We start from the raw sequence: 54,989 nt of genomic DNA on the forward strand, positions 1-54,989 counted from the left end.
ACTTGGCGATCGAACGCCCAAGCAGGTGTCCGGCCTTGGCATAGGTTTCATCGCGGCCTGGAGACGAGCCGCAATAGACGCAGATAGATCGAATCGTGTTCATGAGATGATTGGTGATTGGGTCTTTATTCGCGGTCAAGCCCGGGCGGGCTTTTTCTTGCTGGCCCCTTTTTCTTGTCAGTCCCCTTTTTCTTGTCGGTTTGGGCAAAACAGGCTAGACCGGCATTAGGTGGCTAAGGGCAGGGAAATATGACGATTAATCCAATGAAGGCGCTTTTGTTCGCCGTCGGCGGCTCCGTCGCCGCGGCGGGGACCGCCTATGTATCGGGCGCGCTCGACCCGTATCTCAATCGCGCGCCACCGGCGGAAGTGGCATCACTGACGCCGCCGGTGAAGAAGCCGGCCGAGCCGGGGACCGATGGACCGCCTCCGCCCGCGCCGGCCTCAGATGCGATGGCACCGGCAGCGCCGGCCGCGGCCGATGCGATCGCGCCGACCTTCGATATCGTTCGGGTCGAAATCAAGGGCTCTATCGTCGTCGCCGGCAATGCCGCACCCAACGCCAAGGTCGAGATTCTCAACGGTTCGACGGTTCTCGGCTCGACGGTCGCCGGTGCCGATGGCGCTTTTGCCATCGTTCTCGACGATCCGCTGAAACCCGGCGATTACACGATCGCGCTGCGTTCGATGACCGGCAATGTCGTGACCCCCTCTGCGCAGACAGCCGTCGTCTCGATTCCCCAGAGTCCTGCTGGCCAGGTGCTGGCGATGATCGAGGAGCCGGGCAAGCCCTCCGAATTGCTCACCGTTCCTACACCCGGGAAGAAGCCTGAAGGCCCTGCCGGCGACAAGGCGGCCGCTCCGGCTGCCGGGGACCCCGCTGCCGCAGCACCAGCCCCAGGCGCACCGGCTGCCACGGCGCCGGCCACTGTCGAAGCCGTCCCCGTGCCGGCTCCGGACGTGCCGGTCGCACCGGCAACACCAGCTGCAGGGCCAAAGATCATCGTCGAAGCGATCGAGATCGACGGCAACAAGATCTTCGTCGCCGGGCTCGCCGATCCAGGCCGCAAGGTGCGCGCCTATGCCAACGACATCTTGCTCGGCGACGCGAAAACTTCGCCCGACGGCCACTTCCTGGTCGAGGCGACGCGCAACATTCCGGTCGGCACCTACACCATCCATGTCGACGCACTCGATGCCGACGGGGTCAAGGTGGTGGCCCGTGCCGCCGTGCCGTTCGAGCGCGAGCCGGGCGAGTCGGTCGCCGCCGTGGCGCCCGCCGAGCAGAAGCCTGCCAAGCCGCCCGCCGCCGCGGACACGACCGCGCCTGCTCCACCTGCCACATCGGCTGAAATTCCCGAGACCGCGGCACCGAAGCTCGAACACGCCGACGGCGCCGTCATCATCCGCCGCCACGACACGCTGTGGCAGATCTCGCGGCGCGTCTATGGCCAAGGCGTGCGCTACTCGACCATCTACCTCGCCAATCAGGATCAGATCAGGAATCCAGACCGCATCTGGCCGGGGCAGGTGTTCAAGGTCCCGGAAAAATCGCAGGAAGGCGAAGCCGCCAACCTCAAGGCGATGGGCGACCAGATGACGACCGCCCCTGCCAAGTCCAACTAGAGGTCCAGCAGAAATCTTTTTTCTTCGTTAGGCTCTCTTGCGGAAAGTTCGTTCATCGTCTATCGCCGATAGACGATGAACGCTCCCTTGACCGAGAAGACCTGTGGCTTCGCCGACAGCCAGTCCGTCGCCGCGAAGCTCGCCGCGCTTTCGCATCCGGCCCGGATCGAGATCCTCCGGCATCTGTCGGCCAGCCGCTCCTGCTGCTGCCGCGAGGTCGTCGACCATCTCGACCTGGCGCAGTCCACCGTTTCGCAGCACCTGAAGATATTGGTCGAGGCCGGGCTGGTCCGCTACGAGCCGGACCGGCAACGCTCGCGCTATGAAGTCGACGGCGATGCGCTCGCCGATGTTTCCGCATCGCTGGCCGCGCTCGTCAATTCGTGCTGCACCGGCCGCTAATCATGATCCCGAATCGAAGGACCGCGTCAGCGAAAAGTGGAAGCCGGTTTCGGAAAAGGTGACGGTCAAGCAGTGAGATATAAGAAAAAGGCGATAAAAATGGCCGAAAAAACCGTTTCCGCTGAATCCGGTTCGACCGTCAAGACATTGCGCAATCTTTGGCCCTATATGTGGCCGGCCGACCGGGCCGACCTCCGGGCGCGGGTGGTGTGGGCGACCGTGCTTCTGGTGGTCGCCAAGCTGACACTGGTTGCCGGCCCCTATTTCTTCAAATGGGCGACCGATGCGCTAGCCGGGGATGCCAAGTCGGTGCCGCCGCTGCCGGCCTTCCTGCTGGCGCCGGTCATGCTGGTCATCGCATACAATGTCGTGCGGCTGGTGCAGCTCGGTTTCAACCAGCTGCGCGACGCGCTGTTTGCCCGCGTCGGACAATATGCGGTGCGCCAGCTCGCCTTCCGCACCTTCATCCACATGCATCAACTGTCGCTGCGCTTCCATCTCGAGCGCCGCACCGGCGGCCTGTCGCGCATCATCGAGCGCGGCACCAAGGGTATCGAGACGATCGTCCGCTTCACCGTGCTCAACACCTTGCCGACCATCCTCGAATTCGCGCTGACGGCCGCCATCTTCGCCGTCACCTATGGCTGGAAATACGTGGCCGTGGTGGCGGTGACGGTCTGGCTCTACATCTGGTTCACCATCAGGGCGAGCGACTGGCGCATCGTCATTCGCCGCGACATGAACGACAGCGACACCGACGCCAGCACCAAGGCGATCGATTCGCTGCTCAATTTCGAGACGGTCAAATATTTCAACAACGAGAGCATGGAAGCCGAGCGCTTCGACCGTTCGATGGCGCGCTACGAGACCGCCGCCACCAGGATATGGACCTCGCTCGGCTGGCTGAACTTCGGCCAGGGCGTCATCTTCGGTCTCGGCACGGTTATCGTGATGTGCCTTTCGGCGCTGGAGGTGCAGGCTGGTACGCAGACGGTTGGCGACTTCGTCTTCATCAACGCCATGCTAATCCAGCTTTCGGTGCCACTCAACTTCATCGGCTTCATCTATCGCGAAATCCGCCAGGGTCTGACCGACATCGAGCAGATGTTCGATCTGCTCGATGTGCCGCAGGAGATCGTCGACAAGCCGGGTGCCAGGCCGCTGGTCGTCGGCGCCGGCAAGGTCGAGTTCCGCGACGTGCAGTTTTCCTACGATCCCAACCGCAAGATCCTGAAAGGCATCAGCTTCGAAGTGCCGGCCGGCAAGACGGTTGCCATTGTCGGGCCGTCGGGCGCCGGCAAGTCGACCATTTCGCGGCTCCTGTTCCGCTTTTACGACATCCAGGGCGGCAAGATACTGATCGACGGCCAGGACATTCGCGACGTGACGCAGGAGAGCCTGCGCGCGGCGATCGGCATGGTGCCGCAGGACACCGTGCTGTTCAACGACACCATCGCCTACAACATCCGCTACGGCCGCGTCGATGCCAGCGAGGAGGATGTGCACAAGGCGGCAGAACTCGCTCAGATCGGGCCATTCATCGAGCGGCTGCCCGACGGCTACCGTTCGATGGTCGGCGAGCGCGGGCTGAAACTGTCGGGCGGTGAGAAGCAGCGCGTGGCGATCGCCCGCACCATTTTGAAGGCGCCGCCGATCCTGATGCTCGACGAGGCGACCTCGGCTCTCGACAGCCATACCGAACAGGAGATCCAGGCGGCGCTCGACCTCGTCAGTAAGGGCCGCACGACCATCGTCATCGCCCACCGGCTGTCGACGGTGATTTCGGCCGACGAGATCATCGTGCTGCAGGACGGCCAGATCGCCGAGCGTGGCACGCATGCCGCCTTGATGCGCAAGGCCGGTCTGTACGCGTCGATGTGGGACCGCCAGCGTGAGGCAACCGAGGCCGAGGAGCGGCTGCGCATTGCTCGCGAGCGCGACGAGTTCGGCGTCGTCGTCCGCCGCCGCCCCTCGGAAGTGTCGTAGCCCTTATGGCCAGCCGGCGCCCGGTGCGGAAGCCTCGATGCTGAGCACCTGGCCGGTGCGGGCATCGCTGATCATGTGTTCAAAGCCGCGCCATTCGGCGGCGACGATGAACAGTGTCTTGCCGTCGGCGCCGCCGAGCATGCAGGCAAAGCAGCCGCGATCGGCATCGACACTCTCGAGCATTGCGCCGCCTTCGCGCACGCGCACGCAGTGCCGGTTGGGCACGTCGGCATACCAGACAGCGCCTTCGGCATCGAGACAGATGCCGTCTGGAAAGCCGTTGCCGAGGTCGGCCCATCGCCGCCGGTTGGCGAGGCTGCCATCGGCGGCGATGTCGAAGGCGGTTAGCCTGTTGGCGTGGGATTCAGCGACGATCAACGTTTTGTTGTCAGGCGTCACCGCCATCCCGTTGGCGAAGGCGATCTTGTCCGCCACCTGCCGCACCGACCCGTCCGGCGCAATCAGCACGATGGTGCCGGGGCCGAAATGCTGGCCGGGAGCCGGCGCCGGCCCACCGCCATTGATGTAGATGTTGCCGCGCCCGTCGACGACGATCTCATTCCAAGGGCTCGTTGAAAAACCCCGCAGATCGGCGTGGGTGGCCAGCGTACCGTCTGCTTCTTGCCGCAGCACCAACCCCTCACGCCCGCAGACGACGACCAGGCGACCGTCCGGCAGCCAGTCGATCGAATAGGGCAGGGTGGCCGGCACAGTGAGCATGACCTCACTGTTGCCGTCGGCATCGACGGCGATGATCTGGCCGGTTCCCCAGTTGCAGAACCAAAGCCTGCCATCATGCCAGCGCGGCGACTCGCCGAACGCCAGACCGTTCATCACGACATTTGCTTCTTTGGCTGCTAATTTCTGCGACGGCATTGCGGGCTCCCAGGTTTCGTGCCGTAGGCGCCCCACTCGGCCGATATAAAGCGCCTCTCACCAAGGACGGGCGAGGATGCCGCGCGCCGACAACTGCGACGGTTTTTCGCAAAGGCCGGATCGGTTCCAATATGCGTGAACCGGATACGTGCCCCAACGCAACCGCCGCCGAACCGGCTTTCGCTCATTGTTGCGTTGCGGCCACAGGGTGTTTCCGCTATTGAGGCCGGACCTGAAACTAGGCTGTTTCCATTCCATGGACCTCGTCGACACGATCAAGAAAACGTTCGTTCCGATCCATCGCGAAGGCTATCCGTTTATCGCCGCCTTCGCAGCGGTGACGCTTTTCCTCGGCTATTTCTCTTCGATCCTGTTTTGGGTCTGCCTGATCCTGACGGCCTGGTGCGTCTATTTCTTCCGCGACCCCGAGCGCGTCACGCCTGTCGATGACCGGCTGGTGGTGAGCCCGGCCGACGGCATCATCACGGCGGTCGGTCCGGCCGTGCCGCCGCGCGAACTTGGCCTCGGCGGCGGCGAGATGACCCGCATCTCGGTGTTCATGGACGTCTTTTCCTGCCACGTGAACCGGGCGCCGGTGCGCGGCCGCATCACAAGGATCGAGCATCGGCCGGGCCAGTTCCTCAACGCCGCACTCGACAAGGCGAGCGCCGACAACGAGCGCAACGGCCTGGTCATCGACAGCCCCAACGGCACGGTGGCCGCGGTGCAGATCGCCGGCCTGGTGGCGCGGCGCATCGTCTGCTGGGCCGAGACCGGCGGCACGATCGGCATCGGCGAGCGCTTTGGGCTGATCCGCTTCGGCTCGCGCGTCGACGTATTCCTGCCGTCGGCCGCAACGCCGCGTGTCGCCGTCGGCCAGACCGCGGTCGGTGGTGAAACCATACTGGCCGAATTCGGCGGCATTGCCGCAACGCCGCTCGTGCGGGTGTCCTGAGCCGTGGGCGCGCCGTTCAAGAAATTCGAGGCGCATGGCAGCGGCGGTCCGCGAATCCATGAAATCCCGATGCGCATGGTGCTGCCCAATCTCGTCACCGTGCTCGCCATCTGCGCCGGCCTGTCCGGCATCCGCTTCGGCTTCGAAGGCCGTTTCGAGCCGGCAGTGGTGATGGTGCTGCTCGCCGCCTTCCTCGACGGCATCGATGGCCGCCTGGCGCGGATGCTGAAGGCGACGTCCAAATTCGGCGCGCAGATGGATTCGCTGGCCGACATCGTCAATTTCGGCGTAGCACCCGCGCTGGTACTCTATGCCTTCCTGCTCGACCAGGCCGGCTCGCCTGGCTGGATTGCCGCGCTCCTGTTCACCATCGCCTGCGGGCTGAGACTCGCTCGCTTCAACGTGCTCGACGAAGAAACAGATCGCCCGCAGTGGCAAACCGAGTATTTCGTCGGCGTGCCGGCGCCGGCGGGTGCAGTGCTGGTGATGCTGCCGCTTTATCTGTACTTCCTGCGGCTTGGCGTGGAGCCGTCCCGCCCTGCCGCCTTCGTCGCCGCCGGCTTCACCGTTCTGGTCGCCTTCCTGCTGGTCAGCCGGCTGCCGGTCTATTCCGGCAAGAGCCTGAAAGTCCCGGGCGACAAGGTGCTGCCGATCATCCTCGGCGTCGTCCTCCATATCCTGCTTTTGATGACCTACCCCTGGTACACGCTGACAGCGTCGGTCGCCGGCTATCTGCTGTTCCTGCCGTTCAGCGTGCGCGCCTATTCCAGGCGCGCCAAGCGCGAAGGCGAGAAGGTGCCGCCTTCAGACATCGGCTGACAGGCTTGTCGCCAATTCGCTCCGACGGTCACCTCAAGCATTTGCAGCCAAGTGGAACCACTTGGCGTCGCAGAAATGCGGCTAAAACAAATAGATAGAGCGGGATGCCCAGTTCAATTCGGACGCATCCCGCTCTAGCGGGAACCTGCCGGGCATCTTGACCGTTTTGTTTCAGCGAGGCGAGCGACCTCGCGAAGCGCCTTGCTACCAATCTCTCAAGTTGCTGTGCCAGGCGCAGGAGTTGAAGAAGAGTGAGGAGAAATGGCTGTCGTCCTCATTGGTGCGTTGCTCATTGTCGCTGGCGTTGTGTACATGGCTGGCGCAGCCCTATGGCGCGGGCGGCTCAGCGAACCGGCACCTGTTCGCACGGCGGCGGATAGCTCGACGCCAAATCTCGCAACGCCAGGCCCGACACTTGAGCCGCGGCGGCGCGGCCTCGGTTTCCTCGGCCTGTCGCAGAACTGGCCGGGCCTGCTGATGATGGCGGTCGGGTTCATCCTGCTGTTGTCAGTGGTGGTCCTCTAAGCGCTAAGCTGCCGCGCTGAGCCCCAGCCGGTCAATCGCCAGCTTGCGGGTCGAGACATAGTCGGTCTTGCCTGAACCCAGCACCGGGATTTCCTCCACCTTGACGATGTCGTTCGGCACCATCAAATCGGCGGCACCGGCTTGTCTGCCAAATTTGCGCAATTCATCGGGGTCGGCGTCATCAGCGGTGGTGACCAGCACGATGCGCTCGCCGCGGCGCCTGTCCGGCACCGCCACCACAGCGTGGTGCTCTTCCGGCCATAGCGACTGCACCAGCATCTCGACTGCGCCCAGCGACACCATCTCGCCGGCGATCTTGGCGAAGCGCTTGGCCCGGCCGCGAATGGTGATGAAGCCTTCGCGGTCGACCGAAACGATGTCGCCGCTATCGTGCCAGCCGTCGAGCGGCTGCAATTCGCCGGGCCTATCTGATGTCATGTAGCCCATCATCAAATTCGGCCCGTCGAGCCACAACCGTCCGGCGCCGCTAATGCCCTCGACCGGCTCGAGCTTCATGCGCATGGCCGGCAACAGCCGCCCGACCGTGCCGTCGCGGCCGTGGATGGCGGTATTGACGGCAACGACTGGTGACGCCTCGGTCAGGCCGAAACCCTCAATGATCTCGGCCTGAAAACGCTCTCGGTAGACGCGGCGTGTCTCCGGTTTCACAGCCTCGGCTCCGGCGACGATGAAGCGCAGGCTGGAAAAGTCGCCGTCCTTGGCGGTGCGCGCATAGTTGGCGAGGAACGTGTCGGTGCCGAACATGACGGTCGGCCTTGCCTTGCGTGCGACCTCGGGGATCAGCTTGTAGTGGAGCGGCGAGGGATAGAGAAATAGTTTCACTCCGGTGACCAGCGGCAGGATGGTGCCGCCGGTGAGTCCGAACGAGTGGAACACCGGCAGCACGTTGAGCAGGATATCGGCCGGTGAGATGGTGATGCGGGCTTCGGCCTGCATGGCGTTGACGAGAAGGTTCCTGTGCGACAGCACCACCGCCTTGGGCGTGCCTTCCGAGCCTGAAGTGAACAGGATCACCCCTGGCTTGGCGGCATTCTGCCGCTGTAGCGGCCAGCGCCACAGCAAGGCGGCAGCGAGCTTGTCCAGTACGGTTACGCTGGCCCGCACATCCTCCAGCCACAACAGCTTGGCGCCGCCTTCTTCTACCGCCGCGACGATGTCAGCGAGGCTGGCCTTGTCGACAAAGGCGCGCGACGAGACCACGGTGCGGATCTCCGCCGTGCGCACGGCGGCGGTCACGCTGGCCGGGCCTGCGGTGTAGTTGATCATCGCCGCCACCCGGCTCGCCGACAACAGGCCAATGAGCGACAGCACGACGCCATTGGCGTTGGGCAGCAGCAGTCCAACCGCTTCGCCCGGCGCCGTCACCGCCTCGAAGCGGCGGCCCAGCACCCGCGCGCCGATGAACAGCTTTCTGTAGTTCAGCGTGCCGCTGACCACGTCTTCGACGATCGGATGCGAGGCGCCGACACGGTCGGCGGCGTCGCGAATGGCGAGGAACAGGCCGCGATTAAGATCGCTGCCGAAAAGCCGGGCTTCGGCGACACGGTCGAACAGCGCATTGGTGTTCGAGGACTGATCAGGATTTCGTGCCACCAGCTCGGCGATGGTCATTGGCTCCAGCACGCTGATCGACAGGCGGGGAAACCAGCGCCGCGGCGCCTTGTCCGCCGGCGTCAGCGATACCGGCAGAGTGCGTGCGCCGGCTACGAAGATCGGCACGATGCGGGCGTCGGCCTGCATGGCGATGCGGGTGACGGCGCGAAACAGGCGAAATGTCTTGATATCAGGCTCGACCGCGTCCGGCAGATAGACGGCAAGGCGGCCCTTGCCCTTCAGCACCCGCACCAGCCGGCGGCTGACGAAGACATGCTCGGCGTTGAAAGCGATGGTGCGGCCAAGCTCGCGCCATGGTTCGAGCCAGGGCGATCGCGCCGAGACCTCGTCGAGTATGTGCAGCGTGTCTTCCGGCAGCAGTGACAGCATCAGCGCCGGTTCGAGACGCGACTGGTGCGAAATGACGTAAATGACCGGGGCGGCTGTTCTGCGGGCGATCTTGATACGATCATCGGCGACCCGGTAGGTGAGCTTGAACGGCACGTAGAGCAGCGCCTGGGTGAAGCGCAGGCCGAGGCGGAATTTTTCCACCACGGCGATCAGCAGCCAGGCCGCGACGAGGCCCGCAAGCAGCGCCAGTGTCAGGGTCATGCCGCGTCTCTCCCAACGGATTCTCACGTCGCGGCTCTTTCCTGGCCGCTTCAATGAGAACCTAGACGAAGTGGGCTCAACGTCAATGCTGCTCGACCAGGGCTGGCTGCAGGCCTGTTACGCTTCACCGTCGCTAATATGACTTGCGGGAGGAGCGTGGAACTGAACGGCTCCCTTCAAGCCGCTTTCAACCTCCCGCTGATGAAACGGAATTCCTGTGTCTTGCCGCCATAGCCATAGGCGGCGGCCGGCACTTCGTGCACGAAGGCGTAGCTTTCTTCGTGCATCTCACCAAGCATGCGGCCAAAGGCGGCGAAGATCGCCTTGAGATAGGCTTCCAGTTCGAGTTTGGTGTTGGTGCCGTCGACCACCTTGATGTCGAGCCAGAAGGTCTTGGCGCCGTGCTCGGCTAGCGACTTGCCGCCGGCGAACCAATGCTGCGGGTCGAGATAGGATATGGCGACCGCGGTGATGGTCGGATCCTTGCGCAGATGCATTGCGGTCAGTTCGGTCACCTCCCTGGCTATGGTGGCGGACAGAGCGGCATCGGGCCTGCCGGTGACGCTGACATTGATGATCGGCATTTCTCTTCTCCTGGTCTTTTCTCCTGAGGGGGGCGTCTCGCGCTGCTGGGAAAACCATGTCATGGCTTTAGCGTCAAAAAAATCGAATTGTTTTAGATGAACACTTCGATATAACTGAATTATGCAGACGCTCGACCCCGATCTCCTCAAAACCTTTCTCGCCTTCGTCGACAGCGGCTCGCTGGCGCAGGCAGCATCGATCGTCGGCCGCTCGCCTTCGGCGGTGACGGCGCAGATGCAGCGGCTGGAGGATATTGTCGGCGAACTCCTTTTGGTGCCGCAGGGGCGGGCCCGCGTCCTGACGCCGGCCGGGGAGGATCTGGTCGGCCACGCACGGCGTATACTGGCAGTGCATCGCGAGGCGTGGCTGGCCCTCAGGGGCGTGCGAGCCGATGGGCGCGTGGCCATAGGCACGACACAAGATTTCGCCGACAGCGGCCTGCCGGATTTGCTCAGGGCCTTCGCCGTGACTCATCCACGCGTCAGGATCGAATTGCGCGTCGGCCGCTCCGCCGAATTGGCGCAGGCGCTGCAATCCGGCACCCTCGATCTGGCGATCGCCATGCGCCAGGCGCCGGCGCCGGACGAAGTCGGCGTGCTCCGCGAGCCGATGATGTGGCTCTGTTCGCAAAAGGGGCTGGTCTCGCGCCAGGACGAGTTGCCGCTGGCGCTGCTCGATCCGCATTGCGGCTTTCGTGAGGCAGCGATCGCGGCACTCGACACGACCGGCCGCCGCTACCGCATCGCCGCCGGCAGTGCCAGCCTGGCAGGACTGCGCACAGCGGTGAATGCCGGCATCGCGCTGACGCTGCGGACGGCGCGCTTTGCCCATTCCGGCATCGTCGAGGCACCGCGCGACCTTGGGCTGCCGCCGGTTCCCATCGCCGAGTTCGCCATCCGGCTGCGCCAGGATGCCGAGCCCCCGGCACAGCATCTGGCTGCGCTGTTCAGCGGCAATCTTGCCTTGGCAGGCGCACCAAGCTGATTTCGTAAAAAGAAAAAGCCGACCTTGCGGTCGGCTCTAGGTTAGACGGGCCGAGGGGTTTGGGGGGACTTGGGGTGACCCGTCGAACCCAACAATGCCTGAACCCGATGATGGTTCCATGACTTTACAAATTTATTTCAGGGGCAGTTTTTCTCAGGCAGAGCGCTGCCTCGCCACGTGCCAGTCACGCCCGGCATGGGCGAACACCGCGCAGAGCACGATGGCGCCGCCGATCATACTGGCGGCCGGCGGGACCTCGGCCAGGAACACGAAGGCGAACAGGATCGCGAACGGCACTTCAGCCGAGCCTAGCAGGCCGGATTCGGCTGCCGGGATGAGCCGTGCGCCCTCCGTCCACAGGATCGAGGCCAGCGCGAAGGACATGCCGAAGGTGACGAGCAGCACTGCGTCTCTGGCCGAAACCGCCAGTGGATCGGTGACGAACCAGCCGAGCACGAACAAAAGGAACGCCGACATCGCTCCGGCCCACACCACAGGCGTGTCGCGGAAAGCGCGCACCATGATCATGTAGAGCGCGCTGCCGATTGTCATCAGCAGCGCCAGCCCGTCGCCGAACAGATGCCCGGTACCGAAGCCGGACCAGACCATGATCGCCACACCGCTGAGCGACACGGCGGCGGCGGCAAGCGTCTGCAGTCGGAAGCGCTCACGGACCAGCATGAAGGCAAGCAGCGCGGTGACGAAGGGCGCGGTGGCGTAGATGATCGCGACGTTGGCGACGAAGGTGAATTTGAACGCTGAGATGAAGGCGATGCTGGCCAGCGCGCCCTCGATCGCCAGCAGCCAGCCGCGCCACCCGAGACGCAGGCTTTCACGCCTGCCGGAGCGGCGGCGGCGCCAAAGCACATAGAGGGTGATCAGGATCGAGCCGACGAAGCCGCGCCAGCAGGTGATGGTGAGCGGGTCGGCATGGATCGACTTGGTCAATACGCCGGTGAGGCCGAACACCGCCGCCGACGCCGAAACCAGGATGATGCCAAGGGTGCGCTCGGCGGCGGTGTCAGGCATGCTTAGGGATCCCGTCATGTCACCAGACTATGCTGCCTTGTCCTGACATCGTACTGTCAGCAGCGGTTGGCGCATCCTACAGCTGCTTGTGGAAATGTTCGTTGCCGATGATCAGCAGGCCGGCCCCAAAGATCAGCGCCGCGCCAAGAAACACTTCGCGGCGCGGTGGCCCTGCTGGTCGACCGTTTTTTCTGCTAATGACGCAGCAATGTCTGGACAGCTTGTCACTACGGTCCAAACGTCGTGAAATCGAAGTTTTTAGGCCGTATCGGTTCTATTCGAGTATCCTGACGAGCGATAAAGCCGACTGCCGAAAAGGGTTGGACATGGACGCCACCGGACTGAAGGCCATGCAGGCGCCGCTCAAGGAGGCCTATCGCGAAGACGCGTCGAGCGCGCTGGTCACGCTGAGGGCCAGGGGCTCGATCGACGACCAGTCGATCGCCTGCAAGGTCGAGACCGGCAGGGCGCTCGCCGTTGCCGGTCTGCATCCGGCTACCGGCGGCTCGGGGCTCGAACTGTGCTCGGGCGATATGCTGCTGGAGGCGCTGGTCGCTTGCGCCGGCGTAACGCTGAAGGCAGTGGCGACGGCGCTGGAGTTCAAGCTCGGCGCCGCCACGGTGGAGGCCGAAGGCGATCTCGACTTTCGCGGCACCTTGGGTGTGGCAAGAGATGCGCCGGTCGGCTTCCGCGCCATCCGGCTGACATTCGGCCTCGACAGCGACGAGTCACAGGAGCGCGTCGACGCGCTGCTCAAACTGACCGAACGCTACTGCGTGGTGTTCCAGACCATCAATACCAGGCCGGAACTGACGGTCAGCGCTCAGCGCTGAACGCGCGCCGGCTACTCACTTTCGCCCTCGTCGGCGAAGGGCGAGGCGCTCGGCACGCACTGCACCGACCAGCCGGCCGGCGTTGGCTGCTTCTGATATTCGGTGACGGCGGAGGTGCACTGTTCGCGGGTGTCGAACGTGCTGGGCAGCACCACCATGCCGCCTTGCGGGCCGGCAATCACCAGATACCAGACCAACGCTACGCTCGGAGCCGCCATGGGATTTCCTCTTTTGTTGTGGGAGTCGGGCGATCCTATCAACTCTGGGCAATCGACGAAAGCGCGGCCGGGCGCGGTGGTTCGCCACGGCAGCCCGCGTGAATGTCCTACGTCCGTTGGAACGGCTCAATTCACGGCAAAGCAGTAGAACAGGCCGTCGCCACCGGTGCTCCTCAGCGCCTCCTGACTGCAGCCGCCGCGTGAAGCGTGCGAGGAATTCCACGATTTGGCGGCGGCCGAATCGTCGAGACCGGTGCGGTCGTGATGGCCCGTCATTGCCGCACCTTCTGCTCCGCTGAGCGTCCAGTCGCCGCAGGTCTGGTCGGCGATTTTCGTGCCGTCGGGCTTGGAGCCGGTGAGCACGTCGTGCCGGTTGGGCTTGTCGCTGCGGCCGTTGATCATTTCGCCCTTTTCGTCGAGCGCCGTCTGCTTGGTGATGGCGTTGGCATCGCTATGCAGCGAAGCGACATCGTCGGCGATCTTGACGCCCTTGGCGTTGAACCACGGTCCCTTGCCGATGCGATCGCGTGCGTCGGTGTCGCTGGTCGAGAGATAGGCGCGCCATGTCTTGCCCGTGATGCCGGCTGCTTCAGCCAGCGAGCCGCAATGCGCATCGGCGCCCGCGAGGCCGCCGAGATCGGCGCCCTTGCCCAAGCCAACACTGGTGACGAAGAAGCTCATCGTCGCATCCTGTGAGGATGCGACGCCGACAGCTGTTAGCGATGCAGCGGCGGTGACGAGAAGCAGTCTGCGCATGGTGGTCCTCCGTTTGCGAACATTTGGCATTCCGACAACGTCGGTTGCGGCGCTATTCCTCCGCCAAAAAATGCGCGATGCGTCTACTCCGGCTGCCGGTAGGCAACAAAGCGATTATGCTTGGCCTGGAAGATCAGCCCGGTTTCCCTGAGCGCAGGGCTGGCCAGCGGCACGATGCGCTTGGCGATCTCCTGGGGATGCGGCAGCGTCTCCGGATCCTCGCCGGGCACCGCCTGCGCCCGCATGGCGGTACGGGTGGCGCCGGGGTCGGCGGCATTGACCCTGAGGGCCAAGTTTTCCGTCTCATGCGCCCAGGAACGCATCATCGTCTCGACCGCCGCCTTCGACGCCGCATAGGGCGCCCAGAAGGCCCGCGCCGAATGGGCGGCGTTGGAGGAAAGCACGATGGCGCGGCCGGCATCGGAGAGCCTGAGCAACGGATCGACCGAGCGAATCAGCCGCCATGTCGAGGTGACGTTAATGGTCATCACCTTCTCGAAGGTCTTGGCCTCGACATGGCCGATCGGCGAGATGACGCCGAGCACCGCCGCATTGGCGACCAGGATGTCGAGCTTGCCCCAGCGCTCGTGGATGGCGCCGCCCAGCCGGTCGATGCCGGCCATGTCGGCGAGGTCGAGCGGCACAAGTGTGGCTTGTCCGCCCGCCGCCTTGATCTGGTCGTCGAGTTCTTCCAGCCCGCCGACGGTGCGGGCAACCGCGATGACATGCGCTCCGGCAGCGGCAAGTTCCAGGGCGATGAAGTAGCCGATGCCGCGCGAGGCACCGGTGACGACCGCGACGCGGCCGGAAAGGTCGAGGGCAGGGGTCACCGGGCAGCTCCGAAGGTTAGCGCTCTATGATGTCCGGCAGGACAGAGGGGGCGCGACACAGCAATCGCGACGAAATTTGCAAACCGGCGAAATTCGCGGGTTGCAGCAAGACCTACGAACCTCCTGCCGCCAAGAGCGACAGCGTGCGCACATTGTCCGAACCTTCGAAGTCGGCAAGCCGGGTCGGATATTGCCCCGTGAAGCAGGCGTCGCAGAATTGCGGCTGCTCATTGTCGCGGCCGGCCTCACCGACGGCGCGGTAGAGCCCGTCGATCGACAGGAAACCGAGTGAATCGACGCGGATGAACTCGGCCATCTCTTCCACCGACATGCGCGACGCAAGCAGCTTCGACTTCTCCGGCGTGTCGACGCCATAGAAGCACGAAGCGCGCGTCGGCGGCGAGGCGATGCGCATGTGCACTTCCTTGGCGCCGGCATCGCGCACCATCTGCACGATCTTCTGGCTGGTGGTGCCGCGCACGATCGAATCGTCGACCAGCACCACGCGCTTGCCTTCGATCATGCGGCGGTTGGCATTGTGCTTGAGCTTGACACCCATGTGGCGGATCGAATCGCCAGGCTGGATGAAGGTACGGCCGACATAGTGATTGCGGATGATGCCGAGCTCGAACGGGATGCCCGCGGCTTGCGAAAAGCCGATCGCCGCCGGAGTGCCGCTGTCCGGCACCGGCACGACGATGTCGGCCTCGACCGGGCTTTCGAGCGCCAGCTCGGCGCCGATGCGCTTGCGAACTTCGTAGACGTTGCGGCCTTCGACCGACGAATCCGGACGCGCGAAATAAACATATTCGAAGATGCAGAAGCGGGTCTTCTGCGGCTCGAACGGAAACAGGCTCTCGATACCCTTGGCTGTGACGACGACCATCTCGCCGGGCTTCAGGTCGCGCACGAAACGCGCGCCGATGATGTCGAGCGCGCAGGTTTCGGAAGCCAGGATCCAGGCGCCGTCGAGATCGCCGAGCACCAGCGGCCGGATGCCGAGCGGATCGCGGCAGCCGATCATCTTCTTTGAAGTCATCGCCACCAGCGAGAAGGCGCCTTCGACCTGGCGCACCGCATCGATGAAGCGCGAGTTGAGATCGCGTTCCCTGCTGGTAGCGACCAGATGCAGCAGCGTCTCGGTGTCGGAGGTCGATGAGAAGATCGCGCCCTGTTTCTGAAGCGCGCGCTGCACGGTCATGGCGTTGGTGAGGTTGCCGTTGTGGGCGACGGCGAAGCCGCCATCGGCGAGCTCGGCGAAAAACGGCTGGATGTTGCGCTGGCCGGCGCCGCCTGTGGTGGCGTAGCGCGTGTGGCCGATGGCGCGGTTGCCTTGCAGGCTGTCGATGACGCGCTGCTTGGTGAACGTATCGCCGATCAGGCCGACGTGATGTTCGACATGGAACTGGGTGCCGTCATAGGAAACGATACCCGCTGCTTCCTGGCCGCGATGCTGCAATGCATGCAGGCCGAGCGTGACGATAGCCGCGGCGTCCTGCCGGCCAAAAATACCGAACACACCGCATTCGTCATGGAAATGATCGTCAGCTTCGGCGGAAAGCAAGTCGTCTGCGTCTGCCATCTTCAGCTCCGCTAAAGTCGCTATATAGTGTGATGACTGCTCGAGAGCAACGTAGAGTTTGCGGCTTTCACATGATCGTCAGTTTGCCGGCGCCGGATTGGCCGGTGCATTGTCGGCTGGTGGCGCGTTGGTCTCGCTGCCGTCGAGCGCCGGAGCATCGTCGCCGGTTGCCGGTGCGTCCGCCGCGGGTGCGTCCGCCGCCGGAGGTGTCTCGGCTCCGGTCTCGGGTGCCGGCTGATTCGGATTGAGCCTGTTGAGGATCGCGTTTTCCGGATCCTCGGGCAGCAGGCTTTCGAGCTTGGCGCCGATCGATTCGAGCAGCGGCCGCGACTTGGCGTTGGCGACCCAGCCCGGAGTCTTGGGGCCGGCCAGCCAGTTGAAGAACAGTAGGGCCACCGCGACGACCAGGATGCCGCGCGCCGCGCCATAGAGGAAACCGAGCGTGCGGTCGAGCGCGCCGACCCTGGAATCGATGATCCAGTCGGCGAGTCTCATGGTGATGACGGAGACGACGATCAGCGCGACGATGAAGACGATGCCGGCGGCCACCACCATGGCAATCTTCTCATTGTCGACATAGGGCTGAACGTAAGGTAGGACCGGTTGGTAGAAGAAGAACGCCGCAGCCGCCGCCGCTATCCAGGAGACGACGGAGAGGATCTCGCGCGAAAAGCCGCGAACCATGGCGAGCATCGCCGAGACCAAGGTGAAGCCGACGAGAATTCCGTCAAGCAGCGTAATCGGCATGTTTTTTGCCCCACTTCATGAGCCGCGTCACTCTTGCTCGTCGGCGCGGCTGCGCCGTGAGCCGGCTATGCGCGCCACGAGATCGGCAAGCTCGGTGGGCTGGAAAGCGCCGGCCCCTATCCCGCCGGCAAGTTCCTCGCTGCCCAAGGGCAGAACCGCGCTTCCAAAACCCAGCTTTTCGGCTTCCTTCAGGCGCTGCTGCGCATGCGCAACCGGCCTCACGGCGCCCGAAAGGCTGATTTCGCCGAAATAGACGCAATCGGCCGGAAGGGCAAGACCGGTGAGCGAGGAAACCAGTGCGGCCGCTACCGCCAGATCGGCAGCCGGCTCCGAGATACGGTAGCCGCCGGCGACGTTGAGATAGACGTCATGCGTGCCGAAGCGGACGCCGCAATGGGCTTCGAGAACGGCGAGGATCATCGACAGCCGGGCGCCGTCCCAACCGACGACGGCGCGGCGCGGCGTGCCCAGCGACGACGGCGCCACCAGCGCCTGGATCTCGACCAGCACCGGGCGGGTGCCTTCCATGCCGGCGAAAACCGCGGCGCCCGGCGCCTTCGCATGGCGTTCGCCGAGAAAAAGCTCGGACGGATTTGCGACCTCGCGCAGGCCCATATCAGACATTTCGAAGACGCCGATCTCGTCGGTCGGTCCGAAGCGGTTCTTGACCGTGCGCAGGATGCGGTAATGGTGGCCGCCTTCGCCCTCGAAATAGAGCACCGCGTCGACCATATGCTCGACGACGCGCGGCCCGGCGATCTGGCCTTCCTTGGTGACGTGGCCGACGAGCACGATCGCCGCCCCTGTGGATTTCGCATAGCGGATCATCGCCTGGGCGGCGGCGCGCACCTGGGTGACGGTGCCGGGAGCCGAATCGGCCATGTCGGTCCACAAGGTCTGGATCGAATCGAGGATCACCAGGTCCGGCCGCTTGCCGTCGGCGATGGTGGCGAGGATGTCCTCGACATTGGTTTCGGCGGCAAGCTCAACCGGGGTCGAGGCGACGCCGAGCCGCTGCGCACGCAGCCTGATCTGGGCAACCGCCTCTTCGCCCGAGACGTAGACGATGCGGTAGCCCTTGGACGCCAGTGCTGCGGCAGCCTGGGTCAACAGCGTCGACTTGCCGATGCCGGGATCTCCGCCGACCAGAAGGGCCGAGCCGCGCACGAAACCGCCGCCGGTGGCGCGGTCGAGTTCGCCGATGCCGGAGACGATACGCGGCGCATCCTCGATATCGCCGGACAAAGTCGTCAGCACCACGGCGCGGCCCTTGCGGGCATTGCGGGTGTTGGCCGGACCCGAGCCGATGCCGCCGGACGTGCCTTCTTCGACCAGCGTATTCCACTCGCCGCAGGCATCGCATTTGCCGGCCCAGCGCTGATGCACCGAACCGCAATTCTGGCAGATGAACTGGATGCGGGATTTAGCCATGGAGCCGCACCCAGTTTTGAATGGTGGCTGACTGGAACTGTCCACGTATCCGAGCGTGGTTTGGAGAGTGTGGATGCAATTCAGTGCTTCTTGGCGTGAGCGCGGACTTCGGCAAGCGCCTCGTCGAGCAACTCAGGATTGGGCGGTAACATCTGCGTGTCGTAGATGGAGATCATACCTTGTGTCTGGCCGGCAAGTTCAGGCAGGCCTTTCCGCGCCTTCTCATCAAATCCGTCAACATAAAACAGGAAATGCTGGCCGGTTAGGACGGGTACACCACATCCTCCCATGATCAGCGTGGTCGTAGAGATCGTACCACTCGCTTCCGGCTTGCCCTTGAACACCTCGATTGTCTCGTAGCGTACGTTAACCAGTATCCGGCCATCGCCCGCGTCGGCTGGGACATCCCCAAGCTTTGTTGAACTAAGCTCCGTGGCTGTCACCCGGCCATGGAACACCAAGGCCGCCTCTGCAAATGCTCGCTGCGGCGTCCAGCCGGCAGGCATGGAACAAGCGGAAGCGATCCCGGGCAAGACAGCCGCGCCTAGGAGCGCGTGAGCAAGAGAGGCCGGAAACCCGAAACGGTTACCCATGTCTACTCAAACCTCTCCGCAATATGATGCTCTTCGGCGAGGTCGGAGAAGCGGGTGAACTCGCCCTGGAAGGCGAGGCTGACCGAGCCGGTCGGTCCGTGGCGCTGCTTGGCGACGATGACCTCGGCCTTGCCGCGCATCTCGTTCATCTCGTGTTCCCATTTGATGTATTCGTCGGTGCCCGGCTTCGGCTCGCGGTTCTTCAGATAATATTCCTCGCGATAGACGAACATCACCACGTCGGCGTCCTGCTCGATCGAGCCCGATTCACGCAGATCCGAAAGCTGCGGGCGTTTGTCGTCACGGCTTTCGACCTGGCGCGACAGCTGCGACAGCGCGATGATCGGCACGGCAAGCTCCTTGGCCAGCGCCTTCAGGCCGGTGGTGATTTCGGTGATCTCCTGCACGCGGTTCTGCGAGGATTTGGCGCTCGAACCCTGCATCAGCTGGATATAGTCGATGACGATGACGTCGAGGCCGCGCTGGCGCTTTAAACGACGCGCGCGGGCAGACAACTGAGCAATAGAAATGCCGCCGGTCTGGTCGATGAACAGTGGGATCTTCTGCATGGTCTGCGAACAGGCGACTAGCTTTTCGAAGTCCATCTCGCTGATCTCGCCGCGACGGATTTTTGACGACGGGATTTCGGTCTGCTCGGAAATGATGCGGGTGGCGAGCTGTTCCGATGACATTTCGAGCGAGAAGAAGCCGACGACGCCGCCATTGGCCGCCTTGAACGAGCCGTCGGCCTGTTGCGCCGGCACATAGGCCTCGGCGATGTTGAAGGCCATGTTGGTGGCAAGCGATGTCTTGCCCATGCCGGGGCGGCCGGCGATGATGATCAGATCGGATGGCTGCAGGCCGCCCATGCGGCGGTCGAGATCGCGCAGGCCAGTGGCGACGCCCGACAGGTGCCCGTCGCGCATATAGGCGGCGTTGGCCATGTCGACGGCGGTTTTGACCGCGTCGGTGAAGCTCTCGAAGCCGCCATCATAGCGGCCGGTTTCGGCCAGTTCGAACAGGCGCCGCTCGGCATCCTCGATCTGCTCGGACGGCGACATGTCGACCGGCGCATCATAGGCGATGTTGACCATGTCTTCGCCGACGGTGATCAGCGCGCGTCGTGTGGCAAGATCATAGATGGCGCGGCCGTAGTCGGCGGCGTTGACGACGGTGACCGCCTCAACGGCCAGCCGCACGACATATTGCGCGACCGTCATGTCGCCGACCTTCTCGTCGGCCGGCAGGAAGGTCTTCAGCGTGATCGGCGTCGCTATCTTGCCCATACGGATGAGCTCGGCGGCTACTTCAAAGATCTTGCGATGCAGTGGCTCGTAGAAATGGCCGGATTTCAGGAAGTCCGAGACGCGGTAGAAGGCGTCGTTGTTGACGAGGATGGCGCCGAGCAGCGCCTGCTCGGCCTCTATGTTGTTCGGCGCCTCCCGATAGAGTGGTGTTTCCGCCACGCCGAATTTTCGCGCTGCCTCTGCCATGATGTCCCCGATTTCGATCCCGGTCTTTCGATATCAGAATGGGATAAGTCGGTGATGACATATCTGCATCAGTCCCCGTCCAATCAGCTTTGGTGCCCGCGATTCACAGCCGAGGTTTTTCGGTGGAAAGAATCTTGATTGACTCGAATCAAGACGGCGAGCCTAGCCGTTCTCGGGCGAGAACAAAACAGGAAAATAGGCTGCCAATCACTCCGGCAGCGCGTCGCCCCAGCCCAGCCGCCGGGCGGCCTTGAACACATCGCCGTCGCGCTTGGTGAACAGTTTCTCATCGGCACTGCCGTCCTTTTCGCAAAGTTTCAGCAGGACCTTGCCGGAGCCCGATTTCGGCGGTGCGATCACACGTGCCTGCGGTGGGGCAACAGCTTGGCGGGAGGCAGCGACGTAGATGAATTTCTCGTCCTCCCATGGCACGTCGGCGTCTTTGGCCAGCCGGTGCAGGCGCGAACGCGCGACGCGCTGCGAAAAATGGCACCAGTCGGGCGGCACGAGCGGGCAGGGCGCCTCATGCGGGCAAGGCGCAAGCACATGCGCTCCCGCCTCGATCAGTTGCCGGCGCACGGCAAGAATGCGCTGCCATCCGGCCGGCGTGCCCGGCTCGACGACCAGCAGCGTGTCGTCGGTCAGGTGCCAGAGCCGGTCGATGAGTTTTGGCAGCGACGCCGGTCCGATCTCGTCCAGCACATAGGCGCAGGTGACCAGCTCGGCCGGCTTGAGATCGGCAAGGTCGATGGTGACATCGCCGGCCAGCCAGGCGATCCTGGCCGTCATCGCCTCAGTGGCAAGCGCCTCGCCGACCCGGCGCACCGCGGCGCTCGCCTCGATCAGCACCGCCTGCTCGAGGTCGGGCCAGAGATCGAGCGCAGCCCAAAGCACGGTACCAGGGCCGGCGCCGACATCGAGCAGGCTTTTGGGCGCATAATCGGGCCTTGGCTCGCTGACCGCATCGAGGCTGGCATGGACGGCGGCATAGGTTGCCGGCAGCCGCGTCGCCAGATAGGCCTTGACCGCCATCTCCTCGGCCATGTGCAGGCGCCCGTCGCGCAGTTCGGCGCGGTAGCGGTCCGACAGCGTTTTTGCCGCTTGCTTCAGCGTCGGCAGCGGCACTTTTTCGAGGAGGCGCTCGACGCCCTGTCGAAGCGGGATAGGCAGTTCCATAGCTCAGGCACCCCGAGGTGCGAGCAGGATGACCGAAGCGCCAACGATGCAGAGCGCGGAACCGGCGAGGTCCCAACGGTCGGGGCGAACGCCTTCCACCAGCCACAGCCATCCGAGCGAGGCGGCGATGTAAATGCCGCCATAGGCAGCATAGGCGCGGCCCGCCGCGCTGATGTCTACCAGCGCCAGCAGGAAGCCGAACAAAGCGAGCGAGACCAGGCCCGGCGCCAGCCACAACGGTGACTTTTCCAGCCGCCACCACGCCCAGATCGAAAAGCAGCCGGCGATCTCGGCAAGGGCAGCAACGATGTAGATGAGATAGGTCATGAAAAAAGGTCTCGCGGCGGCGACGAGACCTTTTTTCAGCGTGCGGGCCGGCAATGGCAAGCGGCAATGGCGTGATCGTCGACAGTCTATTCCGTATCAGCCACCTTGCGGCGCCGCGCGGGCTTGGCGGCAGGGGCTTTTGGGCGATGTCCCATGTCGCGCATCTCCAGCGCCTTCTCGCATTTAGCCATATAGTCGCGAGACATCGGCAGCGTGTCGTTCTTCTTGGCAATCTGGATCTGGAAGATCACCAGATCCTGCCAGCGGAAGGCTGCTTCCGAGGCCCCCAGGTAGAACTCCCACATGCGGCAGAAACGCTCGTCATAGATCGCCTTGGCCCTGTCGCGATTGGCGGCGAAGCGCTCGCTCCAATGCCTCAGCGTCTCGGCATAATGTAGCCGCAGGATTTCGATGTCGGTGACGATGAGGCCCGACTTTTCGATCGCAGGCATTACTTCAGAGAGCGAGGGTATGTAGCCGCCGGGAAAGATGTATTTGCGGATGAAGGCGCTGGTTGCCCACGGCGCGCCGGAGCGGCCGATCGTGTGCAGCAGCATGACGCCGTCCGGCTTCAAAAGCGTCGCCGATTTGTCGAAGAAGGTGCGGTAGTGGTTGACGCCGACATGCTCGAACATGCCGACCGAGACGATGCGGTCGAAGCGCTCGTTGAGCTCGCGATAATCCCTCACTTCGAAATGCACGCGGTTTTCCAGCCCCTGCGCATGGGCGCGGTCGGTGGCGACGCCATGCTGTTCGGTCGACAACGTCACACCTTGCACGTCGACGTCGAAGGACTTGGCGAGATAGATGCCGAGCCCGCCCCAGCCGGAGCCGATGTCGAGCACCGTCTGGCCGGCCTTCAGCCTGAGCTTGGCGGCGATGTGGCGCTTCTTGGCGGCCTGGGCCTCATCGAGCGTCATGTCCGGTTGCTCGAAATAGGCGCAGGAATACTGCATGTCCTCGTCGAGGAAGAGCCGGTAGAGGTCGCCCGACAAATCATAGTGGCGCTGCACGTTACGGCGCGCGCGCGCCGCCGTGTTGATCTGCTGCAGGCGGCGGAAGGCGTGGCGCAGGCCCTCGATCGCCTTCGACCAGGTGGCGTCGATGCCGCCGCTACCCATGTTCTGGAAGGCGATGCGCATCACCCCCAGCACGCCGCCCTCGAGTATGTCGAGTTCACCGTCCATATAGGCTTCCGGCACCGCCAGCATCGGATCGAAGGTGATGGCGCGCTCGGCATGCGCGGTCTTGATGTGCATGTGCACCAGATCGCCGCTGCCGTCGCCGAAGATCACCGAGAGGCCTTTCGGTCCGGTGACTTTGAGATTGCCGGTGCGCACCAGGCGGTCGAGAATGCGTTTCAGCAGAATATTCATGACCAATGTCCCCTCTCGGTCAGACACGCTGTCTTGGCGCATGACCCCGAAAATCGAAATCGATTTTCGGAAAGGATCATGCGCCAAACCAAAGTTCTACAGAATCCTTTCCGCGTCCAAAGGACGCGCGGCGCTTTAGTCTGCCTCAACATATAGGGGTTCGAAAAGTTCCTTTTGGCACAAAAATGCCCAGGCGAGGGGCCCGGGCATTGGTCCAGAAATGACTGGAAGCCGACGAAACGTTTTAAAGCGCCGCTCTGACGCTTGTGACGTGCAATCAGCCGTTGTCTTCGCCGCCTTCGAACTCGGCATTGGGGTCGAAGAAGTTGTCCGGGCGGGCATTGTCGTTGATGTCTTCGCCATAGATGGCTTCGGCGGTGGTCAGCGTCTCGCCCTTGGCCTGGCGCTCGGCTTCGTCGGCCGTGCGGGCGATGTTTAGCGTGATGGTGACCTCGACTTCCGGATGCAGCGCGATCGCCACATTGGTAAGGCCGATGGTCTTGATCGGCTGGTTGAGCAGGATCTGGTTGCGGTTGACCGAGAAACCTTCAGCCGTCAGCAACTCGGCGATGTCGCGGGTCGACACCGAGCCGTAGAGCTGGCCGGTTTCGCCGGCCGAACGCACCGCGATGAAGCTCTTGCCGTCGAGCTTTTCCGAAATCTGCATGGCCTCGGACTTGCGCTCGAGGTTGCGGGCTTCGAGCTGGGCGCGCTGGCCTTCGAATTTCTTCTTGTTGGCTTCGTTGGCGCGCAGCGCCTTGCCCTGCGGCAGCAGGAAGTTGCGGGCGAATCCATCCTTGACCTTGACGGTATCGCCCATCTGACCGAGGCGGGAAACGCGCTCGAGAAGAATGACGTCCATGGTTTTGTTCCTTCGTTTGGGCGCCAAATCGCTGGCATCGACGCCGAATTGTTTGGAACAGGTCAGGAAGCTGAGGGCGTCGCCGCCTGTGTCGCTGTCCTGCCTGTCGCGGCAGTTAGAGGTCTTCACCTCAACCCGGGATTTGATGGCAACCCCGCGGCGCCCGTCGCCGTGGGAAAAGCGGGCGGCGAACCGCCCGCTGAAAGAGTGCTAGCGAACCACGTAGGGCAGCAGGCCGAGGAAGCGGGCGCGTTTGATCGCCTTGGCGAGCTCGCGCTGCTTCTTCTGGCTGACGGCGGTGATGCGCGACGGCACGATCTTACCGCGCTCGGAAATGTAGCGCTGCAGCAGACGTACGTCCTTGTAGTCGATCTTGGGCGCGTTGGCGCCGGAGAACGGGCAGGTCTTGCGGCGGCGGTGGAACGGGCGCCGGGTCGGGATCTGGTTGATGTCGACCATTATTCTGCACCCCCTTCAACACCTTCGCGCGGACGGCGCGGACCACGTTCTGCACCGGCGTCGCCACCGAAGCTGCGCGGCGGGCGATCGCCACGGTCGCCGCGATCGCGGTCGCCGAACGAGCGCGGGCCGCGGTCACGGTCGCCGAAGCCGCCGCGTTCCGAGCGCTCCTCGCGCTTCTGCATCATCGCCGACGGGCCTTCCTCATGCGCATCGACCTTGATGGTGAGGAAGCGCAGCACATCCTCGGACAGGCCCATCTGACGCTCCATCTCGTTGAGTGCGGCCGGCGGGCAGGTGATGTCCATCAGCGTGTAGTATGCCTTCCGGTTCTTGTTGACCCGGTAGGTGAGGGACTTCAGTCCCCAGTTCTCGACCCGGCCGACGGACCCGCCATTCGCGGAGATGACGCCCTTGTACTGTTCGACAAGCGCATCGACCTGCTGCTGCGAGAGGTCCTGCCGGGCAAGAAACACATGTTCGTAAAGAGCCATATTGTTCTATTGCCTTTCTTCGTTTCTCTCCCGGTTCCCGGCGGCAAAAGCCTCTGCAACTTCTCTGACCCGCCGATCCCTAAGGGGCGGGGAAGAAAGGAGCATGACGAGACGGTCGAGAGCGGAGACACGGGAGGCGGAAGCGCTTCTGGCTCCACACGAAGGTTTCGAAAAAACCTCCGGCCCTCCGTTCAGCCCCCAGCAAGGACCGGCAGATTGCGGGCGTCTATACAGGAATTTGGCCGCAAGGCAAGGGCGAGCCGAAAATCCGCCGCCGCGAGGGCGACATGTCGCGGCATCTTCAGCTTGTATGCGGAACGAGCTTCTTCACCGTTTCCGGGAAGAAATCGGGCGCTGCGCGGCGCTTGCCGAACATCATGTCGTATTGCAGCAGACGGAAATCGCGAATGGCCGGGTCGATTTTCTTCTTGCGCGCCCAGTCCGGCGTGGCCTCGCCCGCCGGCGTCATCAACAAATTGCGGTCGACGACGCTGTAGCGCTCGCGCATCTGGCCGAGGAAGCCGGTGTAATAGGGGTGGCTGATCCCGGCCGTGGTCAGGACATGGTAGGGCAGAAAGACTGGACTGACAGTGGCCATGTCCGCGACCGGACCGGTGCGGTTGGACCATACGATCAGCGGTGTTCGGTGATGCAGCAGCATCTGGTCGGGCGGCTCCTTGCGTGGCGCGACGTTATCCTTGAGGAAGCCGGTCTCGACATAGACAGGACCGAGCGGCGGCAGATGGTCGCCGAAGAAGGCGATAACCGTCGGTCGCCGCCGGTTCTTCGCCCATTCGACAAGGCGCTCGAGGCTCTTGTCGGCGTCGGATGCGCCTTCCGTGAAGCTCAGCAGCGAATCCTTTGCCCACTGGCTGGTCGGAGCCTGCACCTTGTGGGTCGGATTGTAGTAGCGATTCGGTTCGTAGGGTCCGTGGTTTTGCAGGCTGACGGCGAAGTAGAAGAACGGATTGTCCGTGGCGTCGGCTTCGCGGATGATCTCGTCGGTCATTGCCGCGTCCGACGCTAGCGGCCCGCGCTTTTCGAGATACGGCATGTTTTCTTCGGACTTGAAGTCATCGAAGCCGAACTCCGCATAGACCGGCGTTCGGTTCCAGAACCAGCTTGTGCCCGGATGGATGGCGCGCGTCTCATAGCCCTGGCTCTTCAGGAACGTTGCCATCGACGGCACCGGCGCGCGGACATATTGCTGGTAGGGGATGCTGCCGGCCGGCAGGAAGGCGTTGGAAAGGCCGGTCAGCGCCTCGAACTCGACATTGGCGGTCATGCCGCCGAATTCGGGCGAGAATACGTGGCCAGAGCGCAGCGCCCGCACGTTGGGAATCGGATCGGGCGTGATGGTGACGCCGGGCAGTTCGGTCGGATCCCAGAAGGATTCGCTCATGACGATGATGATATCTGGCTTCTCGGTCGGTACCGATGCCTTCACATCAGGCCTTTCGATCGCCGCGATCGCTTTGTCGGAGTAGCCGGCAGGCGCGGGGACATGGGCCATCGGCACGTTGAGCGCGAAGGCCAGTGCGAAGCCGTTGGAGGCGTAATTTTCCTTCTGGTCCCACATGATCGGGATGATTTGCAGCCGGTCGCGGGTCCACGAGAACGTCGCGTAATCCATGATCGACACGAAGAAGGCGAGCAGCGGCACGGTCAGCGTCAGCCTGGCCAGCCGCCCCTTGCGACCGAGCGCCGGTACCCGGCGGCGCCACAGCCGCCAGCCATAAACGAGCAGCGAGAGGCTGCCAACGATGCCGACCGCCAGAGCGATGGCGGTTCCCGGACGTTCGCGCACCAGAAGCGGCATCAGCGCTACGATCTGGCGTGAATAGAGGAAATCGGTCGGATAGAGCGGATCGCCGAGATAAAGCGATTTCTGATGGCCGACGAAGGCCAGCGCCAGGGTCAGCGGCGCGACGATAATCAGGCTCTGGTGGCTGCGGCCGAGCACTGCGTCGAGGCCGATCAGAATCAGCGCGAAGATGATGATGGTGGTCCAGCCCGGCTTGAAGGGCTGCAGGAAGAATGCGACGGTACCGGCAAAGTCGCCGCGCACGATCAGTTCGATCGCAAAAACCAGGATGGTGGCGGCGAGAAGGCTGACGAGGCCATAACGGATAACAGGCCATTTCCGGCCCGGCAGATAGCCGGTGGCCGGATCGCCTTCCAGAAACTGTGGCGCGGCTTTGCCAGCGCCCTTCCTAGTCCTTGCCACCTTACAATTCCCCCGACCATACACAAAAGCGTCATTGAGCTGTCATCGATATGTCACGAAAAGCTAGCGCCTGTGGCTGAAATAAGAAGAGCCAGCAAACGAATCGTGAGCGATTTTCATCATGAGTGATCGATAAAAAGCCTTTTGGAACAGGTACTCGGCCAGCAATACCGAGCCGGAGTGGCCCGGGTCGGGCCGATACCGGACTTGACTTGCCCGCCCGCCTTGCGTCACAGGCAGGAAAAAATCAGCCGGTTGGGAGCCACACATGGCCGTTGCATTCACCTTTCCGGGACAGGGCAGCCAAGCTGTCGGCATGGGCAAGGACCTCGCCGACGCCTTTCCGGAATCGCGGAAGATCTTCGAAGAGGTCGACGACGCGCTCGGCGAAAACCTGTCGAAGCTGATCTGGGAAGGGCCGGAAGAGACGCTGACGCTGACCGCCAATGCCCAGCCGGCGCTGATGGCTGTGTCACTTGCCGCGATCCGGGCGCTGGAATCGCGCGGCTTCTCGCTGAAGGACAAGGTCGCCTATGTCGCCGGCCATTCGCTCGGCGAATATTCGGCGCTTGCCGCCGCCGGTTTCGTTTCGGTCGCCGATGCCGCCCGGCTCTTGCGTATCCGCGGCAATGCCATGCAGGCGGCAGTGCCGGCCGGCGAGGGCGCCATGGCGGCGATCATCGGGCTGGAACAGGCCGATGTCGAAGACGCCTGCGCTGAAGCGGCCAAAGGTTCAGCCAAAGATTCAGTTTGCCAGATTGCCAACGACAATGGCGGTGGCCAACTGGTGATCTCCGGCGCCAGGGCGGCGGTCGAACTGGCGGCGAGGCTGTGCACGGATAAAGGCGCCAAGCGGGCGCTGATGCTGCAGGTCTCGGCACCTTTCCATTCGGCGCTTATGGCACCGGCGGCCAAGGTCATGCGCAATGCGCTGGCCGAGGTCACGAAGAACGCGCCGTTGGTGGCCGTAGTCTCTAACGTGTCGGTCACCCCGTCCAGCGATCCGGACGCAATCGCCCGCCGCCTGGTCGAACAGGTGACCGGCCGCGTGCGCTGGCGCGAAACGGTGGAGTGGTTCGGCGCAAATGGCATTGCGACACTTTACGAGGTGGGCGCCGGCAAGGTGCTGTCGGGACTGGCGCGGCGCATCAACCGCGATATCGCCACCGGCGCTGTCGGCACGGCGGCGGATGTCGAGGCGGCGCTGGCGGCGCTCGCATAACCGCCGAGATTTGACCCCACCCGTGTAGGGTGTTCTCTTAGATCAGGAGACAAGACATGTTCGAATTGACCGGCCGCAAGGCGCTCGTCACAGGCGCATCGGGAGGCATCGGCGAGGCTATCGCCAGGGTGCTGCATGCGCAGGGCGCCGTTGTCGGCCTGCACGGCACCCGCGTCGAAAAGCTGGAGACGCTGGCGGCCGAGCTCGGCGAGCGGGTCAAGCTGTTCCCGGCGAACCTTTCCAATCGCGACGAGGTCAAGGCGCTCGGCCAGCAGGTCGAGGCCGATCTCGAAGGCGTCGACATTCTCGTCAACAATGCCGGCATCACCAAGGACGGTCTGTTCGTACGCATGGCGGACGCCGACTGGGATACGGTGCTCGAAGTCAATCTGACCGCCGTGTTCCGGCTGACCCGCGAACTGACCCATCCGATGATGCGGCGCCGGCATGGCCGCATCATCAACATCACCTCTGTGGTTGGCGTCACCGGCAATCCCGGCCAGACCAATTACTGCGCCTCCAAGGCCGGCATGATCGGCTTTTCCAAGTCGCTGGCGCAGGAGATCGCCACCCGCAACATCACCGTCAACTGCGTCGCTCCGGGCTTCATCGAATCGGCGATGACCGACAAGCTCAACGACAAGCAGAAAGAGGCGATCATGGCAGCGATCCCGACACGGCGCATGGGCACCAGCGCCGAAGTCGCTTCCGCCGTCGCCTACCTCGCTTCCAACGAAGCTGCCTATGTCACCGGCCAGACCATTCACGTGAATGGCGGCATGGCGATGATTTGACAGTTGCGGGAAAACACCCCTTTTCGCCTTGGACCCAGGCCGATTTTCGTGTAATGCGGCCCGCAACCCGGCGGTTCGGGCAAAAACCGGCCCGGTGGTGTTGCGTTTCCGGCCGGACCATCTTTCAGCTTGATTAGCGGCATTCTGCCCGCTAACGAAGACAGACAAACAAAAGACGAGGATGCCCAAATGAGTGACACCGCAGAGCGCGTCAAGAAGATCGTTATCGAGCACCTTGGCGTCGATGCCGACAAGGTGACGGAGCAGGCGAGCTTCATCGATGATCTGGGCGCGGACAGTCTCGACACGGTCGAACTCGTCATGGCGTTCGAAGAAGAATTCGGCGTCGAGATCCCGGACGATGCGGCCGAAACCATCCTGACTGTTGGCGATGCGGTGAAGTACATCGATAAGGCTTCTGCCTGACGCTATTTGCAGTCATCACCGAGGAGGACCTGCGATGAGGCGTGTCGTCGTCACGGGCCTTGGGCTGCTTTCGCCCTTCGGCGTAGGCTTCGAGCATGGCTGGAAGGAGCTTCTTACCGGCCGCAGCGCAGCCAAGCGCATCACCGAGTTCGAGGTGGAGGATCTTGCCTGTAAGGTCGCCCACGTCATTCCGCGCGGTAATGGTGAGGACGCCACCTTCAATCCCGAGGCCGTTCTCGAGCCGAAGGAACTGCGCAAGATCGGCGACTTCATCCTCTACGGGCTCGCGGCCGCCGACGAGGCGCTGAAGGATTCGGGGTGGGCACCGAAGACGCATGAGGGACAGTGCGCCACCGGCGTGCTGATCGGCTCCGGCATCGGCGGCATCGAAGGCATCGCCGAGAACGCGTTGATCCTGAAGGAGCGCGGACCGCGCCGCATCAGCCCGTTCTTCATCCCCGGCCAGATCATCAATCTCGTCTCCGGCCAGGTTTCGATCCGGCATGGGCTGAAAGGCCCCAACCACGCCGTCGTCACCGCTTGCTCCACCGGCGCGCATGCCATCGGCGACGCCGCTCGGCTGATCATGTGGGGCGATGCCGACGTGATGGTCGCGGGCGGCACCGAGGCGCCGGTGACGCGGCTGTCGATCGCCGGTTTCGCAGCCTGCCGTGCGCTGTCCACCGACCGCAACGACGCTCCGGAAACGGCCTCGCGTCCCTATGACCGCGACCGCGACGGCTTCGTCATGGGCGAAGGCGCCGGCGTCGTCATTTTGGAGGAACTGGAACACGCCAAGGCACGCGGCGCCAAGATCTATGCCGAGGTCACCGGTTACGGCCTGACCGGCGATGCCTATCACATCACCGCGCCGGCCGAAGATGGCGACGGCGCCTTCCGCTGCATGGTTGCGGCGCTGAACCGGGCCAAGCTGACGCCCGCAGACGTCGACTACATCAACGCGCACGGCACCTCGACCATGGCCGACACGATCGAGCTCGGCGCCGTCGAGCGGCTGGTAGGCAATGCCGCGTCGAAAATATCGATGTCGTCGACCAAGTCGTCGATAGGCCATCTCCTGGGTGCGGCGGGCGCCGCCGAGGCGATCTTTTCGATCCTCGCCATTCGCGACAACATCGCGCCGGCCACCATCAATCTCGACAACCCGGAGCGCGAAACGGCGATCGACCTGGTGCCGCACAAGCCGCGCGCCCGCCAGGTCGACGTGGCGCTGTCCAATTCCTTCGGCTTCGGCGGCACCAACGCCTCGCTGGTCTTCCAGCGCTACAATGGCTGACCGGTCCGCCGACCGGCACGGTCTATGCGTGCCGTCAATTTTGCCATATTCGCCCCTACTGTGCCCAAGGGGATTCGTTGCACGATCAAACGGTAGGGCGCCATGAGCACAAATTCGGCGGACAATGGGGAATTCGGGCAACGGTCCGCACCGTCGGGTCCGATCATGCCGAAGACGGCCAGCGAAGCATTGCGGCCTGAAGCCGGCACGCCGCCGCCCAAGCGCTCGCGCGCCTCGCGCAGCCAGTTCGTCGTGTTTATGAACTTCGTCATCTCCTTGGTGATGCTGTTGGTTCTGGCGGCCGGTTTTGCATTGTATTTCGGCAAGCAGGAATTCAACGAGCCCGGCCCGTCGGCCAATGCCGACACCTTCCTGGTCAAGCCGAACACCGGCGTCCAGGAAATTGCAGAGCAGCTCGAGCGGCGCGGACTGATCAGCGACGCGCGCATCTTCCGCCTTGGCGTGCGTGCCTTTGGCAATGATTCGGAACTGAAGGCCGGCGAATACGAGATCAAGCCGCAGGCCTCCATGCGCGACATCATGGAGTTGCTGAAGAGCGGCAAGTCGGTGATGTATTCGCTGACCGTCCCCGAGGGACTGACGGTCGAGCAGGCGCTGCAGCGCATCGCCGATCAGGCAGCGCTCGACGGCGATATGCCGGCGACCATTCCACCCGAGGGCAGCCTTGCCACCGACACGCTGCGTTTCACCCGCGGCGCGACACGCCAGCAGATGGTCGAGAAGCTTTTGGCGGATCAGAAGAAGCTGGTCGAGGATGTCTGGCAGCGGCGCGCCCCCGATCTGCCTCTGGCCAATGTCGACGACTTCGTCATCCTGGCTTCGATCGTCGAGAAGGAGACGGGCAAGGGCGACGAACGCTCACGGGTCGCCGCCGTCTTCCTCAACCGGCTGGCCAAGGGCATGCGGCTGCAGTCCGATCCGACCATTATCTACGGTCTGTTCGGCGGCAAGGGCAAACCCGCCGACCGCCCGATCTACCAGTCGGACATCAAGAAGCCGACGCCCTACAACACCTATCTGATCAATGGCCTGCCGCCGACGCCGATCGCCAATCCCGGCCGTGCGGCGCTGGAGGCGGTAGCCAACCCGTCGAAGACCGACGACCTCTATTTCGTCGCCGACGGCACCGGCGGTCACGTCTTTGCCGCGACGCTCGCCGAGCACAATGAGAACGTCGCCCGTTACCGGGCGCTGCAGAAGAAGCTGGCCGACGAATCCGCCAAGGCCGGTGCTGCCAAGGCCGACGCCGCCAAGGTGGAAGGTCAGACCGATGCGCCGGTTGACGGCGGCGATGGCGATGCGGGAGCGGCGCCGCAGTAGCGCCGGACGGTTCTGGGATCGTCCCTCCGATTCGTTGACGGCAGCGGACGTGCTGATTTTGAGATCAGGAGCGTCTGCGTCCGATCCGGCGCGAAGAGGCGCTCCGGCATTTTGAAGCCGCGCATGATCTGGCCCGGAACCGCTTCCGGGATCATGCGCCAGGGGGAAGCAAGGGCATTATGAATTTGCAGAGCATGACCGGTTTTGCGCGGGCCGTCGCCGAACATGACGGCACGTCGATCGCCTGGGAGGTCAAGTCGGTCAACGGCAAGAGCGTCGAGGTCAGGCTGCGGCTGCCGCAGGGCCTCGAGCGACTGGAGCCGGCCGTCAGGCAGACGGTGCAAAAGCGCTTTGCGCGCGGCAATTTCCAGGCAACGCTGACCGTCGGCCGCGCCGCCGGCCAGCAGGCGCAGCCAGTGGTCAACGAGGTCTTCCTTAGGGATCTGGCACGGCTGGCCAAGCGGCTGCAGGAGCAGTTCGGCGCAGCGCCTGCGACAGCCGACGGGCTGCTTTCGCTACGCGGCGTGCTCGACATCCCCGAAACCACCGAAACCGAAGAGGCGCGGGCGGTGCTCGACAGCGCAATTCTCTCGGCGCTCGAAGTGGCGCTGGGCGGGCTGGAGCAGGCACGCCAGGGCGAGGGCGCCGCCCTGCGCTCGCTACTGTCCGGCCATATCGACGCTATCGAGGCGCTGACGCTGCGCGCCGAGGCCGATCCGTCGCGCGAGCCGGCGGTGATCCGCGAACGGATTGCCGAGCAGGTTCGGCTGCTGATGGATGCCTCCGCCAATCTCGACGCCAGCCGGTTGCATATGGAAGCGGCGTTCCTGGCCACCAAGGCCGACATCCGCGAGGAGATCGATCGGCTGAAGACGCATGTGGCGTCCGGCCGGGTGCTGCTGGCAGGCGGCGGCGCCATCGGCCGCAAGCTCGATTTTCTGGCGCAGGAATTCAACCGCGAATCGAATACGCTGTGTTCGAAGTCGAACGCCGCTGGTGTCACCGCCATAGGGCTGGAGCTGAAGGCGGTGGTCGACCAGTTTCGCGAACAGGTCCAGAATCTGGAGTAACCCTGATGGTTGCCAAGGAGCCTATGGTTGCCAGGGATTTGGGTTCCCGCATTCGCCGCCGGGGTCTGATGCTCGTGCTGTCGTCGCCGTCCGGCGCCGGCAAGTCGACGATCGCGCGCAATCTTCTGGAGAGCGATTCCAGTCTCGAACTGTCGGTCTCCGTCACCACGCGGCCACGCCGCGGCAGCGAGATCGAGGGCGTCCACTATCATTTCCGCACCATGCGCGAGTTCGAGCGGCTGCGCGATTCAGACGAACTGCTCGAATGGGCCGAAGTGCATGGCAATTGCTATGCGACGCCGCGTGAACCGGCCGAACTGGCGCTGGCACAGGGCCGCGACATGCTGTTCGACATCGACTGGCAGGGCGCCCAGCAGCTCAAGGAGAAGATGCGCGCCGACATCGTCTCGATTTTCATCCTGCCGCCCTCGATGAAAGAATTGAAGGCGCGGCTGAAGCGCCGCGCCGAGGACCAGGAATCGGTGATCGAGACGCGTCTGAAGAACGCCCGCAACGAGATCGAGCACTGGAAGGAATATGATTTCGTCATCATCAACGACGATCTCGACCGTGCCTTCGCCGAAGTGCGCGGCATCGTCACCGCCGAGCGGCTCAGACGCGATCGCCGGCCCGGCCTGTTCGATTTCGTCTCGGCGTTGCTCGACGAGAAGACGGACTAGGGGCCGGCGCAATCACACCGCGTTGGTCAGTCGCACGAATTCCTCGACGCTCAAGGTTTCCGCCCGCCGCGTCGGATCGATGCCGGCGCGGCTGAGCAGGGCTTCGCCGCCGAGGCTCTTGACGCTCTGCCGCAGCATTTTGCGGCGCTGGCCGAAGGCCGCTTCGGTGACGCGGCTGAGCTTCTTGACCTCGGCGGGCAGGGGACTCGCCCGCGGCACCAGATGCACCACCGACGACACAACCTTGGGCGGCGGCGTGAACGCTTGCGGCGGCACGTCGAAAGCGATTTTTGCCTCCGTCCGCCAGCCTGCCAGCACGCCCAGCCGGCCATAGGCATCGCTGCCGGGGCGGGCGACGATGCGCTCGGCCACCTCGCGCTGGAACATCAGCGTCATCGATGCGTAGAAGGGCGGCCACTCGGCGACGGTCAGCCAGCGTATCAAAAGTTCGGTGCCGATATTGTAGGGCAGGTTGGCGACGATCCTCACAGATCCATTGCCCCCATGTGCCCCTTTGGCAAGCGCTGCAAAATCCGTCTTCAGCGCATCGCCGGCAATGATCTCCAAACGGCCCGGATAGTGATCTGACACCTCCGCGAGCGCTGCCAGGCAGCGCTCGTCGCGCTCGATGGCGATGACCCGACCGGCGCCGTGGGAAAGCAGCGCCCGGGTCAGGCCGCCGGGACCCGGACCGACCTCGATCACCGTGGCGTCCTTCAGGTCGCCGGCGGCGCGCGCGATCTTGCCGGTCAGGTTGAGGTCGAGCAGGAAATTCTGGCCGAGCGCCTTTTTCGCCTGCAGCCCATGGCGTTCGATCACCGTGCGCAACGGCGGCAGCCCGTCGATGCTCATGCGACCGCTCTCGTGCACAGGCTCATGCGGCGGCAGCCCTCGTCCCGGTGTCGGCAAGCCTGCGGGCGAGCCTTAGCGCCGCGATCAGGCTGTCGGCCCGGGCTATGCCCTTGCCGGCGATATCGAAGGCGGTGCCGTGATCCGGTGAGGTGCGGATGAAGGGTAGGCCGAGCGTGACGTTGACCGCCTCGTCGAAGGCCAGCGCCTTGGCCGGGATCAGCGCCTGGTCGTGATACATGCACAGCGCCACATCGTAGCCGGCTCGGGCGCGGGCATGGAACAGCGTGTCGGCCGGCAGCGGCCCGAAGGCGTCGATGCCCTCCGCCCTCAGCCTGTCGACCGCCGGGCGGATGATGCGCTCGTCCTCGGCGCCCATCGCGCCGCCTTCGCCGGCATGCGGATTGAGGCCGGCAATGGCAAGCCGCGGCTTGGCGATGCCGAAGCGGTGTTCGAGGTCGGCGGCGGTGATGCGGGCGGTCGCGACGATCAACTCCGTCGTCAGCGTTTTCGGCACCTCGCGCAGCGCAATGTGGATGGTGACCGGAACCGTGCGCAACTCGGGACCGGCGATCATCATCACCGGCATCGCATCTGCGCCGGTGTGGAGCGTCGCCAGATGCGCCAGATATTCGGTGTGGCCGGGGAAATGGAAGCCGGCATCGTAGAGCGGCTTCTTGGCGATCGGGCACGTGACGACTGCTGCTGCGCGGCCGCCAAGGCAGTCGTCAACAGCGCGGTCGATCGCCTCGATGATGCCGGCGGCGTTGGCTGGGTCCGGCCGGCCGGGGCTGTCGACGAAGCGGATGGCAAGCGGCATGATGGGCAGCGCGCGTGTAAAGACGCGCGCCGCTTCGGCTGGCATTGTCTCCGTGATTGGCACATCGGCGCCGAGCAGGCGCGCCCGTGCGGCGATCAACGCCGGATCGGCGATAAGATAGAAGGGCGGCACACCGGCGCTGTCGCGCGCCTGCCAGGCAGCAATGGCGATTTCCGGCCCGACGCCGGATGGATCACCGGCGCTCAGCGCCAGCGGAAGCTCTGCCTCTGGCGACTTCAGCGCTCAACGATGCGGGCTTTCTTCCGCAACTCCTCGACATACTTCTTGGTGAGCTCGTCGGCATCCTTGCCGCTCGAGCCTTCGCTCTGGAACACCATCTGGGCGGCCTTGTCGTCGGACACTTCGCGCGACGAGCAGATGCCGATGAACTCGACGCCGCGGTCTGTTTCGCGCGTGGCGGTGGCGCCGCCGACCTTGGTGTCCTTGATCTGGTCGGCCCAGTCCGGCGGCAATTGCGGCGCCAGTATCCGGCCGAGATCGCGAACGGTGACGTCGATCAGGCCCTTGGCAAATTCGCGCGAGGTGTTGCAGCCGTTGAAGCGGGCGCGCATGGCGTCGGCCTCGCGTTTGCGCTTGGCCAGCGTCGCGCTGCGCTCGGCCGCCGGCACGACGAAGATGACCTGCTGCAGCATGTACTCCATGGCGGTTGGCTTGGTGCCGCCATTGTCGAGCATGCGCCTGACCACGTCCTGCTCGCTCATGGCGCCGCCGCTGTCGGAGCGATGGCGCGCGGTCAGCGCCTGGTTCCAGGCCATCTGGGAGCGGATGAATTCCTTGAAATGCTCCTTGCCGACGCCGGACTGCGCCATGACGCCGTCGAGTTGCTTGAGCTGCATCTTGTTGGTCGTGGCAAAGCGCTGATAGGCGGCGTCGACCTGGGCGTCGCTGATGCGGATGCCGAGACGCTTGGCTTCGGCGACGCGCAGCGTCTGCTCGATCATCTCCTCGGCGGCGTCGCCTTTCTTGCGCTGCAGGCGCAGGAAGGCAGCCCGATGCTGGATGTCGCCGGTGGTGATCGGTACGTTGTTGACGACGTATTTTATCTGGCTGGCGAAAGCCGGCGGCGTCATCATGGTGATCGAGGCCGAGGTCGCCGCCACCAGCAGCGCGAACCCTGCCGAAAAGAGGTATTTCCTCATCGAAAGCATCCCAATTCTATCTCGGTTCCGGCCCAATTCTATCCCATTTTGAGGGAGCTGGAATCCGTGCCTGCCCTATGCGGCGAAACGATGTCGTCAGAAGCGATGTGCGTCCACTTGGACGTACAAGATACGCTCTGACACTTTGAATCGTGCTTTCCGAAAATCAATTCCCGATTTCGGGCCGATGCGTTGGCCGGCCGCCCGTTCCGATCGTCTGCTGCTGGCCAGTCGTCTGCTACTGGACAGTGTCGATGGAACTTTGTGTCGAGCCGAAATCGCCGAGCGTGCGGAACGACAGGTTGAAACCGATGTTCTGCGACACTTCCTTGGTGCTCAGGTCGCGGGATTCCGAGAATGTCATCAAGTAGGTGAAGCATGAATCACTATAGGCAAAGCCGACCCCGTCCTTGACAAGGACGCTTTGCTCCAGATCGTAGGTGCCGGTTCCGAAGACACGCCAGTTCTCTGCAAGTTGCGTCGACGCGCCGAGCGTGACCTCGTGGCGATCGGTCGTGAAGCCATAGAGTGGCTGCGCCTGGATGAAGGCGTATTTGGCACTGAACGAAATCGGCAGGCCGGAATAGGCTGCCTTCACCTCGGCGCGGCGAACCTCGAAGCTCTGCTCGTCGAAGCGGCCGCTGACCGAGCCGGAAAGCCCCCTGGGGCTGTTGAAGCCGACAAGGCCGACATAATCGGAGGTCGCGTTCTCGAGGCCCGAATCGGCGCCGACGTTGACAAGGTCCGGCGCCGCGAAGGAGTTCTGGCCGTCAATCTGGTAGGATTGGCCGAACAGCGCGTTGGTGCTCCAGCCATTGTCATAGGCGCCGGAATAGCGCAGCCCGATATTGGCGCGCGTGCCGCCTTCCAAGCGGTCGTAACCGGAGAACTTGTCGCGCTCGAACAATGTCGTGGCGTCAAAGACGAAGCTCTGCGCGTCCTCGTTGGGGACAGCGAGGCCGCCGACATATTGCTCGTTCGGACGCACGAACACCTGCGCCATCGGCTCGAAGATGTGGCTGGAACTGGTCGACGAGAACAGCACCGGCCAACGCATTTCCAGCCCGGCGGTCGCCATGAAGCGGGCGAGCGACGATCGCATATCGTCGTCGACGCCGAGGTTAGACGCCATCTGATTGATGGCATTGAGCGATCCCGAAGAGGCATTGACATAGCCTGCGTCGCCGCGCAGCGCCAGCAGCGGCGTCAGCAGCAGCCCACCATCGGTGGTGAAGGTGCGCTTCCATTCCGCTTCGGCGGTGAGACGGCCCGACTGGCCCTCGATGCCGCGGACTCTGTTGACGGATGCATTGTTGTTCGGATCGGCAAGGACCGTATCCAGCCTGTCGCGGCTGATGGTCTGCGCGTTGACATTGAACGACAACTGCCCGCCGCCCACCGCCATGTCGGGGATGTAGGCGTAGTCGAGCGAGGGCAGCACCCAGGGCTGCTTGCCGGCGAGTGCGGTCGGATCGTCAGGGAGTGTCTCTTCCTGGACCTCGAAGCGCATGGCGCGCACGTCGAAATAGTTGCGGCCGTTGAGGCCGGTCAGGTAGATCGAGGAGCGATGCACGCTGTCGTTGAAGTCCTCGATGGCGTAGGTGCGTGAGAAGTTCTTGTCGGTCTGCAACAGGACATCCCAGCCGAAGTCCCAGCGCGGATTGATAGCGAACTGGCCCTTGGTGCCCATCATGCCGCGAAACTTGTTCGGGTCGCCGGGCGCACCCGAATCGACATTGTGCCCGTCGCTGTTGATGAACTCGTCGGGATCCTCTTGCCGGATGCCGGCGATCTTCAGGCTGTACTGGCCGTTGTTGAAGCGCTGGCGCCACTCGGCTTCGCCGAGGAAGCCCTGCTTGGTATAGCCGCTGCCGGTGACGGTGAGATCGTAAGTTGGTGAGAGCGCGAAATAATAGGGAACTTTGACGCCGATGCCGAGATCGCTCTCGTAGGCGATGCCTGGAATCAGGAAGCCGCTCTTGCGCTTGACGGTCGGGTCGGCAATCTCGAAGGCCGGCAGATAGGCGAGCGGAAAGCCGAAGAACTCGAAATTCGAATTCTCGAAGCGAACCGTCTTCTTTTCGCCGTTCCAGATGATCTTTCTGGCCTTGATGCGCCAGGTAGGCGCTTTGTCCGGTTTGTCCTCGCACGGCTCGCACGCCGTGTAGACGCCGTTGTGGAACGTCGTCAACACGCCGCCCATGCGCTCCGCGCTTTCGGCGGCGAAATAAGCCTTGTCGACGGTTTCGACACGCAGCGCGTTGACGAAGCCGTCGGCGAAATCGTCGGTGATGTCGACGTGCTGCGAATAGATCTTGGTGCCGTCGCTGTTGATGACCTCGACATTGCCGCTGGCGACGAGGCGTTTGGTGTTGCGATTGTATTCGACCCGCTGGGCGACGAGGCGGTTGCCGCCGTAATCGATCTGCACGCCGCCGACGGCCGTCACTGTCTGGTTGTCGTTGTCATAGACCAGCGTATCCGCCGCCAGCAGCATTTGCGAGCCGGCGGGAACGTCGGCTGCCATGTCGCTGATATCCTGGGCAAAAGCCGGGATATTCGGGACGACGCAAGCGAGCAGGCATGCCAAGGCGCTCGCCCCATAGAGGCGCGCCAAACCGGCCTGCCTATGGATGCGTAAAACCGCCCCCCTCACTAGCCGTCTTCCTTGTACAGCAAGAAAGTCACCCCGAAGAACATAGCCACGACAACCGGAACCCATGCAGCCACGACTGTGGGTACGAATCCCGCCACGCCGAATGCCTTGACCAGCACTGTCACGACATAAAGCAGAAACCCGGCCAGGACGCCACCCAGAATCATCGTTGCGGATTGGCCCATCCTCGCAAATCGCATCGACACCGTTGCGGCGATCAGCGTCATGGCGACGAGAAGGAACGGCAGCGCCACCAGCGAATCGAACTGCATGGCAAAGGCATTTGCCTTGAGGCCGAAGGAGCGGGCAACCTCGATCTTGCCGGGCAGATCATAGAAAGGAATGGTTTCCGGGCGCGCCAGCCGCTCTTGCACGAATTCGGGCTTGAGATTGGTCGGCACCCGGTCGCTTGCCACCGACTGGATGTTGCCGTCCCGGAAAACCTTGACGTCCTGCAGTTCCCAGTAGCCGTCCCGCAAAAAGGCGTGCGCCGCGTCCTTGCGTTCGACGATGTCGCCTTGCGGGTTGAGGACGAAGAAGACGGCGTCGGCCATCTCCAGGCCCTGATTGAGAATGGCGCGCGCGCCGATGATGGTATCGCCGGAACTGGTTTTCTGCCGGATCCAGGGCTCGGCGTCGGCCGAGACGGTGGTCGACTTGCCGGAGCGGAGCTGGGTTTCGATTTTTTCGGACCAGGAAAACGCATGCGCAGCGATCGGATTGATGACGCCGACCGACAACACCCCGAACAGCAGCGCCCCGATGCAGCACGGCAGCAGGAATTGCCATGCGGACACACCGGCCGAACGCGCGATGACCAGTTCATATCTGCGGTTGAGCGAGACCAGCGTTGCCATCGCCGAGAACAGGCCGACGAAGGGCACCGTCTGCAGCATGATCATCGGCATCCGCAACCCTGAAATGGCGAACGCCGTGCCGTAGGTAAAACCCGGCAAGCCGGTCGTGCGGCCGGAAAGCTCGGTGAAGTCGATCAGGAACACAAGCGCCAGGAGGCCGATGAAGAACCAGATGGTGATCGTCACGTAGCGGAAGAAGAAGTATCTGCCCAGAGTCCAGCCCATTAGCGTATCCAGCCCATCAGCCGGCCCCTTGGCCAGAAGCGCCGCGCCTGGCGAAGCGGAGCTTCAGGGCGCTCCAGCCGTCACCGAAGCGGCCGGCGAAATTCGTCATCCAGTCGGCCCAGGCGACCGGCAGCTCCATGGTCCGGTTGGAGACGATGAACCATGTCGCGACTGCGGACGCCACGATAGGGACGCCGTAGACCATATAGGTGTATTGCGGAACGTTGTCGGCCTTGCCGGCGGCAAAGAAACCAAGCCAGCGCACGAAAAGCGCAATCGCGATGGCCGTGATCAGCGGATGAATGCGCGCCTCGCGATGGGAGCGCGCGTCTCCCGCCACTGCAAGCGCGATCAGCGCGAAAACGAGTGAATAGGACCATTCGGAAAAACGCTGGTGGAGCTCGGCCAGGTACTTGTTCGGCCTTTTCTGGAATATCTTGTCGTTCGGACTGGGATTGAGCAGGTACTGGGTCGTCCGGTCCTTCGGCAAGAGCAATACGTCCGATGAGGCTGACATGAAGGCGGACAGGTCGAAGGCATAGGAGGTGAACCGGATGACCGAAAGATCGCCGGCCAGCGTTTCGCGATGGATAACGCCGTCGTTCATCATCAGCACCCTCTCGTCGCCGCTATCGATGATGGCGCCGCTCTTGGCGTAGTAGATAAGGTTGACGCCCTCTTCGCGTGAATCGGCGACGAAAATGCCGCCAAGGCGGTTGTCCGGAAGCCGCTCGCCAATCTGCAGGAACAAGCCGTCATCGATCTTGCGGAAGGTGCCTTCCTGGATAATCAGCGACAGAAGATCGGCACGCGAAGACGCCACCAGCTCGCGGTTTTTCTGTCGTGCATAGGGGTCGACGCCGTTGTCGACGGCAAACGAAAAGATGCTGGCCGCCAGCGCCAGGAGCATGATCGGCCTGACGATGGTCCAGCGCGAAGCGCCCGCGGCGTTCAAGACGGCAAGCTCAGAATCCGAATTCATCGCGCTCAGTGTCTGGGCGACCGCGACCACCAGGGCGAAAGGCACGACGATCGGGACGATCGACGGAATGATCAGCGCAGCGACTTCGAAGAAGGTCAGCGCCGACTGCCCGCTGTCGGTGACAAGGTCGATGCGGGCGAGCACCTGCGTCGTCCACACGATCGCCAGCGTCCAGATGAGCGCTGCCAGGAAGACCGCCAACGCACGACGCATGATGTAGCGTTCAACGACCTTCATGAAGGCTTTTCTCGATTTTGCCGAACGGCATCATGCCTCCAGACAAGGTAGTCGCCCGGCGACGACTCTACAACCGGTCCGTTGGCGGTTCGATCTGGTTCCCGTCCCAGATCGATATTTCCGGTGGGCCGGAGTGTCGGCGGCAATGGATAAGAAAGGGCGAACATCAATGGTTAACAACACGTTGCGGCAGGAAAGCGGGGCCGTGCCGCGACGAATCGCCATCGATTCCATCCGCCATATGGGATCGGATTCCGGCAAAGTCTTGCCAAATGCCGGAAAACGACCAAATGTCGCGCCGATCACGGTTCTGGCCGCCGTAGCTGCGACGGCGGCGAGACGAACCCGAAATTGCCCGGCCTGTGGTTTACCGGCATGCGGCCAAGCATTCGCGGTTGCTTCGCCAAACGCACGAATTCAGGCCAACGCATTCGCGCAGGAGGATCGTCAGGCAGGGGTAATGATTGAAAATTGGGGTGGTGCTTCCGATCGGAAACAGCCAAATATCTAGTTTCGCCAAGGCACTCTCCCAAAAATCCAACGCCGTTCCCGAAAGCAGGACATGATGACTTCGAGACCTTCGATCGCCTTCGCCAAATTCGCAGCGCCCAAAAAGGGCAGTGTCTTCGTGCTGGCGGCCAACGATGGCGGTCTCGGCGATGCGGCAAAGGCTTGCGATCCGGCAAAGACCCTGGAGCGGGCGTTTCCGGTGGCCGACTTTTCCGGCAAATTCGCCGGCCTGGTCGAAGTGCTGGCGCCGGAGGGCACATCGCTCGACCGGCTGGTGGCGGTCGGCGCCGGCAAGGTCTCGGGGCTCGACGACCATGCCTGGCTCAAGCTTGGCGGCACCATCGCTGCGTCCCTGCGCAAGGCGAAAGAGGTGGCCGTCGTGCTCGATCTGCCGGGTGCTGACGTCGGCGGCAGGCAAGCGGCACAGCTTGCCGCGGGCATCCTTCTGCGCAGCTATGCCTTCGACAAGTACAAGACGAAAAAGGAGAATGGCGACGGCCAGCGCGACGGCAACAAGGCCGAGCCCAAAAAGCCGGTCAAGGTGACCATCCATACCACCGATCCGGCTGCGGCGAAAAAGGCATTCGCCGACGAGGCGGCGGTAATCGACGGGGTGCTGCTGGCGCGCGATCTGGTCAACGAACCGGCCAATATACTCGGGCCGGTGGAATTCGCCGCCCGCGTCAACGAACTGGAAGCGCTCGGCGTCACGGTCGAGATCCTGGTCGAGAAGGAGATGAAGAAGCTCGGCATGGGCGCGCTGCTCGGCGTTGCGCAAGGCTCGCCGCGTGGCGCCCGCCTGGCCGTCATGCGATGGAACGGCGGCAAGGCCAAGGACAGCCCGATTGCCTTCGTCGGCAAGGGCGTCACATTCGACACCGGCGGCAATTCGATAAAGACGGCCTCCGGCATGGAGGACATGAAGGGCGACATGGGCGGCGCGGCGGCCGTGACCGGGCTGATGCACGCGCTGGCCGCCCGCAAGGCCAAGACCAATGTCGTCGGCGTCATCGGGCTGGTGGAAAATGCCGTTGACGGCCATGCGCAGCGCCCCGGCGACATCGTCACCTCGATGTCGGGCCAGACCATCGAGGTGCTCAACACCGACGCCGAAGGTCGTCTGGTTCTGGCCGATGCGCTGTGGTACTGCAACGATCGCTTCCAGCCGAAATTCATGGTCAATCTGGCGACGCTGACCGGCGCCACCATGGTCGCGCTCGGCCAGCATTATGCCGGCCTGTTCTCCAACAATGACGAATTGGCGAACAGGCTGACGAGCGCCGGGCAGGCGACGCAGGAACGAGTGTGGCGAATGCCGCTCGGCACCGAATACGACAAGCTGATCGATTCGAAAAATGCCGACATGAAGAACATCGGCGGCCGCTATGGCGGCGCCATCATCGCGGCGCAGTTCCTGCAGCGCTTCGTCAAGGATACTCCCTGGGCGCATCTCGACATCGCCGGCACCGCGATGGGCGCGCCGTCCAGCGAGATCAACCAGTCATGGGCCTCCGGCTTCGGCGTCAGACTGCTCGACCGGCTGGTGCGCGACAACTACGAGGGGTGAGGCCTTTCAAGGCGCAATCATGGCCGACGTCCTGTTCTACCACCTGACCGAATCGACTCTGGAGGATGCGCTGCCCGGCCTGCTCGAGCGCAGCGTCGATCGCGGTTGGCGCGCCGTGGTGCAGACCGGCACCGAGGAGCGGCGCGACGCGCTGGACCAGCATCTTTGGATTTTCAGAGACGATTCCTTCCTGGCGCATGCGACCGACCGCGAATCCTATCTGGCCGAGCAGCCGATCCTTTTGACAACCGGCCAGGACAACCCCAACGAAGCGCAGATACGCTTCCTGGTCGACGGCGCGGTGCCGCCGGAGCTTCTCGGCTATGAACGCGCCGTGTTCCTGTTCGACGGCCACGATGCGGCCCAGGTCGAGGCGGCGCGCACGCACTGGAAGACGATGAAGGAAGCCGGCCACGCGGTCACCTACTGGCAGCAGTCTTCAGACCGGCGCTGGGAACGCAAGGCGTAAAGCTGCCGCGTTGGCTATCCCGATGCCGCTGGCAGCCATACGCAGAATGACAACGTAGAAGGCGACGTGAACCCAGCACGCGACACGCTCCTGCGAGCGAGGCGATCCCTCCAGAGGAAACGGCTTCCGATCGAACCGCCGCCACCAGACGATACGGAAGGCCGTGAGAGAAGCAGGACTATGATCGCTACCGGAATGTGACACGGAGGAAACCGCAGTGGTGGCCGCATCCATGGCCTTCGCTGCCTGAAAGCCGGAGCCCAGCAGGGCCAGAATCAGAAGGGGCTCAGCCAGTGAATTGAGACCGCTATCGTGCCGTAGCGATCAGCTCTGCTCTTCAGCATCTCCTTCTCCTTCGAATTTCTTCCGCAGCGCCTTCATGACACGGCCGGCCGTTTCGAGGTCTTCGATGGGAAACCCCTCCGCGAGCGTGTTGACCCGTGGTTCGTACAATCTGATCGCGGCATCATAGGTCTGCTGTCCCTTATCGGTTAGCACGACAAGGTGCGCGCGGCGGTGATGCGGATTGGGTTCGAACCTGACGAGCCCTTCCTTCGCCAAATCGTTGACGATGCGCTGCACGTTCTGGCGGTTGGCACCGAGATCGCGTGCGAGCCACGCGACCGGCTGCGGGCGTTCGGCTGCGACAATGGCGCCGAGGATCTGCCAACGGGCGCTGGTCAGCCCAAGCGGAGCCACGAGCCGATCGCCCCACGTCAAAGTCAGGTTATTGACCCTGAACAGGCTGAGAATGAGATCGGTCAAGGCTTCACCCGCCGGCGTTCGATTTGGGGTCTTCGTTGTTTCGTCCATTTGTCACCATAGGATGGTATTGACATTATAATGTCAATTAGCTACGTGTGCATCATACCAAATCGACATCGTATAACCAAATTGGAAAGGAACCTATCACGTCTCTTATGCGCCCACTGGACCCTGCATTCCCGATCGAACGTCAGATCGCAATCGATGCTGCTTCCGTCGTGCTCGTGAACGTATTCACGCTCGACAAGGCGGACGAACAGACCTTTCTCCGAGCCTGGCAGGACGATGCGCTGTTCATGAAACAGCAGCCGGGTTTCATCTCGACCCAGCTTCACCGCGCGGTCGGCGAAAGTCCTACTTATCTGAACTATGCCGTCTGGGGATCGACAGCAGACTTCCGGACTGCGTTCATGCATCCGGAGTTCAGGGCGAAACTCTCAGTCTATCAAGCTTCGGCGGTCGCTTCCCCGCACCTGTTTCAAAAAGTCGGCGTGGCGGGCGTCTGCCTCGCGTAGGCGTGGCGTCAGCAAGAGTTCGAAGTCATCAAAATCGAAAGAAAAGAAAGGCAGGAGAGATTCCGTTGCGACTCCTATTCAACATTCTCGCTATCTCTGGTTCGGCGATGTTCGCCGGCGTCATGCTGACGATCGGCGTAACGTTGGGCGGCTACTGGAAGAGCCTTCCGGCTGCCGAATTCCTCGATTGGTTTAGCCAGAACGACCGGTTCATCATAAGGACGATCCCCCTTGTCGTCGTTCCGACCCTCATCGGCCTGATCGGTTCGCTCTGGCTCAGTTGGAGCGAGGGAGGACTACGTGCACTGTGGATCGGGGCGATCGCCTGTGTCGCTGCCGTTCTGGTTCTCACTATGGCCTGGTTCCTTCCGACCAACGCGCAATTCGCCACCAAGTCGATTCCCCTGGATCAGGTGCCCGCCCGGCTAGACACCTGGCTCATGGTCCACAACGTTCGAATCCTGCTCGCTACCGTCGCGTCGGTGCTCGGGATTCTGGCAGTCGCTCGGTGAAGGGCGGGACCGGCGCTGGGAACGCAAGGCGTAGTAAAGCCTGCCATCTTGGCTATCCGCAACCCGGGATAGATCGCGGAGCAATTGGCTCACGACGCCGAAGAAAGCATCGGACCGAAACCGGGAAGAACACTGAAGGGGGTGGTTTGCTGATCGTTGAGACGCGCTACACCTGAAGCCGTTCAGCCAAGTCAATGAAGTCGCTGGCCACCAGGTCCCAGGCCTGATCAGGGTGCAAGTCCGTGGTCTGCGCTAACCCGTGCTCGGTCGGACGCGGGACAAAGGCTGTTCGCAATCCGCATGCCCGAGCCGCTGCAAGGTCGCCATTGTGGGCGGCCACAAGACAGATCTCAGCTGGCTTCATTGCCAGGACGTCAGCGGTGCGAAGATAGGCTTGCGGCATCGGCTTGTACGCCTGCACGACTTCGGCGCCGAGGATCGCATCCCAGGGGATGCGACTACGCTTCGCCATGTTGAGCATGAGGACGATGTTACCGTTCGAGAGCGGTGCGATGATATAGCGGGCCTTCAGCCGTGTGAGGCCGGCCACCGCGTCCGGCCATGGCTCCAATCGGTGCCATGCCAGGTTCAGTTCGTCCAGTTCGGACGCTGGCACCGAAGCCGGGTCGATCCCGAATTCTGGCAAAACAGCTTCCAGATTCTCCCGATGCAGCACGTCGAGCCGTGTAAAAGGCCGCCGGCCGCTGCGCACCTCCTCCATCGCTGGGGAGTAACGGCTGCGCCACGCATCCGCGAAAGCGGTAGGAATGGCGGATACTGCTCCATGCCGCTTCAGGAACGATTCAGCTTCGCGCGCCACGCCGCTGCGCCAATCGACGACAGTGCCGAATACGTCGAATACCAAGGCACGTACACCATCCAATGCCATCACATTCGGCTCCTCGATCCGCACAATACATGACCGTCGCATTCGGGTGGCGAGCGCCTCTTGCGGCTGTCGCAAAAATCGGTCGCGAGACACCCACTTTTGCGAGGGACATTTGCGACAGGCAAACCATTGACCGGATGGACAGGGTGAAACTATCGCGAAGCTCAGGATATGTGCGAAGGGCGACCGGCATCACTACTCCAGAATGACGACGGCCTCCACCTCGAAGAGCATGGGGTCAATTGCAAGCTTGGGAACGGGAATCAGGGTCTGCGCCGGCAGCGCCTCACCGAACATTTTCTTGACGTTCTTGGTCAACACCTCAAGCTTGGACATATCGTGATCGACCACGAAGACCGTGAGCTTGGCGACCTGATCCGGCCTGGCACCGAGCTCATCGAGGGCGGTACGCAAATTTGCGTAGGCCTGCCCAACCTGGACAGCGAAGTCGGGCGACAAGGCTCCCGTGCTGTCTTGGCCGCCCTGTCCGGAGATGTAGGCCACCCGGCCATCGCGGGGCGTGATCACCGCCGTGCTGTAGCCATTCGGCGACGGGTCGTAGAGGTTTTGTGGATTGACGATGGTCAGCTTGAGATCCTTCTCACTCGCTGTTGTCGCAGCGGGAACTCCAATGGTCATGATGATTAGCCCTCCGATAAGCAGATGCTTGATTTGCGCGTGACATGATTTTCTCTTGGCTCTGCGAGCAACGTACCCTCGCGGCCGGCATGATTGAACTTTAACCGTATCGCCCATACGATGACTCGTGCGATGTACGAGTCATCGTATGGTACGCCGTACGAGTCAATCGTTCAAGATCGACATTCGTCGCGTTGCCGGTTCAAAATCGACGTTCTGAACAGCGAGGGAGACGGATGGCTGCAAAACGCAGCGGCGCCCGGAGCGAACGAGGGATAAATGAGCGGCTCCAGCCCGTGCAGGAGCCGCGCAGTGAACCGCCGCTCTCTCGGGAACGCATCGTGGCGACCGCGGTAGAACTGCTGGACGCCCAGGGAGTCGACGGATTGACGATGCGTCGGCTGGCCGATCGCCTCGGTTCGGGCGTGATGAGCCTGTATTGGCACGTCGACAACAAAGAGGATGTCTTTGATCTGGCGCTCGACTCGGTGCTCGAATATCGCGGACCGCCGCAAATGGTTGAGTCTCGAGATTGGCGCGGAGAAGTCGTTCATATGCTCGAAGACTGGCGCGCCAGCATGCTGCGCCATCCCTGGTCGGCATCGCTGTTGCCGCGCCGGGCACTCGGCCCGAACATACTCAGTCGCCTGGAACTGCTGAGCAACACCTTGTCCAGAGCCGGGGTTGCGGACGCAGATGTGAACGTCGCGATATGGTCGCTCTGGAACTATGTGATGGGCGCCACCATCACCCGGGCGAGCTTCGACCTCTCGGACGACGACAGGGTCGCCGCGCAGCAACGCCTTACACGTCTCAGCGAACGCTACCCGACAATCGAACGCTCTCGTCTGCTGTTGGATAACGATTGGGGCGGCACCTTCCGGAAAGGCCTCGGTTTCCTCCTCGATGGCCTCTCTCCAGGATGAGGCTGAACGGTAGCTTTGGCTCAAAGCGACTGTCGCAAAATCCCCGTTTAAACGACAGTTTTTGCACCTGATTTTTGCAACGTCGCAGCGGAAGCCTTTGCGGCAAGGTTTAAGGTTCCACAGCGGGTCGTGAGCCGAAATGCAAACTGAGACACTGCCCAGGGCACTTGACGAAAGGTCGGCCGCGCGCAAATCTGCTAAGATGTCAGACCAATTTTGTATGTAGGTTCCCATGCGAGCGCGCGGCGAACTGCCCGGGGCATCTGCTACGCGTGTGGCAATCGCCACGCTCCCGCCATTGGATCGCGGCAAGCAGGTCATGGAAGCGCTGGCCGACTATGTCGAGCGCGCTGCGTTGAAGAGCGGTGACCGGCTTCCGACCGAACGCGAATTGATGGCCGCGCTTTCCGTCGGGCGCTCGACGATACGCGAGGCGATGGGGCGTTTCGAAGCGCTCGGCGTCACCGAGACCCGCAAAGGCAGCGGCACCTATCTGCTCAAGCCGATATCCGCCGGCACGATCCATTTGCCGCTGTCGCTCGATACGGCAGAGCTGCGCGATGGTCTCTTGCACACCCTCGAGGTACGCCGCGGCATCGAGGCCGAGGCAAGCATGGTCGCGGCGCGGCGGCGGACTGTCGACGATCTGCGGACGATCGAGGAAAAACTCATCGAGATGGAGCGCGTCCATCTCGCCACCGGCACGTCGGGTCCGGAAGACCTAGCCTTTCACCTGGCCGTCTACGACGCCACGCACAACCCGCTTTTCCGGCAGCTCCTGGGGCAGATGCGCGAAGCGTTCGAGCGCTTTTGGGACCATCCTTTTGACCGGCAGGATTTCGCGCGGCGATCGTTCCCGTATCACCGCGAACTGTTCGATGCCATCGTCGCCAGGGACGCGGAGCTGGCGCGGGGAAAAACGCTGAAGATCCTCGAGATCGTGGAAGAGGATATCGAGGAAATGTCGAAATGAACGGTCCCGATTTTTTCGACCAGGCATCGCTGATCGCCGCGCATGACGAGGGCAACGCCTTCGATGCCGTCGTGCCGCCGATCGTGCAGACCTCGCTCTTCACCTTCCCGAACTATGACGAGATGCTCGAGACGTACCGCGGCGAAAAGGTGCGGCCGACCTACACGCGCGGGCTAAACCCGACCGTGCGCATGTTCGAGGAAATGCTGGCAAAGCTGGAGGGCGCCGAGGACGCGATCGGTTTTGCGAGCGGCATGTCCGCCATCTCGTCGGCAGTGCTGAGCTTCGTCGAGCCGGGCGACCGCATCGTCGCGGTCAGGCATATCTACCCGGACGCGTTCCGGCTGTTCGGGACGCTGCTCGCGCGCATGCGCATCGAGGTGACCTATGTCGACGGGCGCGACGAAGCCGCTGTCGCGAGCGCCCTGTCTGGCGCCAAGCTGTTCTATATGGAAAGCCCGACCAGCTGGGTCATGGAAACCCATGACATCGGTGCGCTCGCTGCGCTGGCAAAGTCCCGCGGCATCCCGACCATCATCGACAACAGCTGGGCCAGCCCGGTCTTCCAGCGGCCGCTGTCGCTCGGCGTCGATGTGGTTGTCCACTCCGCGTCCAAGTATCTGGGTGGCCACAGCGACGTCGTCGCCGGCGTGGTCGCGGGCTCGAAGGACTTGATTGGCCGCATCCGCGGCGAAGCCTACCCATATCTCGGCGGCAAGCTGTCGCCATTCGACGCCTGGCTCTTGATTCGTGGCTTGCGCACACTGCCGATCCGGATGCGCGCGCATCAGGCCTCCGGCCTCGAAATCGCACGGCGCCTGCAGGATCATCCGATCGTCGAGAAGGTCTGCCATCCGGGGTTGGCCAACCTGCTTCCTGCGGGGCTCACCGGCACGTCGGGCCTGTTCTCATTTGTCTTCCGCGACGGCATCGACATCCGGACGTTTGCCGACCACCTCAAGCTGTTCAAGCTAGGCGTGTCCTGGGGCGGCCACGAAAGCCTCATCGTGCCCGGCGAGGTCGTGCTGCAGCAGAAGGCCCAACCCAATTCCGCGATGGCGTTCGGCGTCCATCCGCGGTCCGTGCGTCTCCATGTCGGCCTCGAGGGAACCGAGGCGCTGTGGAGTGACCTGGAAACGGCTATCACAGCCGCTTCCGAAGAAAAGACCTGAAGCAACCAGACAAGAAGGGAACGGAAAATGAAGAAGCTTCTTATCGCCGCATTCGCCACCGTACTGATGTCGGGTGCTGCACTCGCCGACACGACGCTGAAGCTCGTGGAGGTGATCACCAGCCCCGAACGCACCGAAACCCTGAAATCGATCGTCTCCAAATTCGAGGCTGCCAACCCGGGCACGAAGGTCGAGGTCATCTCGCTGCCCTGGGGCGAGGCGTTCCAGAAATTCGCGACCATGGTGTCCGCCGGCGAAATCCCCGACGTCATGGAGATGCCGGACACCTGGCTGTCGCTCTATGCCAACAACGGTCTTCTCGAGAGCCTCGAACCCTATCTTGCCAAATGGGAGCACACCTCGGGCCTCACCGATCGCGCGCTCGAACTCGGCCGCGACGTGAACAACACCGCCTACATGCTGCCCTACGGCTTCTATCTCCGGGCGATGTTCTACAACAAGAAGCTGTTCCAGGAGGCTGGTGTCACCGAGCCGCCCAAGACGATGGACGAGTTCGTGGCGGCATCGGAAAAAGTATCCAAGCTTCCAGGCAAATATGGCTACTGCCTGCGCGGCGGGCCGGGCGGCCTCAACGGCTGGATCATGTTCGGCGCAACCATGGCCGGGTCCAACAAGTTCTTCAATGAAGACGGCACCTCGACGATGAACAGCGAAGGCTGGGTCAAAGGACTGACCTGGGTCGTCGACCTGTACAAGAAGGGATTGGCACCGAAGGACAGCGTCAACTGGGGTTTTAACGAAATCGTCGCCGGATTCTACACCGGCACCTGCGCAATGCTTGATCAGGATCCAGACGCGCTGATCGCAATCGCCGAGCGGATGAAGCCGGAAGACTACGGCGTCACGACCATGCCGAAGGGGCCGTCCGGCAAGACGTTCCCGACCATCGGCTATGCCGGTTGGTCGATGATGGCGGCAAGCCAGAACAAGGACCTCTCCTGGAAGCTGATCGAAACGCTTGAAGGGCCCGAGGGCAATGTCGAGTGGAACAAGCGCACCGGTGCGCTGCCGGTCCACAAGTCGGCCGAAACGGATCCCTTCTACGCAAGCGAGCAGTTCAAGGGCTGGTTCGCCGAACTCGAGGACAAGGATGCGGTGCCGACGGTCATGCCGACCTATCTCGAGGAGTTCGCCTTCTTCAAGGACTCGATGGTCATCAAGACCAGTCAACAGGCATTGCTCGGCGACATCACGCCCGAGGAAATGGCCAACCAGTGGGCCGACTATCTGACCAAGGCGCAGCAGAAGTACCTGGCCAAGAAATAAACGGCGGACCTAGAGCACCGGAGCCGCCCATCGCCGGGTGGCTCCGATAGGCCTCGTCCATGGTCGATTGGAAGGATGTCCAATTGGAACGAAAGCGTTAGCTGATGGTTTTTGACGCCACCGCCGGGTTCCCGGAATCGCGCCGCCGGTCGCTGGTCGACCGGATCACGCGCCACGCCGAGCCATATCTTTACACCGCCCCGGCGCTGATTCTGATCGTCACCATCATGCTGGCGCCGCTGGTGCTAGGCCTGTCCTACGCCTTCCGTGACGTGCACTTGCTTAATCCCTTCTCTGGCGGGTATGTCGGGCTCGATCATTTTCGAACCCTTTATGACGACGATAATTTTTATCGGGCGCTGCGCAACACGCTGTGGTGGACCGGCGCGTCCGTCTTCCTGCAGTTCGTATTCGGCCTGGTCCTGGCGCTGTTGCTCGACCGGCCGTTTGCCGGCCGCGCCATAGCGCAGGCGCTGGTGTTCCTGCCCTGGGCGGTGCCGACCTTCCTCACCGGGCTCAATTGGGCGTGGCTGTTCAATCCCGTCATCGGACCGCTGCCGCATTGGCTTTATGCGCTCGGCCTGATGAGCGAGCCGGCCAACATCCTTTCCAATCCGCAGCTCGCCATGTGGGGACCGATCATCGCCAACGTCTGGTGGGGCATTCCCTTCTTCGCCATCACGCTGCTGGCCGCGCTTCAGGCTATCCCACGCGACCTCTACGAGGCGGCGGCGATCGACGGCGCCGGCGCGATCAGGCGGTTCACGTCGATCACGTTGCCATTCCTGGCGCCGACCATTGCGATCACCGTGCTGTTGCGCACTGTCTGGATCTCGAACTTCGCCGACCTGATCATCGTCATGACCAGCGGCGGGCCGGCCGACCGCACGCAGATCGTCGCGAGCTACATCTTCACGCAGGCCTTCAGAGCCCTTGATTTCGGCTACGCCTCGGCCATCGCGCTGGTGCTGCTCGTCCTGCTGCTCGCCTATTCGATGCTGATCGTCATGCTGCGGCAAGTCCTGATGGATCGGTCGTGATGGGTCGGGGGATGACCAGATGAACAGGTATTCGACCTTCGGCACCGCGCTGCACCGCCTTGCGATCCTCTGCTACGTGGTCTTTGCGCTGTTCCCGCTGTTCTGGCTGTTGAAAGTATCGGTGACGCCGAACGACCTGCTCTATTCGGAGGGCGTGCGGATGTGGCCGTCGCGGATGAGCTTTGAACATTTCCGTTTCGTGCTCGCCCACAGCGCATTCCCGGTCTTCTTCAGGAACAGCATGATCGTTGCCGGCGCAACGGCCGTGATCGTGACGCTGCTCGCGTCCCTCTCCGGCTATGCGTTGTCGCGTTTCACCTTCCGCGGCAAATACTGGCTGGTCGCGCTGATGCTGCTCACCCAGATGTTTCCATTGGTGATGCTGGTCGCGCCGATCTTCAAGATGCTCTCGCCGCTCGGGCTGACCAACAGCCTGACCGGGCTGGTGGTCGTCTACACCGCCTTCAACATCCCCTTCGCGACGTTCCTGATGCAGTCGTTCTTCGACGGCATTCCCAAGGAACTGGAGGAGGCGGCCAAGATCGATGGCGCCACGCAGTTCATGGCGTTTCGCCAGATCATCCTGCCGCTGACGCTGCCCGGCATCGCCGCGACGCTGGGCTTTGTATTCACCGCCGCATGGAGCGAGCTGCTGTTCGCGCTGATGCTGATTTCGGGCAACAGCGCCGCAACGTTTCCGGTCGGTCTGCTCACCTTCGTGTCGAAATTTTCGGTCGATTTCGGGCAGATGATGGCGGCCGGCGTACTGGCGCTGATCCCGGCCTGCCTCTTCTTCCTGTTCATCCAGCGCTATCTGGTCCAGGGCCTGACGGCCGGCGCGGTCAAGGGCTGAGTGAGGTTTCATGGCATCGATCGACATCCGCAACGTCCGCAAGAATTTCGGCATCGTCTCCGTGCTGCACGGCGTCGACTTGTCGATAAAGAACGGCGAGTTCGTGGTGCTGGTGGGGCCGTCGGGCTGCGGCAAGAGCACGCTGCTGCGCATGATCGCCGGGCTCGAGGAGGTGACCGAAGGCGAGATCCGGATCGACGGCATGCGCGTCAATGAGCGGGCGCCCAAGGACCGCGACATCGCCATGGTGTTCCAATCCTACGCGCTCTACCCACACATGAATGTCGCCGAGAACATGAGCTATGGCCTGCGGATCCGTAAGGCCGCCCGCGAGAAGATCACGGCCGCTGTCAGCAATGCGGCCAGGAAGCTTGAGCTGCAGCCGCTGCTTGCGCGGCGGCCGAAGGCACTGTCGGGCGGTCAGCGCCAGCGCGTGGCGATGGGCCGCGCGATCGTGCGACAGCCCAAGGCATTCCTGTTCGACGAGCCGCTGTCCAATCTCGACGCGCGCTTGCGCGAGCAGATGCGGGCAGAGATCAAGAAGCTGCACCGCGATCTCGGCGCGACCTCGATCTATGTCACCCACGACCAGATCGAGGCGATGACCTTGGCCGACCGGATCGTCGCCATGCATGAGGGCGTGGTGCAGCAGGTCGGCAGCCCGCTGGAGCTTTACGATCGCCCCGCCAACCTGTTCGTCGCCGGCTTCATCGGATCGCCGGCCATGAATTTTCTGTCGGCACGCTACGAGGTCGGCGCAGGCACGGCCGGCGCACGATTGCCTGACGGAACGCTGATTGCGCTTTCGTCAGCCTATCAACTCGAGGAAGGCGCGGCGG

The 54,989-nt window shown here is 63.2% G+C and carries 56 protein-coding genes (2 of these 56 cut by a window edge); 27 read left to right on the plus strand and 29 right to left on the minus strand.

Annotated features, from left to right (window positions below):
• Positions 1 to 103 carry the start of an LOG family protein gene (locus tag AC0L3L_RS24220; RefSeq protein WP_123149788.1) on the minus strand. It extends 509 nt beyond the left edge of the window, so only the first 103 of its 612 coding nucleotides appear in the window; it begins with the start codon at positions 101 to 103; its stop codon lies off the left edge, out of view.
• Between the two features lie 146 nt (positions 104 to 249).
• Between AC0L3L_RS24220 and AC0L3L_RS24225 the strand changes: the two genes are divergently transcribed.
• The 3 genes from AC0L3L_RS24225 (at position 250) to AC0L3L_RS24235 (ending at position 4,014) form a co-directional block, all read left to right on the plus strand.
• Positions 250 to 1,626: a LysM peptidoglycan-binding domain-containing protein gene (locus AC0L3L_RS24225; RefSeq protein WP_473486671.1), complete on the plus strand. Its 1,377-nt coding sequence runs from the start codon at positions 250 to 252 to the stop codon at positions 1,624 to 1,626.
• A gap of 75 nt (positions 1,627 to 1,701) precedes the next feature.
• Complete coding sequence (locus AC0L3L_RS24230) at positions 1,702 to 2,028, plus strand: ArsR/SmtB family transcription factor (RefSeq protein WP_473486672.1); 327 nt, start codon at positions 1,702 to 1,704, stop codon at positions 2,026 to 2,028.
• A 99-nt stretch (positions 2,029 to 2,127) separates the two neighbouring features.
• The gene (locus AC0L3L_RS24235) at positions 2,128 to 4,014 is read left to right on the plus strand and encodes an ABCB family ABC transporter ATP-binding protein/permease (RefSeq protein WP_473528047.1); all 1,887 of its coding nucleotides are present in this window, start codon (positions 2,128 to 2,130) and stop codon (positions 4,012 to 4,014) included.
• A gap of 3 nt (positions 4,015 to 4,017) precedes the next feature.
• On the opposite strand, the gene AC0L3L_RS24240 is transcribed toward AC0L3L_RS24235, so the two are convergent.
• Positions 4,018 to 4,890 carry an SMP-30/gluconolactonase/LRE family protein gene (locus AC0L3L_RS24240; RefSeq protein ID WP_473639377.1) on the minus strand — a complete coding sequence of 291 codons (873 nt, stop codon included), beginning with the start codon at positions 4,888 to 4,890 and terminating at the stop codon, positions 4,018 to 4,020.
• Positions 4,891 to 5,146: 256 nt separating this feature from the next.
• Here AC0L3L_RS24240 and AC0L3L_RS24245 point away from each other — a divergent pair, with 256 nt between their 5' ends.
• The 3 genes from AC0L3L_RS24245 to AC0L3L_RS24255 all read left to right on the plus strand — a co-directional run bounded on the left by AC0L3L_RS24245 (position 5,147) and on the right by AC0L3L_RS24255 (position 7,189).
• Positions 5,147 to 5,845 (plus strand): phosphatidylserine decarboxylase, encoded by a 699-nt coding sequence (locus AC0L3L_RS24245; RefSeq protein ID WP_123149893.1) that lies wholly within the window; start codon positions 5,147 to 5,149, stop codon positions 5,843 to 5,845.
• Positions 5,846 to 5,848: 3 nt separating this feature from the next.
• Positions 5,849 to 6,664 carry a CDP-diacylglycerol--serine O-phosphatidyltransferase gene (gene pssA / locus AC0L3L_RS24250; protein WP_473486675.1) on the plus strand — a complete coding sequence of 272 codons (816 nt, stop codon included), beginning with the start codon at positions 5,849 to 5,851 and terminating at the stop codon, positions 6,662 to 6,664.
• Between the two features lie 261 nt (positions 6,665 to 6,925).
• Positions 6,926 to 7,189, plus strand: coding sequence for a hypothetical protein (locus AC0L3L_RS24255; protein ID WP_473486676.1), 264 nt, complete (start codon positions 6,926 to 6,928; stop codon positions 7,187 to 7,189).
• Between the two features lie 3 nt (positions 7,190 to 7,192).
• Here the strand turns inward: AC0L3L_RS24255 and AC0L3L_RS24260 are convergent, their stop codons facing one another.
• Entirely contained in the window at positions 7,193 to 9,415 is a 2,223-nt protein-coding gene (locus AC0L3L_RS24260; protein ID WP_473639379.1) for an AMP-binding protein, read from the minus strand.
• Positions 9,416 to 9,591: 176 nt separating this feature from the next.
• On the minus strand, positions 9,592 to 9,999 hold the full coding sequence (locus AC0L3L_RS24265; protein WP_292184285.1) for a tautomerase family protein: 408 nt from the start codon (positions 9,997 to 9,999) through the stop codon (positions 9,592 to 9,594).
• Between the two features lie 121 nt (positions 10,000 to 10,120).
• On the opposite strand from AC0L3L_RS24265, the gene AC0L3L_RS24270 reads away from it, so the two are divergent.
• Entirely contained in the window at positions 10,121 to 10,984 is an 864-nt protein-coding gene (locus tag AC0L3L_RS24270; RefSeq protein ID WP_473639381.1) for a LysR substrate-binding domain-containing protein, read from the plus strand.
• Positions 10,985 to 11,137: 153 nt separating this feature from the next.
• On the opposite strand, the gene AC0L3L_RS24275 is transcribed toward AC0L3L_RS24270, so the two are convergent.
• Complete coding sequence (locus AC0L3L_RS24275; RefSeq protein WP_473639383.1) at positions 11,138 to 12,013, minus strand: DMT family transporter; 876 nt, start codon at positions 12,011 to 12,013, stop codon at positions 11,138 to 11,140.
• Between the two features lie 326 nt (positions 12,014 to 12,339).
• Here AC0L3L_RS24275 and AC0L3L_RS24280 point away from each other — a divergent pair, with 326 nt between their 5' ends.
• The gene (locus tag AC0L3L_RS24280) at positions 12,340 to 12,846 is read left to right on the plus strand and encodes an OsmC family protein (protein WP_473486680.1); all 507 of its coding nucleotides are present in this window, start codon (positions 12,340 to 12,342) and stop codon (positions 12,844 to 12,846) included.
• 11 nt (positions 12,847 to 12,857) lie between these two features.
• Here the strand turns inward: AC0L3L_RS24280 and AC0L3L_RS24285 are convergent, their stop codons facing one another.
• The 15 genes from AC0L3L_RS24285 to AC0L3L_RS24355 form a co-directional block, all read right to left on the minus strand.
• The gene (locus tag AC0L3L_RS24285; RefSeq protein WP_123149778.1) at positions 12,858 to 13,064 is read right to left on the minus strand and encodes a hypothetical protein; all 207 of its coding nucleotides are present in this window, start codon (positions 13,062 to 13,064) and stop codon (positions 12,858 to 12,860) included.
• A 126-nt stretch (positions 13,065 to 13,190) separates the two neighbouring features.
• On the minus strand, positions 13,191 to 13,820 hold the full coding sequence (locus AC0L3L_RS24290; protein ID WP_473639385.1) for a hypothetical protein: 630 nt from the start codon (positions 13,818 to 13,820) through the stop codon (positions 13,191 to 13,193).
• A gap of 83 nt (positions 13,821 to 13,903) precedes the next feature.
• Positions 13,904 to 14,650 carry an SDR family NAD(P)-dependent oxidoreductase gene (locus tag AC0L3L_RS24295; RefSeq protein WP_473639387.1) on the minus strand — a complete coding sequence of 249 codons (747 nt, stop codon included), beginning with the start codon at positions 14,648 to 14,650 and terminating at the stop codon, positions 13,904 to 13,906.
• Positions 14,651 to 14,762: 112 nt separating this feature from the next.
• Positions 14,763 to 16,232, minus strand: a complete 1,470-nt coding sequence (purF, locus tag AC0L3L_RS24300) for an amidophosphoribosyltransferase (RefSeq protein WP_473486683.1) — start codon at positions 16,230 to 16,232, stop codon at positions 14,763 to 14,765.
• A 78-nt stretch (positions 16,233 to 16,310) separates the two neighbouring features.
• Positions 16,311 to 16,979, minus strand: coding sequence for a CvpA family protein (locus AC0L3L_RS24305; RefSeq protein WP_473639388.1), 669 nt, complete (start codon positions 16,977 to 16,979; stop codon positions 16,311 to 16,313).
• Between the two features lie 27 nt (positions 16,980 to 17,006).
• Positions 17,007 to 18,410 (minus strand): DNA repair protein RadA, encoded by a 1,404-nt coding sequence (radA, locus tag AC0L3L_RS24310; RefSeq protein WP_473639390.1) that lies wholly within the window; start codon positions 18,408 to 18,410, stop codon positions 17,007 to 17,009.
• Between the two features lie 80 nt (positions 18,411 to 18,490).
• Positions 18,491 to 19,003, minus strand: a complete 513-nt coding sequence (locus tag AC0L3L_RS24315) for a hypothetical protein (RefSeq protein ID WP_473486685.1) — start codon at positions 19,001 to 19,003, stop codon at positions 18,491 to 18,493.
• A 2-nt stretch (positions 19,004 to 19,005) separates the two neighbouring features.
• Positions 19,006 to 20,496, minus strand: a complete 1,491-nt coding sequence (locus tag AC0L3L_RS24320) for a replicative DNA helicase (protein ID WP_123149771.1) — start codon at positions 20,494 to 20,496, stop codon at positions 19,006 to 19,008.
• Positions 20,497 to 20,703: 207 nt separating this feature from the next.
• On the minus strand, positions 20,704 to 21,672 hold the full coding sequence (locus tag AC0L3L_RS24325; RefSeq protein WP_473639391.1) for a small ribosomal subunit Rsm22 family protein: 969 nt from the start codon (positions 21,670 to 21,672) through the stop codon (positions 20,704 to 20,706).
• A 3-nt stretch (positions 21,673 to 21,675) separates the two neighbouring features.
• Positions 21,676 to 21,999 (minus strand): YnfA family protein, encoded by a 324-nt coding sequence (locus AC0L3L_RS24330; protein WP_091590534.1) that lies wholly within the window; start codon positions 21,997 to 21,999, stop codon positions 21,676 to 21,678.
• An 86-nt stretch (positions 22,000 to 22,085) separates the two neighbouring features.
• On the minus strand, positions 22,086 to 23,375 hold the full coding sequence (locus AC0L3L_RS24335; RefSeq protein WP_473486687.1) for a class I SAM-dependent methyltransferase: 1,290 nt from the start codon (positions 23,373 to 23,375) through the stop codon (positions 22,086 to 22,088).
• 277 nt (positions 23,376 to 23,652) lie between these two features.
• A complete protein-coding gene (gene rplI / locus AC0L3L_RS24340; protein ID WP_095496637.1) occupies positions 23,653 to 24,237 on the minus strand; it encodes a 50S ribosomal protein L9 in 585 nt (194 codons plus the stop codon).
• A gap of 210 nt (positions 24,238 to 24,447) precedes the next feature.
• Positions 24,448 to 24,696, minus strand: a complete 249-nt coding sequence (gene rpsR, locus AC0L3L_RS24345) for a 30S ribosomal protein S18 (RefSeq protein WP_006203718.1) — start codon at positions 24,694 to 24,696, stop codon at positions 24,448 to 24,450.
• Complete coding sequence (rpsF, locus tag AC0L3L_RS24350) at positions 24,696 to 25,190, minus strand: 30S ribosomal protein S6 (RefSeq protein ID WP_292204681.1); 495 nt, start codon at positions 25,188 to 25,190, stop codon at positions 24,696 to 24,698. Before rpsF ends, rpsR begins: the two co-directional genes overlap by 1 nt.
• A 301-nt stretch (positions 25,191 to 25,491) precedes the next feature.
• Positions 25,492 to 27,417, minus strand: a complete 1,926-nt coding sequence (locus AC0L3L_RS24355; RefSeq protein ID WP_473639393.1) for an LTA synthase family protein — start codon at positions 27,415 to 27,417, stop codon at positions 25,492 to 25,494.
• Between the two features lie 268 nt (positions 27,418 to 27,685).
• On the opposite strand from AC0L3L_RS24355, the gene fabD reads away from it, so the two are divergent.
• From fabD to gmk, 7 genes are all read left to right on the plus strand, one after another.
• The gene (fabD, locus tag AC0L3L_RS24360) at positions 27,686 to 28,639 is read left to right on the plus strand and encodes an ACP S-malonyltransferase (protein ID WP_473486690.1); all 954 of its coding nucleotides are present in this window, start codon (positions 27,686 to 27,688) and stop codon (positions 28,637 to 28,639) included.
• A gap of 56 nt (positions 28,640 to 28,695) precedes the next feature.
• Complete coding sequence (fabG, locus tag AC0L3L_RS24365) at positions 28,696 to 29,433, plus strand: 3-oxoacyl-[acyl-carrier-protein] reductase (RefSeq protein ID WP_473486691.1); 738 nt, start codon at positions 28,696 to 28,698, stop codon at positions 29,431 to 29,433.
• Positions 29,434 to 29,622: 189 nt separating this feature from the next.
• A complete protein-coding gene (locus AC0L3L_RS24370) occupies positions 29,623 to 29,859 on the plus strand; it encodes an acyl carrier protein (RefSeq protein WP_006203723.1) in 237 nt (78 codons plus the stop codon).
• A gap of 34 nt (positions 29,860 to 29,893) precedes the next feature.
• Entirely contained in the window at positions 29,894 to 31,156 is a 1,263-nt protein-coding gene (gene fabF / locus AC0L3L_RS24375; RefSeq protein WP_473639395.1) for a beta-ketoacyl-ACP synthase II, read from the plus strand.
• A 102-nt stretch (positions 31,157 to 31,258) separates the two neighbouring features.
• The gene (mltG, locus tag AC0L3L_RS24380) at positions 31,259 to 32,497 is read left to right on the plus strand and encodes an endolytic transglycosylase MltG (RefSeq protein ID WP_473639396.1); all 1,239 of its coding nucleotides are present in this window, start codon (positions 31,259 to 31,261) and stop codon (positions 32,495 to 32,497) included.
• A gap of 179 nt (positions 32,498 to 32,676) precedes the next feature.
• A complete protein-coding gene (locus AC0L3L_RS24385; protein ID WP_473486694.1) occupies positions 32,677 to 33,567 on the plus strand; it encodes a YicC/YloC family endoribonuclease in 891 nt (296 codons plus the stop codon).
• A 5-nt stretch (positions 33,568 to 33,572) separates the two neighbouring features.
• Positions 33,573 to 34,247 carry a guanylate kinase gene (gene gmk / locus AC0L3L_RS24390; protein WP_473486695.1) on the plus strand — a complete coding sequence of 225 codons (675 nt, stop codon included), beginning with the start codon at positions 33,573 to 33,575 and terminating at the stop codon, positions 34,245 to 34,247.
• Between the two features lie 12 nt (positions 34,248 to 34,259).
• Here the strand turns inward: gmk and rsmA are convergent, their stop codons facing one another.
• From rsmA to lptF, 6 genes are all read right to left on the minus strand, one after another.
• Complete coding sequence (gene rsmA, locus AC0L3L_RS24395; protein ID WP_473486696.1) at positions 34,260 to 35,099, minus strand: 16S rRNA (adenine(1518)-N(6)/adenine(1519)-N(6))-dimethyltransferase RsmA; 840 nt, start codon at positions 35,097 to 35,099, stop codon at positions 34,260 to 34,262.
• Positions 35,100 to 35,121: 22 nt separating this feature from the next.
• Positions 35,122 to 36,156, minus strand: coding sequence for a 4-hydroxythreonine-4-phosphate dehydrogenase PdxA (pdxA, locus tag AC0L3L_RS24400; RefSeq protein ID WP_473486771.1), 1,035 nt, complete (start codon positions 36,154 to 36,156; stop codon positions 35,122 to 35,124).
• Positions 36,153 to 37,085 carry a peptidylprolyl isomerase gene (locus tag AC0L3L_RS24405; protein WP_473639398.1) on the minus strand — a complete coding sequence of 311 codons (933 nt, stop codon included), beginning with the start codon at positions 37,083 to 37,085 and terminating at the stop codon, positions 36,153 to 36,155. The genes pdxA and AC0L3L_RS24405 overlap by 4 nt, the downstream gene beginning before the upstream one ends.
• A 229-nt stretch (positions 37,086 to 37,314) precedes the next feature.
• Positions 37,315 to 39,603, minus strand: coding sequence for an LPS-assembly protein LptD (locus AC0L3L_RS24410; RefSeq protein WP_473486698.1), 2,289 nt, complete (start codon positions 39,601 to 39,603; stop codon positions 37,315 to 37,317).
• A gap of 128 nt (positions 39,604 to 39,731) precedes the next feature.
• Entirely contained in the window at positions 39,732 to 40,814 is a 1,083-nt protein-coding gene (gene lptG, locus AC0L3L_RS24415) for an LPS export ABC transporter permease LptG (RefSeq protein ID WP_473486699.1), read from the minus strand.
• A 16-nt stretch (positions 40,815 to 40,830) separates the two neighbouring features.
• The gene (gene lptF, locus AC0L3L_RS24420) at positions 40,831 to 42,033 is read right to left on the minus strand and encodes an LPS export ABC transporter permease LptF (RefSeq protein WP_473486700.1); all 1,203 of its coding nucleotides are present in this window, start codon (positions 42,031 to 42,033) and stop codon (positions 40,831 to 40,833) included.
• Positions 42,034 to 42,178: 145 nt separating this feature from the next.
• Here lptF and AC0L3L_RS24425 point away from each other — a divergent pair, with 145 nt between their 5' ends.
• The 3 genes from AC0L3L_RS24425 to AC0L3L_RS24435 are packed head-to-tail and all read left to right on the plus strand — an operon-like array spanning position 42,179 to position 44,579.
• A complete protein-coding gene (locus AC0L3L_RS24425; RefSeq protein WP_473486701.1) occupies positions 42,179 to 42,544 on the plus strand; it encodes a hypothetical protein in 366 nt (121 codons plus the stop codon).
• A 54-nt stretch (positions 42,545 to 42,598) separates the two neighbouring features.
• Entirely contained in the window at positions 42,599 to 44,110 is a 1,512-nt protein-coding gene (locus AC0L3L_RS24430; RefSeq protein WP_473639400.1) for a leucyl aminopeptidase, read from the plus strand.
• Between the two features lie 19 nt (positions 44,111 to 44,129).
• Complete coding sequence (locus AC0L3L_RS24435; RefSeq protein ID WP_473486702.1) at positions 44,130 to 44,579, plus strand: DNA polymerase III subunit chi; 450 nt, start codon at positions 44,130 to 44,132, stop codon at positions 44,577 to 44,579.
• A gap of 324 nt (positions 44,580 to 44,903) precedes the next feature.
• Here AC0L3L_RS24435 and AC0L3L_RS24440 read toward each other — a convergent pair whose 3' ends face one another.
• Positions 44,904 to 45,392, minus strand: coding sequence for a MarR family winged helix-turn-helix transcriptional regulator (locus AC0L3L_RS24440; RefSeq protein ID WP_473639402.1), 489 nt, complete (start codon positions 45,390 to 45,392; stop codon positions 44,904 to 44,906).
• A gap of 107 nt (positions 45,393 to 45,499) precedes the next feature.
• Between AC0L3L_RS24440 and AC0L3L_RS24445 the strand changes: the two genes are divergently transcribed.
• Together AC0L3L_RS24445 and AC0L3L_RS24450 are read left to right on the plus strand one after the other, a co-directional pair.
• Positions 45,500 to 45,859 (plus strand): antibiotic biosynthesis monooxygenase family protein, encoded by a 360-nt coding sequence (locus tag AC0L3L_RS24445; protein WP_473639404.1) that lies wholly within the window; start codon positions 45,500 to 45,502, stop codon positions 45,857 to 45,859.
• 65 nt (positions 45,860 to 45,924) lie between these two features.
• Positions 45,925 to 46,371 (plus strand): anthrone oxygenase family protein, encoded by a 447-nt coding sequence (locus AC0L3L_RS24450; RefSeq protein WP_123149753.1) that lies wholly within the window; start codon positions 45,925 to 45,927, stop codon positions 46,369 to 46,371.
• Between the two features lie 166 nt (positions 46,372 to 46,537).
• Here AC0L3L_RS24450 and AC0L3L_RS24455 read toward each other — a convergent pair whose 3' ends face one another.
• Positions 46,538 to 47,260: a haloacid dehalogenase type II gene (locus tag AC0L3L_RS24455; protein WP_473639406.1), complete on the minus strand. Its 723-nt coding sequence runs from the start codon at positions 47,258 to 47,260 to the stop codon at positions 46,538 to 46,540.
• Between the two features lie 195 nt (positions 47,261 to 47,455).
• Positions 47,456 to 47,899 carry a RidA family protein gene (locus AC0L3L_RS24460; protein WP_473486707.1) on the minus strand — a complete coding sequence of 148 codons (444 nt, stop codon included), beginning with the start codon at positions 47,897 to 47,899 and terminating at the stop codon, positions 47,456 to 47,458.
• 236 nt (positions 47,900 to 48,135) lie between these two features.
• Here AC0L3L_RS24460 and AC0L3L_RS24465 point away from each other — a divergent pair, with 236 nt between their 5' ends.
• The 7 genes from AC0L3L_RS24465 to AC0L3L_RS24495 all read left to right on the plus strand — a co-directional run.
• Positions 48,136 to 48,825: a TetR/AcrR family transcriptional regulator gene (locus AC0L3L_RS24465; protein ID WP_473639408.1), complete on the plus strand. Its 690-nt coding sequence runs from the start codon at positions 48,136 to 48,138 to the stop codon at positions 48,823 to 48,825.
• A gap of 232 nt (positions 48,826 to 49,057) precedes the next feature.
• Positions 49,058 to 49,798, plus strand: coding sequence for a FadR/GntR family transcriptional regulator (locus AC0L3L_RS24470; protein WP_473486709.1), 741 nt, complete (start codon positions 49,058 to 49,060; stop codon positions 49,796 to 49,798).
• Complete coding sequence (locus tag AC0L3L_RS24475; protein ID WP_473639410.1) at positions 49,795 to 50,970, plus strand: PLP-dependent transferase; 1,176 nt, start codon at positions 49,795 to 49,797, stop codon at positions 50,968 to 50,970. Before AC0L3L_RS24470 ends, AC0L3L_RS24475 begins: the two co-directional genes overlap by 4 nt.
• 27 nt (positions 50,971 to 50,997) lie before the next feature.
• Complete coding sequence (locus tag AC0L3L_RS24480; RefSeq protein ID WP_473528026.1) at positions 50,998 to 52,257, plus strand: ABC transporter substrate-binding protein; 1,260 nt, start codon at positions 50,998 to 51,000, stop codon at positions 52,255 to 52,257.
• Between the two features lie 104 nt (positions 52,258 to 52,361).
• The gene (locus tag AC0L3L_RS24485; protein ID WP_258118151.1) at positions 52,362 to 53,297 is read left to right on the plus strand and encodes a carbohydrate ABC transporter permease; all 936 of its coding nucleotides are present in this window, start codon (positions 52,362 to 52,364) and stop codon (positions 53,295 to 53,297) included.
• Between the two features lie 19 nt (positions 53,298 to 53,316).
• Positions 53,317 to 54,150 carry a carbohydrate ABC transporter permease gene (locus AC0L3L_RS24490; protein WP_473486713.1) on the plus strand — a complete coding sequence of 278 codons (834 nt, stop codon included), beginning with the start codon at positions 53,317 to 53,319 and terminating at the stop codon, positions 54,148 to 54,150.
• 10 nt (positions 54,151 to 54,160) lie between these two features.
• On the plus strand, positions 54,161 to 54,989 hold the 5' portion of the coding sequence (locus AC0L3L_RS24495) for an ABC transporter ATP-binding protein (protein ID WP_473486714.1). The gene runs 272 nt beyond the window's last position; only the first 829 of its 1,101 coding nucleotides appear in the window; the start codon lies at positions 54,161 to 54,163; its stop codon lies beyond the right edge, outside the window.

The sequence above is a fragment of the Mesorhizobium sp. WSM4849 genome (genome assembly GCF_055811385.1).

Excerpts from the sequence above, each read along its gene's own strand:
- AC0L3L_RS24305 (WP_473639388.1), bottom strand. The coding sequence starts at position 16,979 with ATGCCGATTACGCTGCTTGACGGAATTCTCGTCGGCTTCACCTTGGTC.
- AC0L3L_RS24465 (WP_473639408.1), top strand. The coding sequence starts at position 48,136 with ATGGCTGCAAAACGCAGCGGCGCCCGGAGCGAACGAGGGATAAATGAG.
- fabG (WP_473486691.1), top strand. The coding sequence starts at position 28,696 with ATGTTCGAATTGACCGGCCGCAAGGCGCTCGTCACAGGCGCATCGGGA.
- AC0L3L_RS24330 (WP_091590534.1), bottom strand. The coding sequence starts at position 21,999 with ATGACCTATCTCATCTACATCGTTGCTGCCCTTGCCGAGATCGCCGGC.
- AC0L3L_RS24480 (WP_473528026.1), top strand. The coding sequence starts at position 50,998 with ATGAAGAAGCTTCTTATCGCCGCATTCGCCACCGTACTGATGTCGGGT.
- AC0L3L_RS24445 (WP_473639404.1), top strand. The coding sequence starts at position 45,500 with ATGCGCCCACTGGACCCTGCATTCCCGATCGAACGTCAGATCGCAATC.
- AC0L3L_RS24430 (WP_473639400.1), top strand. The coding sequence starts at position 42,599 with ATGACTTCGAGACCTTCGATCGCCTTCGCCAAATTCGCAGCGCCCAAA.
- AC0L3L_RS24280 (WP_473486680.1), top strand. The coding sequence starts at position 12,340 with ATGGACGCCACCGGACTGAAGGCCATGCAGGCGCCGCTCAAGGAGGCC.
- lptF (WP_473486700.1), bottom strand. The coding sequence starts at position 42,033 with ATGAAGGTCGTTGAACGCTACATCATGCGTCGTGCGTTGGCGGTCTTC.
- AC0L3L_RS24440 (WP_473639402.1), bottom strand. The coding sequence starts at position 45,392 with ATGGACGAAACAACGAAGACCCCAAATCGAACGCCGGCGGGTGAAGCC.
- AC0L3L_RS24285 (WP_123149778.1), bottom strand. The coding sequence starts at position 13,064 with ATGGCGGCTCCGAGCGTAGCGTTGGTCTGGTATCTGGTGATTGCCGGC.
- AC0L3L_RS24290 (WP_473639385.1), bottom strand. The coding sequence starts at position 13,820 with ATGCGCAGACTGCTTCTCGTCACCGCCGCTGCATCGCTAACAGCTGTC.
- AC0L3L_RS24470 (WP_473486709.1), top strand. The coding sequence starts at position 49,058 with ATGCGAGCGCGCGGCGAACTGCCCGGGGCATCTGCTACGCGTGTGGCA.
- AC0L3L_RS24275 (WP_473639383.1), bottom strand. The coding sequence starts at position 12,013 with ATGCCTGACACCGCCGCCGAGCGCACCCTTGGCATCATCCTGGTTTCG.
- AC0L3L_RS24265 (WP_292184285.1), bottom strand. The coding sequence starts at position 9,999 with ATGCCGATCATCAATGTCAGCGTCACCGGCAGGCCCGATGCCGCTCTG.
- AC0L3L_RS24475 (WP_473639410.1), top strand. The coding sequence starts at position 49,795 with ATGAACGGTCCCGATTTTTTCGACCAGGCATCGCTGATCGCCGCGCAT.
- rpsR (WP_006203718.1), bottom strand. The coding sequence starts at position 24,696 with ATGGTCGACATCAACCAGATCCCGACCCGGCGCCCGTTCCACCGCCGC.
- AC0L3L_RS24240 (WP_473639377.1), bottom strand. The coding sequence starts at position 4,890 with ATGCCGTCGCAGAAATTAGCAGCCAAAGAAGCAAATGTCGTGATGAAC.
- AC0L3L_RS24260 (WP_473639379.1), bottom strand. The coding sequence starts at position 9,415 with ATGACCCTGACACTGGCGCTGCTTGCGGGCCTCGTCGCGGCCTGGCTG.
- rplI (WP_095496637.1), bottom strand. The coding sequence starts at position 24,237 with ATGGACGTCATTCTTCTCGAGCGCGTTTCCCGCCTCGGTCAGATGGGC.
- AC0L3L_RS24270 (WP_473639381.1), top strand. The coding sequence starts at position 10,121 with ATGCAGACGCTCGACCCCGATCTCCTCAAAACCTTTCTCGCCTTCGTC.
- rpsF (WP_292204681.1), bottom strand. The coding sequence starts at position 25,190 with ATGGCTCTTTACGAACATGTGTTTCTTGCCCGGCAGGACCTCTCGCAG.
- AC0L3L_RS24425 (WP_473486701.1), top strand. The coding sequence starts at position 42,179 with ATGGATAAGAAAGGGCGAACATCAATGGTTAACAACACGTTGCGGCAG.
- AC0L3L_RS24370 (WP_006203723.1), top strand. The coding sequence starts at position 29,623 with ATGAGTGACACCGCAGAGCGCGTCAAGAAGATCGTTATCGAGCACCTT.
- mltG (WP_473639396.1), top strand. The coding sequence starts at position 31,259 with ATGAGCACAAATTCGGCGGACAATGGGGAATTCGGGCAACGGTCCGCA.
- AC0L3L_RS24485 (WP_258118151.1), top strand. The coding sequence starts at position 52,362 with ATGGTTTTTGACGCCACCGCCGGGTTCCCGGAATCGCGCCGCCGGTCG.
- fabF (WP_473639395.1), top strand. The coding sequence starts at position 29,894 with ATGAGGCGTGTCGTCGTCACGGGCCTTGGGCTGCTTTCGCCCTTCGGC.
- radA (WP_473639390.1), bottom strand. The coding sequence starts at position 18,410 with ATGGCTAAATCCCGCATCCAGTTCATCTGCCAGAATTGCGGTTCGGTG.
- AC0L3L_RS24385 (WP_473486694.1), top strand. The coding sequence starts at position 32,677 with ATGAATTTGCAGAGCATGACCGGTTTTGCGCGGGCCGTCGCCGAACAT.
- gmk (WP_473486695.1), top strand. The coding sequence starts at position 33,573 with ATGGTTGCCAAGGAGCCTATGGTTGCCAGGGATTTGGGTTCCCGCATT.
- AC0L3L_RS24490 (WP_473486713.1), top strand. The coding sequence starts at position 53,317 with ATGAACAGGTATTCGACCTTCGGCACCGCGCTGCACCGCCTTGCGATC.
- AC0L3L_RS24325 (WP_473639391.1), bottom strand. The coding sequence starts at position 21,672 with ATGGAACTGCCTATCCCGCTTCGACAGGGCGTCGAGCGCCTCCTCGAA.
- AC0L3L_RS24405 (WP_473639398.1), bottom strand. The coding sequence starts at position 37,085 with ATGCTTTCGATGAGGAAATACCTCTTTTCGGCAGGGTTCGCGCTGCTG.
- AC0L3L_RS24320 (WP_123149771.1), bottom strand. The coding sequence starts at position 20,496 with ATGGCAGAGGCAGCGCGAAAATTCGGCGTGGCGGAAACACCACTCTAT.
- purF (WP_473486683.1), bottom strand. The coding sequence starts at position 16,232 with ATGGCAGACGCAGACGACTTGCTTTCCGCCGAAGCTGACGATCATTTC.
- AC0L3L_RS24435 (WP_473486702.1), top strand. The coding sequence starts at position 44,130 with ATGGCCGACGTCCTGTTCTACCACCTGACCGAATCGACTCTGGAGGAT.
- AC0L3L_RS24335 (WP_473486687.1), bottom strand. The coding sequence starts at position 23,375 with ATGAATATTCTGCTGAAACGCATTCTCGACCGCCTGGTGCGCACCGGC.
- AC0L3L_RS24410 (WP_473486698.1), bottom strand. The coding sequence starts at position 39,603 with ATGGCAGCCGACGTTCCCGCCGGCTCGCAAATGCTGCTGGCGGCGGAT.
- AC0L3L_RS24235 (WP_473528047.1), top strand. The coding sequence starts at position 2,128 with ATGGCCGAAAAAACCGTTTCCGCTGAATCCGGTTCGACCGTCAAGACA.
- AC0L3L_RS24255 (WP_473486676.1), top strand. The coding sequence starts at position 6,926 with ATGGCTGTCGTCCTCATTGGTGCGTTGCTCATTGTCGCTGGCGTTGTG.
- AC0L3L_RS24225 (WP_473486671.1), top strand. The coding sequence starts at position 250 with ATGACGATTAATCCAATGAAGGCGCTTTTGTTCGCCGTCGGCGGCTCC.
- rsmA (WP_473486696.1), bottom strand. The coding sequence starts at position 35,099 with ATGAGCATCGACGGGCTGCCGCCGTTGCGCACGGTGATCGAACGCCAT.
- AC0L3L_RS24460 (WP_473486707.1), bottom strand. The coding sequence starts at position 47,899 with ATGACCATTGGAGTTCCCGCTGCGACAACAGCGAGTGAGAAGGATCTC.
- lptG (WP_473486699.1), bottom strand. The coding sequence starts at position 40,814 with ATGGGCTGGACTCTGGGCAGATACTTCTTCTTCCGCTACGTGACGATC.
- AC0L3L_RS24230 (WP_473486672.1), top strand. The coding sequence starts at position 1,702 with ATGAACGCTCCCTTGACCGAGAAGACCTGTGGCTTCGCCGACAGCCAG.
- AC0L3L_RS24315 (WP_473486685.1), bottom strand. The coding sequence starts at position 19,003 with ATGGGTAACCGTTTCGGGTTTCCGGCCTCTCTTGCTCACGCGCTCCTA.
- AC0L3L_RS24455 (WP_473639406.1), bottom strand. The coding sequence starts at position 47,260 with ATGGCATTGGATGGTGTACGTGCCTTGGTATTCGACGTATTCGGCACT.
- fabD (WP_473486690.1), top strand. The coding sequence starts at position 27,686 with ATGGCCGTTGCATTCACCTTTCCGGGACAGGGCAGCCAAGCTGTCGGC.
- AC0L3L_RS24245 (WP_123149893.1), top strand. The coding sequence starts at position 5,147 with ATGGACCTCGTCGACACGATCAAGAAAACGTTCGTTCCGATCCATCGC.